The sequence below is a fragment of the Nocardioides pacificus genome, assembly GCF_054775955.1.
Window position 1 is genome coordinate 44,925 of record NZ_BAAHCI010000006.1, and the last position, 57,671, is coordinate 102,595.

Here is a 57,671-nt window from a genome sequence, read left to right on the forward strand (position 1 = left end):
AACACGCTGACGGAAGCTCGTCCGTGGTGGAAATCGTCATCACGCCGGAGGAGTGGGACGAACTCGTGTCGATCCCGTGGGGGGAGCTCGAGGCGGCCACTCAGCACGTACGCGAGCTCGTCTGGATCCAGCCGCCAGGCCAGCGATACCTCGTCTACGACACCTACGACTTGTCGCCCTGCGACACCCCGGTCATGACCATCCATGTCCGCAGGTAGGGCCGTACGGAGCGCGCTCCTCGACCATCCCCAGCGAGCCCAGTACGTCCACCAGTTCGGTCCACCACCGGTCCGGGTCGACGCTCATGGCCTCATGATGTACGACCTCCGTGCCGCAGTGTCATCCCATTCGGCAGGGTCGAGTACGCATACTCTGGCCGCGGAGGTCCTCGCCCCGTGAGGGTGGGACGAAAGGCGACTACCGGCGAATCGGGAGAGACCGTGTCTGTTCAGGGTGGCTGGAGCTCGCGAACCGCCGACAGTCTAGGCAGGCTGGTCAGCGACGCCGACCGTGACGTGGTGGTGAAGCAACTTGAGGCGAGTTACGTCGAGGGGCGCCTGACACTTGGCGAGTTGGACCAGCGCATCGGTCGGGCGCTGGAATCTCGAACCGAGGGTGACCTCTCGGTGGCTGTCCTCGGCCTTCCGGTGGCGCGGCTCGCGCCTGACGTCGACGACCGACACCCCTCCCTTTGGGAGGGTCTCACCCGGCACCGAGCGAGACTTGCGGCTGTTGCCGCCGTGGCGGGCGGCGTTTCCCTTTGGTGGTTCAGCTAGAGATCGGTGGCGGCGTCTGACGTCCCGGATCAACAAGCGCTCATCGGCAGATGAGTGGGTTCGCGGATGTCGTGGGTGAGCTGGCTAGGGGAGGTGTTCAGCGGTTCTCAGGGCTCTGTTGTTTCCGATAGGCAGTGGGGAGGGTGCAGCCAGGGATAGGTGATCGGGGGCCAGGGTGCACTTCGGACAAGTCACTTCCCGGACCTGCCCTCGACCACCTTAGGCCTGCCGCTTCCGAAGGTGTCGTGAGACAGCGGGCATGCTCAGATCTGATGCCTCAGGAACCGTCGTCCCAGCGCATCGTCCACGATGAACCCGAACTTGCCGGCACTTCGGCGTCGAAGGTGTCGTCGCTGTCGCCCACGTAGGAGCGCAAGTCCTCGGGGTCGTAGTCACCTCGCACCGTCAGATCCCAGCCACCTAGCTGCTCTGCGGTCGGCAGCACGTCGTCGAACAGGCCGGCGACCCGACCATCGCGATGAAACGCGCCCTCAACCTTGGCTTCTCTCACCAGCTCTTCAACCGTCGCTCGATCCAACCCTGTGGCGCGACAGAAGTCATCGATCATCACGAGTCCGCGACCACCCAAGAGCGGCTCACTCGAGGCTCTGTCATCCATGTCGCGAGTCTGCCACCACTGGCGTTCCGTCACAGGGGCGGCGCCTTGATACAGAGGGGAGCCAGATCCGGTTGTCGGGGTGGCTCTCAGGTGGTGAGTGCTCTGTCGAAAGCTGCTCGCGCGGCGTCGACGTTGAGTCGTCGGATCGTCGGGCGTGACTCGCCCGATCACAACCCGTGCGAAGCCCTCGTTCACATTGCTGCAGGCTCAGGATCCTTGCCCGGGCCGGTCTGGGAGAGTGTCCCTATGAGTGGTGGCTGTCAGACGATGCAGCGTCGTCGGGGGCTATGGAACTGCCCCGGTAGTCGTTTCGCTCAGTTGTCTCTTGGCAGGTCTCCAAGCCTGACGATGCGAGCACCACGCTGGCCAGGACCACCCACGATGAGGGGGATGGCCCGCTCTCCGCGTCGATGGGCTCTGGAAGTACCGCTGCGCCGCTCCCGGCGGGGATAGTTCAATGGACTGCAACGTTTGGGTCGCTTGTTCTGTGCCGCACTGGCAGCGAGAGAGTTGAGCTTGAGGGTGTGCGAGTCTCAGCTGAGGCCCCGGCTGACCGCGTGGAGTACTTCCTCAGGGAGGTCGCGGATGACGATTGTCGACGACGCTTGAAAACGAGGCCATAGCGACGGTCGAAAACGAGGCCACCCAGACAGATTGGATGGGTGATCTCAGTGGAAGATTGGGCTTTGATTCGGCGGCTGGTCGCGGACGGTGTCTCGCAGCGTCAGGTCGCGCGGGATCTGGGGATCGGTAGGTCAACAGTCGAGCGGGCGTTGGCCTCGGACCGGCCACCGAAGTACGAGCGCCCAGCAGCGCCGACGTCGTTCACGCCGTTCGAGCCGCTCGTGCGGCAGCTGCTGATCGCCACGCCGGACATGCCGGCCACGGTGATCGCTGAGCGCGTCGGGTGGACGGGATCGATCACGTGGTTCCGCGACAACGTCCGGCGACTGCGTCCTGAGCATCGGCTGGTCGATCCCGCCGATCGGCTGACGTGGTTGCCCGGTGATGCGGCGCAGTGCGACCTGTGGTTCCCGCCCAAGAAGATCCCCCTCGAGGACGCCACGACGACGCTGCTGCCGGTGTTGGTGATCACCTGTGCGCACTCGCGGTTCATGCTCGCCCGGATGATCCCGACCCGCCACACCACGGACCTACTGTTGGGGATGTGGGAGCTGCTCCAGCAGCTGGGGCGTGTCCCACGTCGGCTGATCTGGCACAACGAGTCCGGCATCGGCCGCGGCAAGCGCCACGCCGAAGGCGTCGGCGCGTTCGCGGGGACCCTGGCCACTACGCTGCAACGCCTCAAGCCCTACGACCCCGAGTCCAAGGGCATCGTCGAGCGGCGCAACGGCTTCCTCGAGACGTCCTTCATGCCCGGACGGACCTTCGAGTCACCGGCCGACTTCAACGCCCAACTCGGTGACTGGCTGACCAAGGCCAACGCCCGCAGCGTTCGCACCATCAAGGCCCGACCCGTGGACCGGCTCGATGCTGACCGTGCCGCGATGCTGGCCCTGCCACCGGTCGCGCCCATGGTGGGGTGGGTCAACAGGGTCCGGTTGGGACGCGACTACTACGTGCGCCTCGACAGCAACGACTACTCCGTCGATCCCTCGGTGATCGGCCGGTTCGTCGACGTCACCGCGGACCTGTCCCGCGTCGAAGTACGCCACGAGGGACGACTTGTCGCGGCCCACGCCCGGGTCTGGGCACGCGGCATGACCATCACCGACCCAGCCCATGTCGCAGCAGCCAAAGCGCTGCGCGAGCGCTACCAGCGACCCCAGCCCGCCACCGATCCCCACGAGGGCCTCGTGCGGGACCTGGCCGACTACGACCGCGCCTTCGGCCTCATCGACACCAGCGAGAACCCCGTCACCGCCACGATCACCGACGGCGAGGTGGCCTGATGACCAGCAACTCGTCGAAGACCAAGAGCGACGCGTCCCAGGCACTCAAGCACCTGACCTACCTGGCCGGGGCGCTCAAGGCGCCGAGGATCACCGAGTCCGCTGCCCGCCTGGCTGACCACGCCCGCGACGCCGGCTGGACCCACGAGGAGTACCTCGCCGCGGTCCTGGACCGAGAGGTCGCCGCACGCAACGCATCAGGGGCCCAAGCGCGGATCCGCGCGGCCGGGTTCGCGGCCCGCAAGAGCCTCGAGGAGTTCGACTGGGACGCCCAGCCAGCGGTGCGTCAGCAGATCGCCGCACTCGCATCCGGCGGGTTCCTCACCGAGGCACGCAACGTCGTGCTGCTCGGCCCGCCCGGCACCGGCAAATCCCACCTGGCCACCGGACTCGGCATCGCCGCGGCCAACCACGGCCACCGAGTCCTGTTCGCCACCGCGACCGAGTGGGTCACCCGGCTCACCGATGCCCACCGCGTCGGCAAGCTCCCCAACGAGCTCGCCCGCCTGCGGCGCTACGGGCTGATCATCGTCGACGAGGTCGGCTACCTGCCCTTCGAGCAAGACGCCGCGAACCTGTTCTTCCAGCTCGTCTCATCGCGCTACGAACACGCCTCCCTGATCCTCACATCCAACCTGCCCTTCAGCGGCTGGGGAGACGTCTTCGGCGACCAAGCAGTCGCAGCAGCCATGATCGACCGCGTCGTGCACCACGCCGACGTCCTCACCCTGAAGGGCGCCAGCTACCGGCTACGCAACCGCGGGATCGACACCCTGCCCAGCATCAGAACCCAAGACACGGCAGACTAGAAACCGACGAACCGGTGGCCTCGTTTTCGAGCGTCGGATCGGCCTCATTTTCGAGCGTTGCCGACAGACGATGGGGACAACTCGGCACTGATGGGAGCGCTGGGAAGCCCTCCGTCGTTCGACGAGCCATATGCGAGGGCAAAGCTCGGGGGCACCTTCACCAGCGCGATCGTCGGTCATGACGTGCGCCGGTCCTGCAAGGCCGACGGCCGAGGATTCACCGAACTGCTCATCGCGGTTACCGCGGGACCCGAGGGCGCACGGATGGACAAGCAGTTCATCGATTACTCCGCGGATGGGCGGAAGTACACACTCGAGCTGGGTTGGACTCTCGCGCTTTGTGGCGACGCGCCTGAGGTGCAGGAAGTTTGTGCCACGGACGGGTGACCAGCCCTCAATCTCATCGCCAGCGGTGACAGTCCGGGGTCGGGGCTAGCGGGTTGTGGGATGTCCACAACGACGCGTATCCGATCGTTTTCGGTTGGCTCGTTGGCCTGGTCGACGACCCGGTCCGATACGCCCGAGCGCGTCAACCTGTGGCGTGTGCCGATAAGTGGCGGGGTTCTATCGGTGGTGTGTGGCGGCCAGTCAGCTGACGCCGATGACAAGGGTGCTGGCGGCGGCTTCGATGACGTCGTTGGTGATGGTGTGGAGTTCGTTGATCTTCAGGACGCGCTCGATCTGGGGGAAGAGTCGTTCCAGGAGTCGGAAGTTACCTCGGGTGATCCGGGCGATGGCGGCGATGGCTTGGGCGTCGGTGAAGTCCTCTGGGTCGAGGGTCTTGGCGAGGGCGCGCCAATGCCGTTGCAGGACGAAGAGCAGTTCCTCTTTGCCCAGGGGCCGGTACTGGTGGGCGAAGCCGACGCGGCTGTAGAACTGGGGGTAGTGGCTGAACTGCTTCTCCAGACCGGGCATGCCGATCAGGATGAGGGCGATGTTGTCGCGGTCGTAGCGGTCTCGCAGCAGTTCCAGTGCGGTGGGGCGGAGGCGTTCGGACTCATCGACGATGACCAGCTCCACGTAGTTCCTGCTGTGGCGCCACCCGCGCGTCTCTGGCGTGACCTGCCCGGCCGGCGCGAGGTGCTGCTCGATGCAGATGTTGGTGCGGGTGATGACCTGGTCGAGTTCGTCCTTCAAGGCTCGTGGGGTGGTCAGCACGCTGGGGGTGTAGAGCACGGTGCGGCTCTTGGCCAGCGCAGCGTAGACCTGCGCGTCACTGTCGGAGCGCGGTCCCCAGTAGGTCAGCAGGTCGTGGACCTTGTCCCAGCGGGCGTAGCGGCGCGCCGAGAGCGTCTTGCCCACGCCGGCTGGTCCGAAGCACAGGCCGATGGTGTGCCCGCGTCGCACGGCGTCGGCGAACTCGGTGAAGCGGCGGTGTTCTTTGGTCACGATGAAGCGCTGACTCACCTCAGGTCCTCTCTGTAGACCTTCAAGTTCCGCCGTGTCGCCGATGGCGGCGCCTGGGTCGCTGGTGGCGTTTCGGTGGTGTGGGTGGCCACGACGGCGATCCGCTCGTTGATGCCCTCCCGCAACGCCCGGCGACGGGCGTTGCGGGCTGCCTGGACCTCCTTGAGACTGACCTTCTGGTCGTGGTGGTCTTGGTTGATGGCCTTGCAGACGAACTCCTCGTGGTCGAACACGCGGACCTCGGTGATGTCCCTGGGGTCGTAGCGGATCACCACCGACCGGCCGACATAGCCGGCCAAGGTGGGCGAGATGTAGCGCAGGCCCTGGAAGTGGATGCCATCGCGGCGCACGACCCTGGTCTGGGCGACGGTGAGCAGGAGCCCGTCGAGGTCTTCCAGGCTCTCGGGCATTCGCGGCAGCCAGCCCTCAGCGATCCACGCAGCGCGCGGGGAGGTGCCGAGTTCGCTGTGAGCTCGGTCGTTGTAGGTGATTACGAACTCTTCCAGCGCAGCGTCAAGTTCAGCCAGGGACAGCTTCGGCGTTGGCCATGGGTGACCCTCGGCGATGTACCCAGGTAGACCAGCCAGCAGCTCGGTGTTCACGGTCCCGAAGAACCTCTCCACCTTGCCGCGACCCTGCGGGCGCGCGACGGCAGAGTGGATGAGCCGGATATGCAAGTCCACGGCTGTGCCGGTGAGTTGGTTGCTGATGAAGTCGCTGCCGTGATCGACGTAGAGCACATCGGGCAGGCCGCACATCGGCCAGGCGAGGTCGGTCTTGTGCCAGATCGCCTGGCGCAGCGCCAGCGCGGTGTTCATCGCCGAGGGCGCACCGAGGAACACGGTGTAGCCGCAGATAGCGCGCGAGCAGTCATCGATGATCGTCGTCAGCCACGGCCGGGCGGGCTTGCCGTCGGTGCCCACCACGAGGACATCGAGCAGGGTGTGATCGGCCTGCCACATCGCGTTCGGCCGCTCGGCCTGTCGGCGCAGCGCGATCTCGTACTTGTCTCGGTAGGACGTCGGCCCTTCCAGGGCCAGGGTGACCATGCCCGGATCGAGGTCGGCGATGATCGCGCGCACGACGCCATAAGAGGGCACGGGCCATCCCTGCTCCTCGCAGATGGTGCTGACCTTGCGGTGGATGGTGATGATCGCCGGCCGAGGCTTCCTCAACGCCAGCCCTTCGACCAACGACACGAGCTCGGCGGGCAGGCGGCGGCTGCCGGCATCAGCACGCTGCCGCCTATCGAGGCTTGCGTATCCCTCGGTGCGGTAGCGGGCGTGCCACCGCTCCAGCGTGCGCAGCCCGATCCCGGTGTCACGGGCCAGGGCGGCGAGCGAGATCTGGTCCTCGACGTGAAGCCTGAGGATCTCCCAGCGCCCGGCCGCGTCCATGACCTACACGGCGCTTCTCGACTGTCGTGGTTCGACCACTGGGACACTTTGGCGGTTGAGCACGCGGTAGATGGTGGCGCGGCTGACGCCCAAGACCGCACCGATCTGCGCCACCGTCATCTCCTTCTGCTGATACATCCGACGCGCCGCCTTGACCTGGTCCGGCGACAGTGCGGGCGGTCGCCCGCCTTTGCGGCCACGGGCCCGGGCAGCGGCCAGTCCTGCGTTGGTGCGCTCACGGATCAGGTCACGCTCGAACTCGGCCAGCGCGGCGAAGACGTGGAACACCAGCCGCCCGCCCGAGGAGGTCGTGTCGATCGTCTCCTGCAAGGAGCGGAACCCCACGCCCTGCTCGGACAGGACCTGCAGCTGGTCGATGAGATGCCTGATCGAGCGACCCAACCGGTCCAGCCGCCACACCACCAGCGTGTCCCCCGGGCGCAGCTGGTCCATCAGCTTCTCCAGCTCGGGCCGGTGATCCAGGGAGCCAGAGATCGTGTCGACGAAGACCCGATAACACCCGGCCGCAGTCAGCGCATCGATCTGCAGCGCAGCGTCCTGATCAGTCGTCGACACACGCGCATAACCCAGCAGATGCCCCATGATGCTGACTGTAGCGATACTCATCCAGCACGGGAAGTATCGAGCCATAGAATCCGGCACTGAGTTTCGCTACAGACGGCATCGGCCGAGAACCGCGAAGCGTCAAGCATCCTGAAGAGGGCGACGATCCCTCGTCGCGGCTGTAGCGGAATCGTTCGTTTACGGGACGACAGGCCGTCCCATATGACGCACCGTCACCGGACAACCCTTCTCGGGCGGTCTTGCGAACATTCGGGCGTGGGTTTCCGCCGATGACCTGCACCGCCTCCGCAACGGGTTCCTCCTACGGGACGGACAACTGGACCGACCGCAACCGCTGCGAGGGCGGACCACTGAGCGTTAGGGGGTCCCGTCCGGCTCCGATGCCCTCTCCAGGCTTCGGACCGCTGCCAGGCGGTGGAGCTCAGACCGTCGGATGAGGAGTGCGGCAACGGGCGCCCGCGATCGCGCTGGCGGCGTGATGATTGGTCGTCATTCGCGCCCTTTGGTTCCTTCGCGCACCATCCGACGATGTTCGCCGCGGCCGGCGGCGTGCCCGCGTTGCGGGCGGAGTCGTTCAGTCGCGAGCGATGCGAAGGGCGACCCAGAGCGCGCACCTTCGGCAGATGTAGGCCGGTTCGCTCCCGAGTGCGTGGAGCGACCTTCGTGGCCGCTGGCGGCCGCAGCACGAGCATCGTTGCTGGGTGTCATCGGCCATGTCGCGATGGTGCCACGGGCCGGTGACCTTCGCGGGTCACAGGTAGCGGCAGACGTCCTCGGGGGAGCATGTGGCCGGGTCGCCGGTGGTGGCGTGCTCGCGCAGGATGGCGATCGTGGTGCGTAGCTGCGCGAGCTCGGCGAGCTGCCGGTCGATGACCGCGAGGCGGGTGTCGAGCAGGTCGGTGACGTGCTGGCAGGGGGCCTGGCCCCGGTCTCGGATGGCCAGCACCTGGCCGATCTGGGCCAGGGTCAGCCCGGCGGCTTGGCCCCGGCGGATGAAGTGCAGCCGGTCGAGCACCTCGGGGCCGTAGTCCCGGTACCCCGCCGGGCTGCGGTCGGGGTCGGGGAGGAGTCCGACGTCCTCGTAGTACCGCAGGGTCTTAGCTGTCGTGCCCGACGCCTGAGCCACCTCACCGATCCGCATGCCACTCATTCTGCCTTGACCTTCCAGTGCACTGGAAGGTCGATCCTGGTCCTGAGGCGCGGCAACAAGGGAGGACTTATGACGGCAACGGACAAGGGCAGGTCGTATGACCTGGCAGTGATCGGGTCCGGTGGGGCGGCGTTCGCGGCCGCGATCCGCGCCACCACCCTGGGCAAGCGGGTGGTGATGATCGAGCGCGGCACCATCGGCGGTACCTGCGTGAACACCGGGTGTGTGCCCTCCAAAGCCCTGCTCGCGGCCGCCGAGGCCCGCCACGTCACACTCGACGCCGCCCGGTTCCCCGGTCTGCCACTCCCCGACGCCCCACCGGTCGACATGCCCGCCATGGTCGCCGGCAAGGACAAGCTCGTCGGATCGCTGCGCAGCGAGAAGTACGCGGCCCTGGCCGCCGAGTACGGGTGGGCCCTCCACCCCGGCGAGGCCACCTTCGTCGGCACACCGACTGAGCCGGCACTCCGCGTGACCGGCCCGGACGGCACGGCGGAAACCGTCCGGGCCGCGCACCACCTCATCGCTACCGGCTCCACGCCCTGGGCGCCGCCGGTCCCCGGCCTGCAGGAGGCCGGTTATCTGACCTCGACGACCGCGATGGAGCTGGACCACGTCCCGGAGTCGCTGCTGGTCATCGGCGGCGGCTACGTCGCCATGGAGCAGGCCCAACTCTTCTCCCGCCTCGGTGCCCAGGTCACCATGCTCGTCCGCTCACGGCTGGCCTCCCACGAGGAACCCGAGGCCGCCACCGCCCTGGAAGAAATCCTCGCCGACGAAGGCATCGAGATCATCCGCGGCGCGGTGCCCACCGCGGTGCGCCGCGACCCGGCCACCGGCGAGGTCACGGTCACCGCCACCACCGCCGACGGCTCACACGAGCTCCGCGCGGCCGAGCTCCTCGTTGCCACCGGCCGCCGCCCGGTCACCGGCACGCTCGGCCTCGACACCATCGGCGTGCGCGCCGGCAAGCGCGGCGAGGTCATCATCGACAGCCACCTGCGCACCACGAACCCGCGGATCTGGGCCGCGGGTGACGTCACCGCCCACCCGCAGTTCGTGTACGTCGCCGCGGCCCACGGCGCCCTGGTCGCCGACAACGCCCTCACCGGAGCCGGCCGGGAGGTCGACTACCGCCACCTGCCCCGGGTCGTGTTCACCAGCCCCGCCCTGGCCTCCGTCGGAATGACCGACCAGCAGGCCCGCACTGCCGGGATCCGCTGCGACAGCCGCGTCCTGCCCCTGGCGCACGTCCCGCGCGCCATCGTCAACCGTGACACCCGCGGGCTCATCAAGATCGTCACCGACGCCGACACTGGCCGCATCATCGGCATCACCGCCCTCGCCCAGGACGCCGGTGACCTCGCCGCCGCCGGCGTCTACATCCTCGAGGCCGGCATGACCACCGACCAGGTCGCCAACCTCTGGAGCCCCTACCTGACCATGGCCGAAGGCCTCAAACTCACCGCCCAAACCTTCACCACCGACATCACCAAACTCTCCTGCTGCGCAGCATGAACCCGCACAGGGATCCCTATACCGGAGCGTCGAGCCTGGCGACCTCTCTCGTTCGCTTTGGCTCCGTCAGAGACCGAACGCTCCTCCGCTGACGAGGATGACGATGCCGAGGCCGATCAGGACGATGGGGAACAGGATGTGTTCCCAGCGCTCGAGGACTTCAGCGATCGGCGGCCGGGTGGCAACGAACTTGGCGACTACGACCAGGACCGCGACGAGCGCGAGGAAGACGAGGCAGTAGGCGACCACTGCGATGGGTTCCACGCTGAGGAAGACGGGGACATAGACGCCGATGTTGTCTCCGCCGTTGGCGAAGGTGACTCCTGCGACGGTCCACGCGCTGACCTTCGTGCCCGTGACCTTGGCGTCATCGTCGTCATCGTCTCCGCGCCAGGCTTGCCATGCAGCCCAGAGACCGAGGGCCAGGGGGATGAGCCCGAAGTACGGGATAGCTGCTGAGGGCAGGAATGCTCCGGCTCCGATAGTCACCAGCACAGCGGCACCGAGGATGCAGGCGAACCCCACGTACTGGCCGACCAAGATGCGGGTGGTCGTCCCGCGTTGGCCCGCGCCGCGGGCGAAGAACAAGGAGAGCACGATGATGTCGTCGATGTTGGTCGCGATGAACAGGCCGATTGCCTGCAGGACCGCAGCCAGGATCACGCGCCCGCCTCTGCTGCGTCGCATCCGTGCACCGAGCAGGCAGGATCGATGCACGGGGCGTTCTCGTCAACCGCGAGGGTGACGACAACCAGGGCGGTCAGCGCCTGCGTCAGGTGGGGATCGGCGATCTCGTAGCGCGTCTTGCGGCCCTCGGGTTCGGCAGCAACGATGCCGCAGTCGCGCAGGCACGCCAGATGATTGGACACGTTGGAGCGTGTGAGGTCCAGATCGCGGGCCAGCTCTGCCGGGTAGGCCGGCCGGTCGAGCAGCGTCAGGATGATCCGGGACCTGGTCGGGTCGGCCAGCGCGCGGCCCAACCGGTTCATCACGTCCAGGCGAGAAGCAATGGTCAGCATGCGCTGAACTATACAGCGAGGACTGAAGTGGTTTTACGCAGCCCGGAGTCGCTAAGCGTGCGAACGAGGCTGTGTCAGTTGGGGATCGACCCACGGGACGATTCGCCCGATCATCAGGGAACTCACGAAGCGGCGACAGAACCCCGCCACATAACGGCCAAGGCCACAACCGAAACTCACAACCGAAACCGATTTGCACCGGAACCACGGCGGTACCGTTTTCGGGACGATCAACGAGGTTGGGGGAGTGGTGGGCACTGTCGGGTACGCGCGGGTCTCGACCCGCGAGCAGGATCCTGCGGCACAGGAGCGCGAGCTGGCCGCTGCTGGTGCGGTTCGGGTGTTCGTCGACCATGGGGAGTCGAGCCGGCTGCGGGACCGTCCGCGGTGGCTCGCGTGCCTGGAGTACATGCGGGCGGGGGACACGCTGGTCGTTCGGTCGCTGGACCGGCTTGCCGGCACCACGACGATGGCGATCGAGACGATCAATGAGCTCCACGAGCGCGGCGTGAACATCAAGTCCCTCACCGAGCCCGACATCGACACCACCACCCCGATGGGCCGTGCCCTCTTCGGGATCGTGGCCGTGTTCGCGCAGTTGCGTGTCGACACCATCCGGGAGAACACCCGGCGAGGACTTGCGCATGCTCGAGCTGAGGGGCGTGTGGGTGGCCGGCCAAGCGTGATGAGCCCGGAGCGTGTCGAGGCCGCGGTGCGGATGCGGGATCAGGGCCAGAGCCTGGCGCACATTGCGAAGGTCCTGGGGGTCGGCGCGTCGTCGGTATCTCGTGCTCTGACCAAGGGAGACCAGACGGTCGAGGTCTCGGCGGGCGTGGTGTCGACTGGTGGCGCCGATGCCTGAGTCGAGCCGCGCCGATTTCGGGGGTCTCGAGTAACTTATCGGCAGCTGATGAGGGCTACTTGAGGGAATCGGGAAAAATCTTCAAGCAGTTCGATATCGCGGCCAACGTCACCCGTCAGGGTGCAGGGCTGAGGATCGGGGAGGCCGGCCCACCCCGTCTGTTGGCCGAGGCTCGGTCGCGGCTTTGAGGCCCTCAGGGCTAGCACGGCCGGCGTCCGCTCAGACCGAGATGCGGGTATCACTCCGGCAGGCAGCTCGTGCATCATCAGGCCATGAGCGTCGAGCCGGATCTGTGGTGGACCGAGCTGGTGGACGTACTGGGCTCGCTCGGGATGGTGGAGGAGCGCGTTCCATGCGGCCTGGTGGTCACGACTCAACAGGCTGACGGGAGCTCGACCGTGGTGGAGATCGTCATGACGCCGGAGGAGTGGGACGAACTCGTATCGATCTCGTGGGTCGAGCTCGAGGCGGCCACACAGCACGTCCGCGAGATCGTCGGGATCCAGCCGCCAGGCCAGCGATACCTCGTCTACGACACCTACGACTTGTCGCCCTGCGACACCCCGGTCGTGACCATCCAGGGCCGGAGGTAGGACGCGTACCGGCCCCAACGAGCCATCCGCTCATCGCAACGCGTGCATCCGCTGGTGCCTACCTGTAAGTAGGTGACTCGTGCCCAGCTGGGACGCTGAGCCGCCCGTCAGTTCTCGCAGGCGGTGCCGTCCTTGTCGCGGTCAAGGTTGGACTTGTTGGTCCGGTACACCGCTTTGGCGCGCTTGCCAAAGGCCGGTCGGCTGTTGCCGTTGCGTACCTGCTTCTGTGCGGCGGCTTTGCTTTTTGCGACGCCATTGGGGAAGACGCGGGTCAACTGGTCGCAACTCGAGAATCTTGGTGCGGCCTGGGCCGGTGCTGCGGTGGCCGCGACGGCCAGCGGTGCCGTGAGCAGGCAGAGGGCCGCGAGCGTTGCTCGGATACGCATGAGCGGATTCCTATCGTCGAGGAGTTCTGCTGCCGACTGTAGGGGCCTCATAGCCATCGCGCAGGCGAACGAGACTGCGCGACGGATCGGGCGCGCGGGTGGGGTGGAGATGGTCCGAGACACGGTCTTGGGCGGACCAAGGAGCCTCCGGCCTTTTCCTCTCGTGGACTGAAGCCGCTCGTGCGTCCCGAGGGTCCGGAAACTAGTTGGTCCGCTCAGAAGTCGATGAGTAGCCTCGAAGAGTTCCGAGCACTGGTCCCGCGATTCGACCGCGCTCCGTCTCCGTTGCACTGACGATGTTCGTCGACGAGGGATCGCCGCTGGCTGCGCTTTGCAGGTCTTCGGTCCGGTCTCCGTCGCCAGGTTTGGAGGCAGCTTCGGGCTCGCCGCTCTCTTCGCTCCCGGTCGCTTGATTCTGAGCGGTCTCGCTGCTCGTGTCCTCCGCCCCTCCGCAGGCGGTGAGAGTCAGCGCGAGCGTGAGGGCAATTGCTGGGGCTGAGATGTTGCGGGTCATGCCGGGACGTTGCCCAGGAGCGTCTTGAGGGTTTCGTTGACGATCTCGTCCATGTCGGGTCTGACTAGGTGCGCGCCCCGAGTTCCCGCGTCGGCGGAGCGGTGACGACGGTGCCCCAATCGGGGCTCTGCCCGCCACACCTGACCCCTTAAGAGGGCGTGGGAGGGCCAGACAAGGGGACCGTCGGGGACTTCCCCAATTTTCGGGGGGACGCCCTTTGACCTGGGCAAACACGTGTCCCTCCTCTCCGTCCCCCCACGAAATCTGTGGTGTGGGGGACGGATGCGGGGACGCTCGGCCGCGACCTTTTGCCGTACTCGGATGCGGACGAAAGGGGTGAACGAGATGAGCGTGGGCGATCAGCTCGGTCTCGAAGAGGACAGCGAAATGCTCGACCAGGCCCGCCAGAAGTGGCCGGCCTGGGTGGCCGCGGATCCGCGGCTCGGCGTGGTCGACAACTTCGATGACCTCCGCTCCTGGCTGCCGATGGTGGACCACGAGACCTCGGATCAGGTGCTCCTGGCGCTGGCCATGCTGGCAGCCCCTGACGGCGGCGACGACATGGCGGCCGCGGCAGCTCTCGCCAAGTGCCTGCTGCCTGGCGCCTGCCGGCTCGCGGGCTGGCTGAGCAGCCTCCCGCCGCGCGAGGTGTTCCGTGACAGCCAGCCGGTCGTGGCGGGCACTTGGTCGGCGGTCGAGCGGATTGATGAGCTGGTGGCCTCACAGTTGTGGATCGAGGTCCGTACGTTCAAGTGGCGTCGGCTCGGCAAGGTCGCTGCCAACATCTTGATGAACACCCGAGTCGGTGTCCTCCGAGAGGTCGGCGACTTCTTCTGTGTCTCCCGCGCGGACCGCACCTGGGCCAACACCACTCTCGTGGAGTCCTTCGATTCGGGGGGTCTGCCGGGTGCAGACGTCGGTGCCGGCTACTCGAGCGAGGTGCGGTCCGAGCGGGTCGGTGCGCTGTCGGATCGCGGCGAGATCCTCGTCGACGCCGGACCTGAGCAGGAGGAGCCGTCGGCCACCGAGGAGCTCCTGGAACTGCTGGCGTGGGCCTGTGAGCACCAGATCATCAGCCCGGCCGACCGGTACCTGCTGCTGTGCCTGGTCGAGGAGGCCGACCGGGTCAAGACGCGGCGACTGGCGCGCGGGTACGGCGGCCTGCTCAGCAACGAGGTGTCCAGCCGGGTCGCGCCCCGCGTAGGAGTCTCGGAAGCGACCGTCCGCCGCCACGGCTCGCGCAGTGTGCGTGCCCTCGCCGAGGCCGCCCCCAGGAAGTTCGGCCATGGTGGATGGGCTCGGACGTGATCGCTCCTGCCACCTCGCGAGACATAGGCGACGGGAGGTGGTGAGGTCCATGACGGATCCCCAGGACGGCGAGACGCGTACGCCGGCGCAGGTCGCCAAGCTGTTCGCGATCGCCGGCAGCGAGATCGAGGCGATCGAGCAGTTGACCGGCTGTCTCGCCCTGCTGCATGAAGTTCAGGCCGCGAAGGCACAGCTGGCGACCCTGAGCCCAGCCGAGGTCCGTACGGCACTCGAGTTCCGCCGCGACACCCTAGGGGAGGCTCAGTGAGTACCCGGACCCCGAGCCGCCCGGTCGACGTGGACGAGCTCAAGCGAGCCTGGCACGCGCTGAATGCTGGCGAGTTTCGTACCGGTCTTGGCCGCGACCCTAGGGACCGCAGGAACCTGCGCGGCCGCTTCGCCGCCGCCGAGGATGGCTGGGCACCGGCTCACGGCGAGCACACCATCGCCGTGATCGGGTCGGCAGGCTCGGTCGGCGCGAGCACTGTCGCCCTGGCCACCGGCCTCGCGGCAGCCGCCCCGGTCCGAGTCGTCGAGTGCTGCTCGGTCGCCAGCTCCGGCCTCGCCGCAGCGAGCACCGCCGAGCTCGGGCTTCACCCGAGCGGCTGGCGGCAGGGCAAGCGCGACCACGTCCTGATCGAGCGGGCCAGCAAGGTCCTCGCCGGTGTCGCCGAGGTCCCGCTGCCCACCGAGGCGCCCGCCGAACTCCAGCTGACGATCCTCGACATCGGCTGGGAGCTGGGCCAGCTCCTGACCACCGACTGCTGGCTCGCCGAAGCCGTCCGCGGCGCCGACCAGCTCGTCCTGGTCACCATGGCGACCGTCCCGGGGATGCGCCGCGCCGGGATCGCGATGGGCCTCCTGTCCAGCCACTGGCAGCCCGAGCAGATCACGCTGGCCGTCCGCGGGCCCCGCCGCAGGAAATGGCCCCGTGGCCTCGCGCACGACGGCGGACCCGCCGTTCGGCGGGCCCTGGTCGCGGGCCGGTGCGTGGAGATACCCGTTGACCGTGTGCTAGCGGTCAGGGGCCTGGACTCCCGATCGGTTCCGGCCCCCCTGATCTCGGCCGTGCGTCACCTGCTCGAGCCCGCACGCCTGTCCACCGACACGCCAGCGACAGCACCTGAATCACGCAGCTCAGGAGCTCGAAAGGAAGTCCATCCATGGACGTCATGACCGCCTTCCTCCCGATAGTCGCCAAGGTCTGTCCCAAAGCTCCCCCTGGTGCGGTGGGGCCCACCAACGAGGTCACCAGCTACGTCCTGTGGGGTGTGATCTTGCTGTTCGGCTTCGGGATCCTCGTCTCGATCGGCGCGATCATCGCCGGCCGGGTGTTCTCGCTGCCGCATGCCTCCAAGGTCGGCGTGATCTCAGTGGTGGTCGTGTTCGCCTGCGCGGTCGCCTACCTGGTGCTGCCCGGCATGCTCACCGGGATCCTCGGCAAGGGCTGCATCTGATGCGCCGCGCTGCCACGAAGAGACCCGAAGGCTTCAGCGGGTGGAGCCGGCGCCGGCTGCTCGGCATCGTGGCCGCCGCTGTTGCCGTGGCTGCGCTCCTGCTGGGCGGCCTCGCGTACGGGGTGCTCCTGGCGATCAACGGCGTCGGCGACGAGACCAGCGCGCACGTCGCGGCCACTGGCGAGAGCGCGGGTTCGACGGAGGCGAGGGGTGAGGCCCATCGAGACGAGATCGCGGCCAAGCCGATGCTGACTGTCCCCGACCGCGCGGCCTTCCCAGCGGAGACCACCAGCGCCGAGCCGCCGGAGATCTATGTGCCGCCCGGGACCGGAGTCACAGGCCCCGCGTTCGTGCTGACCGGGTTCCCGCACACCCCGGAGGGCGCGATCGGGCAGCTCGCCCAGATCGATCTCGCGGTGCTGCAGGCGATGAGCCTGGACACCGCCGAGGAGGTCTACAACGCCTGGGCCTTGCCCGGTGGGGTGCGTGCGGAGGAGTGGTGGATCACCACCAGCGTCCGTGCGTTTCTCTCCAGCACCGGGATGGGCGAGGTCAAGGACCCCAGCTCCTCAGTGTCTTTGAAGCCGGCAGCCGCGCTGGTGAAGGGCACCGACGGTCCCGACTGGGCGACGGTGTGCGTGCTGATGAGGGTCAGCGCCACCTACAAGTCCGAGGCGCAGATCGCCTTCGCGCACTGTGAGCGCATGCAGTGGGTCGGCGGCCGCTGGATGGTGGCCCCGGGTGTCCCGCCGGCACCCGCCCCCGCGACCTGGCCCGGGACCCAGCTGGCGCACGAGGCCGGTTGGCGCACCTGGTCCGCCGACCGCTCCACCGAACCTACTGACCCCGGCGACAGGGAGAGGGAGCACTGAGATGAGCACTCGGACCGACAACTCGATGGGGGAGTCGCGCCCCATCGTGCTGCGCGTGGGCGTCCTGGTGGCGATCGCGGCCCTGGTGTCCACCGCAGTCTGGCTCGGAGCGCGCGGCCGGGTCGACGACGCCGGCGGTGCCGACAACGCCTCTGGGGTCTTCTCAAGTCAGCCCGGGCAGCAGAGGCAGAGCGACTCGATCGACCGGGTCGCCCCGGAGACCATGCCCGCGAACGACGTCGTGATCCCGACAGGCAATAGCGAGGTTGGCGGGTACCCGACCCGGTTCCCGCAGACCGATCTGGGCGCGGTCGCGTTGCAGGTCGAGGTCGCCAAGGCGCAGGTCGGGTTCGACTATGACCAGGCCGTCGCCGTCGCCGGCCTGTACGCCGACCCTGCGGACGAGGCCGTCTTCGAGCAGCGCGCCCGTGACGCCGTCGCCCTGCGTCGCCAGCAGGCCGGCGTCCCGAAAGAGGGGGACGTCCCCCCGCCAGCGTCATATGCCGTGACGCCGATTGCCTACACCCTCGAGGAGGTCGACACCGGCTACTACGCGGTGAACCTGCTCAGCTACGTCACCCTCACCACCGCCAACGGCACGGTCAGCGACGTCCTCTACGCAGGCACCCAGCTCCTCCGGTGGCTTGAGGTCGACGGCGTGAGCGACTGGCGTCTGGCCCGGGGCAGCAGCGAGGACATCGCGCACCTCGTCGCGGAGGGGCAGCCCGAGGCGGCCGCGCCGGGGACCGCGGAGTTTGAGCAGGCCGGGTGGGTTCGGATCAGCGGAGCACCCCAGTGAGCACCGGCGCAGTCCTCCTTAGCCGGACGGCCAGGTTCGGCATCGCGATCCTGCTCCTGACCATGCTCCTTGGCCCGGCCGCGACGATCCAGCCGTCAAGCGCGGCTGCTGTTCGGGTCGCCGCGGTCGGGACCGCCGCCCCCCTGCCGGCCCGTATCACCACGATGGGATGCCCCGGCCCCGACGTGCTGTGCGACCTAGGCAGCGACGCCGTTGACTGCGCCAAGAGCCCGAGCACGTGCGGTCAGGACGCGGCCGACGCTGTCACGGACGGTGCCGGGCGCCTGCTCAACGGCGCCGGTGACGTGCTCGACGACGCTGGCGGCCTGTCCCCGGATGGCTGCGGCATCCTCGACGCGATCTGCCGCGGCGGACTCCCGGCGCGCAGCCTCCCCGGTGTCCCGGGGTTGCCCGGTGTCCCCGGTCTTCCGGATATGGGGGCCCTCTTCGGCGACGGCATCCCGGGGCTCGGTGACATCCCCAACCCGTTCGCGGCCCTCGGCGACGTCATCGCCAAGGCGGCGGCCGACGCCTGGACCGCGGCGATGCTCGCTGTCTGGAACTCGGGCCTGTTCGTGCTGCGCATCGTGCTCACGTTCAGCGAGTTGTTCTTGACCCCTGACCTGCGTGCCGATGGGCCCGGCAAGGACGTCTACGCCTTCACCGTCTGGCTCGCGCTCGCCTTGGTGGTCATCTTGGCGATGATCCAGCTCGGTGCTGCGGCGTTTCAGCGTGAGGGCAAAGGCCTGGCGCGGGCGTTCATCGGCGCTGGCCAGTTCGTCGTGGTGTGCGCCTGCTGGTTCGGCTACTGCGTCCTGGTCGTCGCGGCCTGCGAGGCCATCACCAAGGCGCTGATGAAGTCGTTGCTCAAGGTGCAGACCTGGCCCGAGTGGGATCCCTTGGGCGGGCTCGGTGTCGACGCCATCACCGATGCCGGGGTGGCCACCGCGTTGGCGTTCCTGGGGATCTTCTTGTGGCTGGCCGCGATCGGACACGTGCTGGTCTATCTGGCGCGGGCGGCGTCGCTGCTGGTGCTGACTGCCACCGGGCCGCTCGCGGCGGCCGGGCTGGTCTCGGAGTTCAGCCGCTCATGGTTCTGGAAGTCGCTGCGCTGGTTCCACGCGGCGGCGTTCACACCAGTGCTGATGGTGATGGTGCTGGGCATCGGTGTGCAGTTCGCCAACGGAGTCGCTGCTCACCTCGCGGACGACAGCGCGAGGGCGTTCGGCACCGCGCTGCCGGCGGTGATGACGATCCTGGTCAGCGTCGTTGCGCCGCTGTCGCTGTTCAAGCTCCTCGCCTTCGTCGACCCCGGCACACCCAGCGGCGCGTCGTTCCGTCAAGGGATGGCCATCCAGGGGGGCCTGCAGGGCCTGCTCAGCGGCGCAGGCCCGGGCGGCGGCTCCTCGGCCGCATCCACCACTGACGGCAACGGCCGCTCGTCGGGTGAGCAGGGCGCCGAGGCCGCGACCGGTGACCGGTTCAGCAAGGCTACGCAGGGCGCTCTGGGCAGCTTCGGCAATGCGGGCCAGGCGTTTGCTGCCGGGCTCGGGATGATGAGCGGCGCCGGGGCGAAGGTCACCTCGCTGATGACGGACGAGGCCAACCAGGCCGGCGTCGGGCACAGCACCTATGGTCCCGACTTCAGCGGCGCGGGCGGACGACAGCCCGGTGGGCAGTCGGGCGACCAGAGCAGCGGTGCAGGTCTGGGCGGGCAGCACGGCGGCGACGACGACTCGACGCCGCCGACTCCGCCGATGCTGCCTACCGGTGGTGACTCGGGTGGCAGCCATGGCGGACAAAAGGGCGGCGGTGTCGCAGCGGCTCCCAAGTCCCCGGCCGCAGGCAGCGGGGGAGCGGCCGGCGGCGGCGGCGCAGCGGGTGGGGCGGTCCCCCCGGTGGCGGTATAGCCGATGGGCCGCGCGACCTGCTCTCAGTCCCGATCGACCTCCAGTGATCCGGAAGGAAGCCGACGATGACCATCTACGCCGACTACCAGCGCGACCGCATCGGCTGGTTCTTCGGCCTCTCCGGGGCCCACCTGATGTTCCTGGCGCTGGCCAGCCTGCCGGCGTTCTGGGCGATGAGCCGCGGCGCGTGGCTCTCGGCGCTCCTGTTGGCGCTGGTCTGGCTGTTCCTGCTGGCCATTACGGTCATCCCTGTCCGTGGCCGCTCGGCCACCGGGTGGGCGTTCGCCTCCACCATGTACGCCCTCGGCGCGCTGCTGGGTTGGGCATCGTTCCGTGCCAGGGCATCCGAGGGTCGCCTTGAGGACCTCGACACTCCCGACCTGCCCGGGGCGCTGCAGGGAATCAGGATTCACGACGGCCCACCACACGGCTCGCAGCTTCAGCGGGTCGCAGTAGTCCATGACGACGCCACGAAGACCTGGGCGGTTACCGCCTCTATCGTCCACCCCGGCATCGGGATGAAGGACTCTGCGGAGCGTGCCCGCTACGGCGACGCGTTGGCCGGGTTGCTCGACGTTGCCGGCCGCACCGAGAAGGTCGACGAGATCCTGTTCCTGGTCCGCACCGTCCCCGAGGACGGCGCCGAGCGCGACCTGTGGGTCGACAAGCATCGCCGTGACAACGCCCCACACCTGTCGGAGGTCATCAACCGCGATCTCGCGGTCGGTCTCACTGACGCGTCGGTCCGCACCGAGCAGTTCGTGACGATCGTGGTCCCGGAGACCCGGATCGCCCGCTCGGCCAAGGAGTCCGGTGGCGGCTTCGAGGGCCGCTGCCGCGAGCTCTACCTGCTGATGGCCGAGATCGAGGCCCAGCTGCGGGGCCCGATGGGGATGACGTCGGTCCGCTGGCTCACCTCGCCGGAACTCGCCTTGTCCTCGCGGACCGGGTTCGCCCCGGGCGATCGGGCCGGCATCGTGGAGGCCCTCGCGATGCGGGAGCAGGACCCGAGCGTCAACGCTGATGTGCCGTGGGCGCTGGCTGGGCCGTCGGGCGCCGACGCGACGGTGCGGCACTACAGTCACGACGCGTGGAACTCGATCAGCGCCACCGTCAGGCTCCCGAGCCGTGGCGTGGCGATGGGGGCTCTGGCACCGATCCTCACCCCGAGCGAGTCCGGTGAGCGGCGCTCGTTCGTCGTCGCCTTCCCGGTCCTGTCTCAATCCAAGGCCGACCGGCAGTCGGGCAACGCGGAGTGGGCTGCGGACCTGGCTGAAGGGATGAACGAGAGGCTCGGGCGCAAGACCCGTGCCAAGCAGCGCGACGAGGCCCACAAGGCCCGCGGCCTGGACGCCAAGCTCGCCCGCGGCAGCGCACTGACGCGCCCCTACGCGGTGTGCACCGTGACCGTCCCCAAGACGCTGCGGATCACCGAGTTCGGACGCCGACTGGACGCCTCGATCCGACGCGCCGGGTTCGCGCCGCTACGGCTCGACCTGGCCCAGGACGTCGGCTTCGCCGCCTCGACCATCCCCGTCGGGATGAGCCTGACCCGCAGGGGAGACGCCTGATGTCCACCGCCACCCGCCGCGCCCGCGGCGATGCCAGGTCGGGCAGGGACATGACGGCCTTGCTGTCCGACTTCGGCCACGACCTGCCGACGAAGCCGACGCTCGCCCCGGAGACCAAGGAGCCCCGGATCTTCAAGTACGCCCCGCGACGCGGTGCAGCCCGTCGAGGCAGTGGCTGGGCACCAGCCACTGCCCCGGTCCAGGCCTGGCGGATGACCAGCGACCAGGCGCCGGTGTTCTGGCCGTTCGTGTCCGCGCCGGCTCTGCCCCCGACCGGCGCGCAAATGGGCGTCGACCAACTCTCCGGCGGCAGCTTCTACTGCGACCCGTTCGGCTGGGTTCTGCGCGACGACGTGCCGGCGACCAACCCCAACATCTTCCAGTTTGCCAAGCCCGGTACCGGCAAGTCCGGCACCACCAAGGCCTTCTGCACCCGGATGATGCCGTTCGGCTACCGCACCCTGGTCCTAGGCGACCCCAAGGACGAGTACGAATCGCTGTGCCGCGCGCTTGGTGTCGAGCCCTTCGTCATCGGGCCCGGGCTGCCTGCCCGGATCAACCCGCTGGCGATGGGGCCGCTCGGTCACGGGTGGGCGAACCTCTCGGCCGAGGAGACTCGACGACGCACGACGATCATCTTCAAGCGATGGCTGGTCTTAGTCCGCGGCCTGGTCGGCAGCATGAAGATCGACGACGAGCGCCGGGTGCCGTTCGGCCCCGACCAGAGCGATGTCGTGCGCAACGCGCTGGCAATCCTTACCGGCTACGCCGCCGGCAACAGCGTCCTGCAAGAGACCACCATCCCGCGGCTGTGGGACCTTCTGCGCAACCCCAGCGACGCGCTCGTACGGGCGTGCGAGTACGGGAGCACCCGCCAGTTCCTCGATGAGACCCGGCTGTTGCGCAACGCGCTCGGCGAGCTGGTCACCGGCACCCTCGCCGGCCTGTTCGACGACTTCACCAACATTGAGGTCCACTGGCGCGCCCCGATCCAGTCGTTCAGTCTCTCCCGGCTGGACGGCCTCGGCGACGAGGCGGTGGGCATCGCGCTGCTGTGCATGAACTCGTGGGGTCGCGGGCTGCGGGAGATCGCCGAGCCCGGCGACCTGCGCATCGTGGTGCGCGACGAGGTCTGGAAGCAGATGCGCCTCGGCGTCTCCGCGGTGATGAGCTTCGACGCCGACCTGCGCCTGTCCCGAGGCATGGCAGGCAAGGGCGGCGACATCCAGTTCGCCAACCTGCACAAGCCGTCCGACCTGCTCTCCGTCGGAGACGCCGACTCTCAGGCCGTGATGATCGCCAAGGACCTGCTCGAGCTGGCCGACATCAAGATCCTCGGCGGCCAGAAGCCACGTGTCGCCCGCGAGCTGGACTCGATGCTCGGCTTCGGCCCGATCGCCCAGGACCTCGTCTCGGGGTGGGCGATGCAGGACAAGGGCCGCGCGCTGTGGTGCATCGGAGACGCCACCTACAAGGTCCAGACCGTCCTCCATCCGCTGGAGAAGAGCCTCTACTACACCAACGAGGCCATCGAGGCCGCTCTTTAGAAGTTCGCGCGTACTTTGACGGTTCTGCGACGAACCTGAGCGTACGCAACGGCCTCGACCCGAGGAGCACCCTCAGGTTCGAAGAGTGCGTGGGGGAAGCGTCTCGCGTCCCGGATATGCAGCCGTCACCGGGAACCCCTCCGGGCGGGGCATCCGGGACGCATGAGGAGCGACGGGTGTGCCTGGCCTGCGGCTTCACCGTTGCGGGTTCCCCTTACGGAAACGGATCGGCTAGCGCAGGTACAAGAGCGGTGGCGTCATGTTGGGGTGTGTCCGAGGCGGCGTACGGCGTAGGTCTTGATAGCTACCGCCAGCCAGGCAGGGAGTTGGGGGTCAACATCGGCGACCAGCGCGCGTTGGTCGGGGTTGTCGACCAGGAGGTCCCCCAGGGCGTGGTACGCCGCCGGGTCGGCCGGCCAGAGCGCGACGACTTCCTGGTGGTGCTCGGCCACGAGGTCGAGGGCTTCGTCCCCATCCGGTGCGACGCCGCGCGTGCGCGCTATTGACATCTGGGTCAGCAGTCGCCGTCCGTTCGCGGCGGCGCGTTCGTGGTCTTCGCGTGCCCAGCCGTCCGTGGCTTCCTGGGCTGCGTCGAAGTAGGAGTCGACCGCGGCGCCGTACCGGTCAACGAGGGCCTTGTGTAGACGGGCTTTGCCTTCGGCCAAGCCCATGAAGAAGTCCTTGTCGCTAACTGGCTGCTCGCCGGCGAGGTCGGCCATGGTGCGGTCGACGGTGTCGATGATCCGGTCTAGCCGGTCGCGCTCGGCGAGTAGTTGTTCACGGTGGTGTTGCAACGCGGTGTGTTCGTCGGTCTCACCGTCGAAGATCTCCCCGACTTGGGCGAGCGGAACCCGAAGCTCGCGGAGCAGCAGTATTCGCTGTAGCCGCAGCAGCTGTGGACGTTCGTACCAGCGGTAGCCGTTGGCCGAGGTCTTTGCGGGTGGCAGCAGGCCGAGGTCGTCGTAGTGCCGAAGCGTGCGCGCCGAGACACCGGCGAGTCGGGCGACCTCACTGATCGAGTGCTCCATGAGCCAAGACTAGCGATTGGACCTTCTCGTAACGTCAACTTCTACGGTGGCCGGTATGACCGCACACAAGCCGTTCACCGTCACAAACACCCGACTCGTCGACGGCGGCACATTTCTGGATGCCACGCACCTGCGCGTCAGCGCGGGACGCATCGACGCAATCGGCGGGCCGGAGGTCCGCGTCGCCGGCGATGTCCTGGTCGATGGCCGTGGTGGCACGCTGCTTCCGGGCCTGATCGATGCACACGTGCATCTGTTGCCCGGTTGCACACGTCTGGCCGCCACGTTCGGGGTCACGACGCTGATCGACCAATTCAGCAAGCCCGAAGTCATCAACGCCGAGAGGGCCGCGGTCGCAGTCGCCCAATCCGGCGCTGAGCCCGCGCGGGCGGATCTGCGCACATCCAGCATCGGCGCGACGGCCCCCGGCGGTCATCCAACGATGGCCTACGCCCCGATTCCCTACGTGACAGGACCGAGTGAGGCACTGCCCTTCGTAGAGTCGCGGGTCGCCGAGGGCGCGACCCACCTCAAGGTCATCTATGACGACGGTTCGGGCGCGATGCTCAACATTCCGGCCCTCGACAAGGCCACGATCGAAGCCCTGGTGGTGGCGGCGCACCGGCACGGCCTGCCGGTGGTGGCGCACGTGTCCACAGCGGCCGGAGCCGTCACGGTCGCGCGTTGCGGGGTCGACGTACTCGCCCACGCCCCGTTCGACCGGATGGCACAAACCGAGGTCCGCGACGTCGCAAAAGCCGGGGTGGCCTTAATCGCAACGCTGTCGATCATGGACGGGTTCCCCGACGAGAGCGGGACGATGCCGCTCCTGGCCCAGCCGGCGCTGACCGCGCGGTTGACCCCGCGTTGGCGACGGGTCCTGGAGGGTCAGTCACGGCGTTGGATGCCGCCGGAGGCACCGGATGGTGCCGCGGCTCGCGAGAACGTTCTTGCCTTGCTCGAGTCGGGGGTGCGTGTGCTCGCCGGCACCGACGCACCCAATCCCGGCCTCGTGTTTGGCGCGAGCCTGCACCGCGAACTGCAGTATCTCGTGCGTGCTGGCCTGCGGCCCGCCGAGGCGCTCGCGGCCGCGACATCGGGCCCAGCCGAGGTCTTCAGAATGCCGGACCGTGGCCGGCTCGCTATCGGGTTGCGCGCCGACCTCGTCCTCGTCGACGGAGACCCCGCTACCGCCATCACCGCCACCCAGCACCTGCGGCAGACATGGGTAGCCGGGCGTGACGCGAGCCCGGACAACTACACCGGCAGCACTACGGAGCGAGCAACGATCACCGCGCTACGGGAGTCCACGACCAAGATCATCACCGCGATCGAGGACTCCTGGCCCGACTTCCCCACCCCGGAGGAAGTCCACCGCGACGACGGCGAGCTCCTCGGCCGCGTCGTCCCCACCTCCGGCGGCTGGCAGGCCACCACTACGTTCGGCGCCCCGCTTGGCGACGCCACCACCTACGATGGGGCGCTCGAGACCGTCCACACCCTCGGCCTCTCTACCCTCGCCGAGGCATGGTGGGCGCTGCCGTTCGACGAAACCCAGTGGCGCGAGGTCACGCTCATGGAGATTCGACCCGACCGCGTCCGGCTGCGGTGGACCGACCCGATGGCTGACCAGGCGCCACCCGGTCAGTGGTTCGACCTGGGCGACCTCGACCTGACTCTCACACCGCCCGACGGGTCTGACCAACAGAGTTGAGCAACGGCGTGGCGTGCCGGTCGGCCACCGGCACGCTGCCTCGCCCCGAACCGCCGACCTCGGACGTTGACAGCAAGCAGATGAGCAAGTTCGAGGACCACCATGTCGACCAGGCCCACAACGTGAGTTGACTAGCGGACGACGGCATCCGATACCTCCGCCGGGAGGTCGTCCCGTTCATCAAGGCACGACTGCGGCGGGCGAGGGACGAGCCCGACTTCGACGCCACGCCTGCGTTCCTCACCGCCGACCGCCAAGCCTGGATGCGGAATCACTCGAAGCGTTCGTTCCCTGGTCGTTGTAGGCCACCTGCAGTGCCTTCTGCCTGTCGCTGTCGCCCGCAATGCTCCTAATCCAGGCATCGGACGGCGTGGTCGGGGTCCGGTCCATGAACGTTCACACGCCTTCGACGGACTCGGGTGGTTTCAAGTGTGTGAAGGTCGCGCTCGGGAACGCGCAGGGACAACCTCACAAGGAGACCGCGAAGGCGGCGTGGGGCGCGACGTTCTGCGTAGAGGCCCCAACCTCGATCTCTGCGAGTGTCCGTGCTCTCGACTAGCGTCCTAGCCATGAGAGATCCTCTTGCGCCATCCGACGGAGTTCCGCCGCGGCAGGTCGAACCCTGGACCCGGGTCACCGGCCACGTCGTCGTCGCGAACCGACCGCAGGCCTTCTGCTCGTGCGGCGACGGTGCTCCGCGCGACTGGGCTGGAACCGGTCGTGAGTGGCGCGACGAGCACCTCAGGGATGCGTGGCCGGAGCTCGTGCCACAGCTCGAGAGTGAGTCCGCCGACGACTGGTTCAGCAGGGTCGCATTGGCGCACGGCGACGCCCTGCACGCCCTGAGCGACCTGCCGACGCTTCGCGACTCACAGCCCATCCCCGTCATAACGAACGAGGACATGGACGCGGACGACCGCCTACAGGTCCTGGAGCACCAACTGAACACCGTCCAGGTGAAGATCGCGAAGAGGAACGGTTGGGCCTGAGGTCGGCCGCCAACGCCTGTGATTGTCGAGCGCGGGCCGCCCGCCCTGCGATGGGCATCAGGTGCATTCGCGTCCCGCAAGCCGAACCAGTCTCGGCGATGTCCGAGCGATTCTGGGGACCAGCTGCCATCGTCCCGCAGGGGATCCCGTTGTGGGAATCGGAGTCTGCGACGGCCGCGGTGTCGTAGGGCGCCGCACGAGGTTCCCGCTGCGGTCATTCCATGCGTGGGTATGCGACGCCGGCAGCGCCGCGTTGGTCGACGTACCTCGAGGCGAGGATGGCTGGGCTACGAGTGGTCGATTGACCCGGGCGACGCGGTGGCGTGGATTGCAACTTGGCTCACGTCCATTTGACATGCGCGGTAGGATTCGCGTGATTTGCTACGCATTGGAAGTGAGTTCAACACTGTGCCATCATCATTCCGGCCTGCATCTCCGCCCCAGTGTTCCGCCTCGACCGATCGACGTCGGGAGGACCTTACGAGACCGTCAGGAGCAGTGTCGATGTCCTTTTCGATCCGGCCAGTCAGGCAGCGCCAGTTGCCTGCGAGGATGGCAGTACTCATCGGCACCCGGACAGAGCTTGCCGCGCCGCTGATCGCGGACCGCCATTGCCTATCAGCGGCCGGGCGCGCTCAGAGTCTTGCTCTCAGCCTGTGAGCGCAGTCGACGTCGCTCTTGTGGCGATCGGGCTGGTCATCTTGGTCGGTGGCGGTGAGCTTCTGGTGAGGGGGGCATCGGATCTCGCGGCTCGTGTCGGCCTCTCCTCGCTGGTCATCGGGTTGACGGTGGTGGCCTTCTCCACGTCGTCGCCAGAGATGGCCGTCACTGTCGGCGCGGTCTTGGAAGGGCAACCCGACCTGGCGGTCGGCAACGTTGTGGGCAGCAACATCGTGAACGTCCTACTGATCCTGGGTGCCTCCGCGCTGCTCCTACCGTTGACGGTGCGCGCACAGTTGATTCGTCTGGACGTGCCGGTGATGGTCGGGGTGTCAATGTGCTTGTTGCTGCTGTCGCTGGACGGCCGCCTGAGCCTTGCTGACGGGTTCTTTCTGGTCACGGTGATAGTCGTCTACACCGCGGTGTCGGTCGTTGTGGGGCGACGCAGTGCGCCGTATGTCCGCGAGTCAACAGTGGGCGAGAAGGAACGACCGGTGTGGCTGCTCCTCCTGGCGGTGCTCGGCGGGGTGGCGCTGTTGGTCGTCGGAGCGCAGCTGCTGGTCGAGGGTGCGGTCGGCATCGCTGAGGGGTTTGGGGTGAGTGGCCTGGTGGTCGGGCTCACGGTGGTTGCGGTAGGTACCTCGCTCCCTGAGCTGGCGACGTCCCTCATTGCTGTTCGACGCGGTGAGCGCGACCTGGCGGTCGGCAACATCGTCGGCAGCAACATCTTCAACATCGCTGCTGTGCTGGGCGTCGCCGCCTTGGTGGCCGATGACGGGGTACCGGTCGCAGACGCGGCCGTGGCCCTCGACATCCCGCTCATGATCGCCGCAGCGGTCGCGCTGCTGCCCGTGGCTTTCACCGGGATGGCCATCGCCCGTTGGGAGGGCGCGCTGTTCGTCGGGTTGTACGCCGCGTTCACCGCTTACGTGGTGCTGGCAGCCACCGAGCACGACGCGCTCGGTGGCTTCACGGCCGTGATGATCTGGTTCACCTTGCCGCTGGTCGCGATCACCTTGGTCGTCCTCGGAGCCTACGAGATCGGTCGGCGTCGCGCGGCCCGCGAGCCGCTGTCGCCGTCCTGAGGGACCTCATGTCTGACGACCGCCACAACATCAGGAGGCCGACGTGCTGCTCGCCCTTGGCGCGCTGACGGTCTTGGCCGTCCTGGCTCCGCTCCTGGCTCGCTTGGGTGGGGGCCGGGAGCTCGGCTACGTGTTCGCCGCGGGTTTCGCGGGGGTCGCGATCCTGATCGCGTTCCACGTGCCGCGCATCCTTGACGGGGGCACGGTCGAGACCTCCGTGGACTGGTTGCCGTCGTTGGGGGTCTCGTTCGCCCTGCGGCTCAACGGACTCTCGTCGCTGTTCGCGTTGATGGTGCTCGGCGTAGGCGCCTTGATCATGGCCTACTGCCCTCGCTACTTGAGCTCGCACGATCCCCATGGGGCCATCTACGGACTGCTCACGCTGTTCGCGGCCGCCATGCTGGGGCTGGTGCTTGCCGCCGATGTGGTGCTCCTCTTCGTGTTCTGGGAGGCCACCACCTACTGTTCCTTCCTGCTGCTCGGGCTGGCCGGGGGCCGGGCCACCCGGCCGGCCCGGCGGGCTCTGCTGATCACCGCAGCCGGCGGTCTGGCCCTGCTGGTAGCCGTGGTGCTCCTCACCGTGGTCACCGGGAGCACGGCAATCAGCGACATCCTGGCCGACCGCGAGGTGATCCTCGCGTCACCGCTGGCATTGCCGATCGGCGCCCTGATCGCGTTCGCCGCGTTTACCAAGTCGGCCCAGGTGCCGCTGCACTTCTGGCTACCCGGTGCGATGGTGGCGATGACCCCGGTCAGCGCCTTCCTGCATGCGGCGACGATGGTCAAGGCCGGTGTGTACCTGCTGATGCTGGTATCGCCCATCTTCTCGGGCGTGCCCGCATGGTCGGCGCTCCTGGTCTCGATCGGATTGACCTCGGCGTTGTGGGGCGCCTTCATGGCCCTGCGCCAGCACGATCTGAAGGCCATCCTCGCCCACTCGACCGTCAGCCAGCTCGGGCTGCTGGTTGCCGCCATCGGCGTCGGCACCCCGATCGCTCTTGCCGCCGCCATGCTCCACACCATCGCCCACGCGCTGTTCAAGGCCACGTTGTTCATGCTCGTCGGAATCATCGACAAGGAGGCAGGTAGTCGCGACATCCGGGAGCTGTCCGGGCTGTGGCGGGTGATGCCGGTGACCGCGACGATGACAGCGCTGGCCGGACTCTCGATGGCCGGCATCGTGCCGATGCTCGGCTTCGTGAGCAAGGAATACCTCTTCCAAGGAATCTTCCAGGCCGACTTCGCCCCAGCGGCGGGGCTGGTCGCCGGCTCGATCGCAGTCGCCGCATCGGCGCTGACCACGGCCTACGGGCTGCGCATCGTCTACGGCGCTTTCGGCGGCAGCACTCACCAACCCGGCCTCTACGAGCCGTCGCCGGCGTTCCTGGCCCCTGCGGCGATCGCGGCGTTGGCCGGGTTTGTCCTGGGCGCCGGCATCGACTTGTTGAACCCGCTCGTGGCACGAGCCGGCGCCGATGTCGTGCCTGGCGAGCCATTGGGGGCGTTCCAGTTCTGGCACGGACTCAGTCCTGAGATCGTCATGTCGAGCATCGCAATCAGCTCTGGGCTGATGCTCTTCCTGCGTCGACACCAGGTGGACCGACTGCTCGACCGGGTCGTGGTTCCCGACGCCGGGGCAGCGTTCGACCGGGCCCACGCCGGACTGATTGCGTTCGGATACCGGGTCGGGCAGCCGGACCGCGCGGGCGGGACGATGAGCCACCTTGTCCGGCCCCTTGGTGGCGTCGTTTTTCTCGCGGCAGTCGGATTCGTGACGCTGCGCAACCTCCCGCCGGTGCGACCCGCCGACACGGTGGGTGACTGGGTGGTGGTCGGCTTGTTCGCTCTCGGCGTCGCGGCCGCCGTGGTCGCCCGTGACACCCTCGCGGCCGTTGCTGCGCTCGGGTTCGTCGGCTTGCTGATGGCGGCCCTGTTCGTGACCGCCGGCGCGCCGGACGTCGCGCTGACCCTCGTGCTGGTCGAGGTGTTGACCGCCGTCGTCGTGGTCTGGGTGCTGCGTCGGCTGCCGGCGCGGTTGCCCACCGGGGACGGGCCGCGAGTGCCGTGGTCGGTGCTGCTCGCGCTCGCCTGCGGGCTCGCCGCCGCATCGGCGACGTACGCCCTGACCGGGCGGCGAGGTCCGTCAACCGCCTCGTCGTTCTTTCTCGACAACGCCGAGGCGGCGACCGGAGGCACCAACGTGGTCAACACCATCCTGGTGGACTTCCGGGCGATGGACACCCTTGGCGAGGCAGTCGTTCTCGGCGCGGTCGCGCTCGGGCTGCTCGCTCTGCTCGGCTCCACCGCCGCAGATGATCACACCCCGGAGCCCCCCGCCGACGCCGACCATCTCAGCGCCGCCGCATCGGTGTTCCTCCAAGTGAGCGCACGGCTCGTCGTGCCGGGCGCGGCGCTGGTGGCTGCCTACCTGCTCTACGTCGGCCACGACGCCCCCGGCGGAGGATTCATCGCCGCCCTCGTCGCAGGCGCCGCGGCCGCGACCCACCAGATCGCACACGGACGGCTACCGAGGTGGTCGCGACCTGAGCTGCTAGTCGGGAGTGGGATCCTGGTCTCCCTCGGCACCGGACTGCTGGCGAGCGCCAAGGGCGAGGCTGTGCTGGCGCCGTTCAAGCTGCCCGGACTGGACGCGGTCGGTGTCGGCTCGGCACTGCTGTTCGACATCGGTGTCATGCTCATGGTCCTCGGTATGCTGACGGCCGCCCTCGACCGCTTCGCGGCGCGCACCCACCGGCCCGAGTCGTCAAGGGTGCACCCGTGACCGCGGCGATCATCGTCGGCCTGCTGGTGGCCGGCGGGGTGTGGTTCCTCGCACAACCCGGGCTCCTGCGCGTGATCCTCGGATTCGTGCTCCTGGGCCATGGCGTCAACGTGCTGTTGCTGGCGTCGGGTGGTCTCGATCGCCGCCGGGCGCCCTTCGTCGGCGAGGGTGCCGGGGACCCCGCCGCCTTGGCGGACCCGCTGCCCCAGGCCTTCGTCCTGACCGCCGTGGTGATCACGTTCGGGGTCAGCGTCTATCTGCTGGCGATCCTGCGCGCGGAGTCCGTCGAAGACCCGGACGTGAGCGCAGCAGATGACATGGACGAGACGGACGAACCGAGGGCGGGCCGATGAGCCCGATGCTGCTGGCGCTGCCGGTCTTCGCTCCCTTGGCAGGCGTCGGAATGGTCCTGCTCCTGTCCCGACGCGGCGCGGGCTCGGCGGGTGCCCCGCCAAGGATCGCTCGAGCGGTCGGGTGGGGCGTCACGGTCGTTGTGCTGGTGGCGTCCATGGTGTTGCTGACCTCCGCCCTCGACGGGGACATAGCGACCCTGCGGCTCGGGGGCTGGCCGTCCGGCATCGCGATCGTGCTCGTCGCCGATGTCCTCGGCGCCCTCATGATGGCGGTCACGTCGCTGCTGGTGCTGCTGAGCCTCGTTTTCGCGGCTGCGACAGGCGAGGACGACGGCCACTTCGTCGCGTTGGCCCTGGTGCTCTCCACCGGTGTGTACGGCGCGATGCTCACCGGCGACCTGTTCTCGTTGTTCGTGTTCGTCGAGGTGATGCTGGTTCCGAGCTACGTGCTCCTGATCCGATCCGGAGGGCGGCGTCGGCTGGCGGCCGGACAACGCTACGTCAGCGTCAACCTGCTCGCCTCCACCCTGTTCCTGGCTGGCGTCGGCCTGCTCTACGGCGTCACAGGCACCGTCGACCTCGGCGAGCTGGCAGGTGCTGCCCGCAACCCGGCGGCTGCGCTCGCGACCGCAGTGGTGCTGTTGGCCCTGGGGATCAAGGCCGCGATCGTGCCCCTGCACAGCTGGCTCCCGAGCAGCTACGCCGTGGCCGGCCCCGCCGTGGTCGTCCTCTTCTCCGGTCTTCTCACCAAGGTTGGTGTCTATGCGCTGTTCCGGATCTATGCCGTCGTGTTCGACGGCGACCGACGCTGGTTGTGGATCTTCCTCGTCCTCGGGCTGCTCACCATGGTGGTCGGCGTCCTCGCTGCACTGGGGGAGCGCTCCGTTCGATCTGTGTTGACCTTTCACATGGTCAGCCAGATCGGCTACATGCTGCTCGGCCTGGGGTTGTTCACCACCGCCGGGTTGGCGGCCGGCATCTTCTTCCTCGTCCAGTACGTCCTGGTCAAGGCAGCGCTACTGATGTGCGCCGGCGCCATCGAGGTCCGCCACGGCACCGACGAGCTGCGTCTCTTGGGCGGAATCGGCCGCACGGAACCCGTGCTCGCGGGGGCATTCGGGATCTCCGCACTGGCACTGGTCGGTGTCCCGCCGCTCTCCGGCTTCGTCGCCAAGCTGAAACTCGTGCAGGCAGCCGTCGCCGAGCACCAGTACGCCGCAGTGGCAGCGGTGGCGGTCGTCAGCCTGCTCACCTTGGTCTCGATGCTGAAGTTGTGGAACGCCATCTTCACCCAGCCCGAGCCCCAGCCCGAGTCCCAGCCCGTGACGAGACCGGGTGCTGGCCCGTCGACCGAAGCAACGATCATGGTGGTCCCGTCGCGCTCTGGTCCGATCCTGCCCCCGGCCGGTGCGATCGCGTCGCGGCCGCTGCTGCTGGCCCCCGCGGTCGTCCTGGCCGGGGTGGCGGTGTCGCTCGGCCTCGCTGCGGAGCCGCTGCTCGTTGTCTGCGAGCGGGCGGCCGATGGTCTGGTCGACGTCGGAACGTATGTCGAGGCGGTGACCTCGCCATGACCGGGGCCCGTGCTCCTCGTCCTGTCCGCATGGCTCTGTTCGTGGTGGTCTACGGGTGGCGCTACCTGAAGGCCAACGTGCAGGTCGCAGCGACCATCCTGACGGGCCGGCCCCGGCTCGCGCCGGCCCTGGTCGAGGTGCGGCTGCGGTGCCGGACCGACGCAGAGGTGGCCGCCTACATGGGCTTGATCACCCTGACTCCCGGCACTATGGCCGTCTCCCTCAGTCCTGACCGCGCGCGGCTGATCGTGCACGGCATGCACGCCTCCGACACGACGGCATTTCGCGCAGACCTGGCGCGGCTCGAGGCGGAGCTGCTTGACGCCGTCCGCCGGCTGGAGCGGGGCGGCACGGCCCCCAACGGAATGGAAGAAGGGTGAGTGACGTGGAGCCGTCTCTGGGCTCGGTGCTGGACCTTGCGCTGTTGGTGCTCGCAGGCACGCTCGTCGCGGCCATGGTGCGGATGGTGCGCGGCCCCACCGACGCCGACCGGGCACTGGCGGCCGACGTTGGCTTCGCGGTTCTCATCGCCGCCGTGGCGCTCCTGGCGGCGCGACTCGACGAGCCGACCCTCTACAGCCTCGTCATGGTGGCAACCCTGGCCGGATTTCTCACCACCGTCGCGCTTGCGCGGCTGGTCGATCGGCGTTCGCCGTGAGTGCCCAGGAGCTGGCCGCTGGAGTGCTGGTGCTCGTGGGCGTCGCGCTGTTCGCGAGCGCCGCGGTAGGACTGCTGTGGCTGCCCGACGTATACGCCCGAATCAACGCGGCCGCGAAGGCCGCCGGACTTGGCGTGGTCAGTGTGTTGCTCGGTGTCCTGATCCTCGACCCGAGTCCGGCCTCGGTGATCACTCTCAGCCTCGCGATCGTGCTACAGCTGCTCACCGTGCCTATTGCCGGCATCGCCATCGCCGAGGCGGCCTGGCTCTCGAGAGCCCCTCGGACACCAAGCACCCAGGACGAGCTCGAATCTCCACCCTGAAGGTCGTGCAGCCCGTGAGGGGCGAGTTGGTGGTCGACGAGCGAGTGGGCCAGCGCGGGAACTGACGTAGCCACGCTCGCGGACCCCGACTGATCAGCTCGGCGACCGGGTTCCATAACCGGGACGGGAGAGACCACTCCTGATCACCATCCGGGCAACGAGGCCCGGACCGACGACAACGGTGGTGATCAGCATGGACGACCTACTCATCCTCCTCGGACTGGCTCTCTGGCTCGGCCTCTGGGCGGCTCGTGAGCTCGGCTGGTGCGGTGTCAGGCGCGGGCAGGCGAGCGCAGCGGCACGGCGCAACCGGCGACACTCGTCCCACGGGTCCGTGCCCGAGGGTGGTTCCGACGGCCCGTACGTCGACGCGGCGGGGAGGCGTCCATGATGCTCCTCAGGCTGTCTGGTGCTGCGATGCCCGCGAGCGGCGACCCGTTCCACCCCCACGTGCGACTCCCTGTCTCGGGTGCCTGGTCGCGCACGGATGCTCGACGAGGTCGTACGTCATCTCCAGGCAGGGTGCTGCGTGCACGTGACCCTGACGATCCCGCACCGCGGACTGCTCTCGTTCGTGCGACGGCGCAGCACTGCCACGGCGGACAGCAACCTTCGCGACCGTCTCGAAGACCTCGCGGGGGTTGCGGGACCCGACGCGAGTCGCGTGACGGTGAGGTTCGAACACGAGCCGAGCGCGTTGAGGGGGGCCTGGAGGGCTTGGGCATGGCGGCGCGGCATCGGAGGACCTGGACACCCGCGCTCGAACGAATGTGCGCTCGACACACTCCTGGCTCCGGCCGAGCCCCACCCCGCTGAAACGACGGCCCATCGGGCGAATCGACGCTGCGAGGGCAGGCCCCACGTGCGCGCCGACGCAGGAATGCCACTGTCGTGGGACGTCGTCGATGAGCTCCACCGCTGGGTGTCCGTCGGCGATGAAGCCCACCTGGTGCTGACGGTGCCCCACTCCCCGGTCTCGCGCGACCCAGACCTCCACCTCCTGTGGGAACGACGCATGACACTCGACGTCGCCGACCGCGAAGGGGAGATTGCCCAGCTGTGGCCGGGAACCCCGCTCGTGCGGATCGACATCGTCAGGACCCACCCCACCGCGGGCCGCGTTCGAAGGGCACGCCGGTTCGCCCGGCGGACGCCATGACGGTCAGCGAGCGGCGTACCGCCGCAGTGCAAGGGGTGACGTCCCGTGAGGTGGTGTAGTTCCGGCCGCTGATCGTCGTGTTGACCACGACGTAGGCGGCCACCGTGCAACGGTCAGTGAGTACTTGCGACAGACACTCACGAGAGGACACGAAGCACGATGGCCTTGGACAATGCTGCACTACTCGAGGTGCTCGAAGCCATGCAGGCCGCTGGAGTCGAGGACCGGGTCCGGACCGCAGCGCAGACGATCTACCAAGCGTTGATCGACGCCGAGCTCACCGCTGTGATCGGCGCCGGCCCCTGGGAACGCAGCGACCAGCGCACGGCACAGCGCAACGGGTCGCGGCCGCGGACGCTGACCACCACCGCCGGTGACCTGGAGCTACGGATCCCGAAGCTGCGGACCGGGACCTTCTTCCCCTCGCTGCTCGAGCGGCGCCGTCGGGTCGACCAGGCCCTGTTCGCGGTGATCATGGAGGCCTACCTGCACGGAGTGTCGACCAGGAAGGTCGACGACCTGGTCCAGGCGCTGGGTGGTGCGAGCGGGATCAGCAAGTCCGAGGTGTCGCGGATCTGCGCGGACCTCGATGAGGAGGTGGGCGCGTTCCGGGACCGGTCCCTGGCCGGGATCGACTACCCCTACGTGTTCCTCGACGCCACCTACTGCAAGGCCCGGGTGAACCGCCGCGTGGTGTCCCAGGCGGTGGTCATCGCTACCGGTGTCACCGCCGACGGGCGGCGTGAGGTGCTCGGGTTCGACGTCGGCGACTCCGAGGACGGGGCGTTCTGGACCGCGTTCCTGCGTGGCCTGAAGGCCCGCGGGCTGGGCGGGGTGCAGCTGGTGATCAGCGACGCCCACACCGGCCTGAAGGGTGCGATCGCCTCGGTCCTGCTCGGCGCCGCGTGGCAACGGTGCCGGGTGCACTTCATGCGCAACGTGCTCGCGGTGGTCCCGAAGGGCAACTCCGAGATGGTCGCAGCGGCGATCCGCACGATCTTCGCCCAACCCGACGCCGAGCACGTGCACGAGCAGTTCGAGGTCATCGCCACGATGCTCGGTAAGCAGCTTCCCAAGGTCGAGCAGATGTTGCGCGAGGCCCGCGACGACCTGCTGGCCTTCACCGGCTTCCCGGTCAGCCACTGGAAGAAGATCTGGTCGACCAACCCGCTCGAGCGGCTCAACAAGGAAGTGAAACGACGCACCGACGTCGTCGGGGTCTTCCCCAACCCCGCCGCCCTGCTGCGGCTGGCCGGCGCTGTGCTCGTCGAGGCCCACGACGAGTGGCAGGTCACCGCCGAACGCCGCTACCTGTCCGAACACTCCATGGCCCAGCTGGCCGAGAACACGACCGAGGAGGTGGCCAAGCCCGAACTCATGACGGCATGATCAGAACACTGACCCGCACGGTGTCGAGAACTCCACCACTCAACGGGACGTCACCGTGCAAGGTCCGGAAGGAGAAGGATCATGATCCATAGTGACCGGCGCGGCGCCTCAGTCCACGCTCCCGATATGGAGGATTCGCCCCTCACCACGGTTGCCGACCACGTCGGCGGGGGCGGCCGAGCCATTCCCCGGGACCTCACACCGGAGGCTGCCGCGCATCTGACCGCGGCCGGTGGTTACCCCTGCATCTCCGTGCTGATGCCGACGACCCCGGCTGCACGGATGGCGATCGCGGACCGCGAACGCCTCGAAGGCCTGCTCCTCGACGCCGAGCGACGCCTCGACGACCAACCGTTGGGCGACCGCGAGCGGTTGATGTACGAACTGCGACGACAGGCCCGCATGGCCCAGGACTCGAGCACGCAGAACGCTCTCGCGCTCTTCGTCAGCCACAGCGTGTCGCGAGCCTGGACGCTTCCGGTGGCGGTCCACCAGAAGGTCGTGGTCGAGTCCACCTTCGCCACCCGTGACCTGCTCCGGGCGCTGCACCGGACCCCACCGCACCTGGTCCTACGCGTCGACGAATTCGGAGCTCGCGTGTACTGGGTTGCCGCACGCGTCACGCTGCTCGACACGATTGAGCGTCTCCCCGTAGGCAGTGCGCGGCTGGTGGCCTCGCCGAATCTCGAAAGGCCCTACCCGGGGTCGGGGCTCGGGCTCGGCGCGGAGAGCGAGGCCGACGACCGCAGCGACCTGCTCGCCCGGATCGACCCCTGGATGGCAGGCCTGCGAGCAGAGCGCCCGGCTCCGCTCGTCCTGGCCGGCGACGCGGTGCTCGTGAACGAGCTGAGGAGAAGTGCGCGGTGGCTGCATCGGCTCGCGGGGGCCGTCGTCGGCCCCACGGCCAACAAACCTGACCAGCTGTTCACAGCGACAGCGTTGTGTCTGGAGGACTACCTGCACCGACGGGGTCAGCAGACTCTGGAGACTCTGCGCGAGGCTGCCGTCAACGATCCCGAACAGGTAGTGGCCGGGCTGGACCAGTGCTGGACGGCCGTGGCAAGCCGGACCCCGGGCACCCTTGTCGTCGAGCAGGGCTACGTCCACCCTCGACCGCCCGGAGAAGGTGGGGGGCCTGTGTCCCACGACCTGATTGACGACCTCCTCGAGCACGCAATTCAAGCCGGCAACCTCATCGCCTTCGTCGACGACGCACAGCTGCATGAGTTCGGGGGAATCGCCCTCCTGAGGTCCAGGTGAATGGAGGCCGCAAGGGTGTTCGCCCGTCACGAACGCAGCGCACGAGGTGCGACACACGTGCGCCTACATCCGACATGCCACACGAACAGGAGGCCACGTGAGCGTCAGCCGATCGGGAGCTGATGGCAGTCACCCCACCGACCCCCGACGGCAGTCCACGGCACGCGAGGACTTCTCACCACTGGAACCATCTCGAGACATCGGATGGCTGTTGACCCTGCTGAGCGCAGTGGGAGCGCTGTGGTCCTCGTGGGGGCTGTTCCCCAACGATCCGGTGGGTAACGCCGCTGGGTATTGGGTCTCCGCCGCAACGACCATCGCCATCATCGGCACCATGTGGTTGCGCGCGACCGACGCCTCGTCGGCAGTAGCAGTCACGGCGCTAGCAGGTGGAACACTGCTACTCCTTGGCGCGCTTCGCGACTACCCCACCTCCGTCACCGTCACCATGGTGGGCGGTGGCGCCGGCATCGTCGTGGGCGCGATCATGCAGGTTCGTCACGCCCCCGGAACGCGTTAAGCTCACGCAAGGCCCACGCATTGCTGATCGCCGGGGACAGCCCACCCGCCGCAGACGGAACGCCAGGGCCCACGAGACATCCGCACCCACTGATCAGCCGCCAGGCATGACCAACCTCCAGCCCTGCGGCGCGTCCTGGAATCGACGCAGTATCTGGCCATTTTCGCTTGAGCAGGCGGAAGGCCGTCCAGTTCATGGCAGCCGTGACCTTCGCACTGGCCCACGGGAGGACCCCTTGGTCTACCTCTTCGAGAGCATCGACACGGTCCTCGCCGGTGTTGTGCTGCTCCAAGTGGGCTTGGGATTGTGGGAGCTCTGTGTCGGCGACCTGGTTTTGCCGGAGAGTCTGGCAACCCACACCTTCGACGAACTAGAAGCCAAGGTCGCCGGAACTTTGGTGCTTGTGCTGGTGGTGCGCTTCCTGGAGGAACTCGTCCAGGACCCAGAGCCGCAACAGTTGCTCGGACGGCATCGCGGTCACTCTCGTCCGCGGGCTCCTAGTTCCTCTTCAGGCGCTGGCGCCACTGACCGGCGCCCACCGCCGTTCCAGCTGGAACTGTCCCGATGAGCGATCCGCTTGCGGGACTCCTCCTTCACCGTCCGAGCGACCGGGTCTCAGGAATTTCCTTGGATTTCGGGGGGACGCTGTTTGACCTGTGCAAACGTAACGCGGGCTGCCGCGTCCCCCCGCCCTTCGACGGCCCAGGGGGACGCATAGGGGGACGCTGAGCCGCCACGCTGCGGCCGTGACCAAAGTCAGTGGCGTCAAGGTGTCCGATTCGTGCGCCTCGCGGTTGCTTATCCGTGGCGTGAGGATGTTGCGACGACTCTCGGCCCACGACGCGCGGTACGCAACGACATGGTCATGTCTGGCTTCCGGGGTGATCCGTATACCTCAGGTCGGGGTGCTCGATCGTCTTGAGGTAGCGGGTGGCGCCTTCGACGCTAAGTCCGAAGAGGTCGTAGATGCGGCGTACGTCGCCGCCGGTGGCGTGGATCTCGTGCAGGATGCGGTCCTCGCGCAGGGCGCGCGGGCGGATGCGGCTGTCCCTCCAGGGAAAGGACGGACCGCCGGGGACGAGACGTGGCGCGGTGCGTCGGTTGATGAGCAGGTGCGGGTTCGCGGTGGCCGGCCAAGTGCGGTTGCGGTGGTCGAGCCAGGCGCTCAGCCGTGTCCTCACGGGTGCGGCGAGTGGGATGTCGCGGCCATCGAGGTGGAGGCGGCCGTCAACGATGTCGGTCATCTGCAGCTCACGGACCTGCTTGCCGGTCAGGCCGTGGAAGGCCACCAGAGCGACGGCGAGCGCGACGGCCGGGTTCGGCGAGTCGAGCTCGGCGCGGATCAAGGCGGGGTCCAGCGGCAGCGGGAGGGTCGTCGGCACGCGGGTGAGGTCGATGCCGCGCATGGGGTTGGTGAAGACGAGTCGGCGGCCTTTGAGGATCTTGAAGAGCGACTTCAGGCCGTTCTCGGCGAAGTGGCGTTGGCTGGTGCCGGGAGGCAGGGCCGCGAGGGCGGTCAGGATGTCGTCGGTGCTGATCTCGGCGAACGACTGGCGCCCGGTTTCGACCCATCCCTGTACGACGGGCGCGAGACCTTGGATGTGGATCTCGACGGTCTCGGGTTCGCGGGGCAGCTGGCGTGGTGCTTGTCGGGATCCGCCGAGCATGATCTGGAGCCACAGCTGAAGGTGATTGCGCATCGTGTCCGGGAGGGCTCCGGACGCGATGAACTTGGCGTTGAAGTACCGCTCGACCCGGGTCGGGACGTCCTCGATCAGGAGCCCGGCTTCCGCGAGGACGTCGAGGGTGGATGTGATGGTGCCGTCGTAGCGGCGCAGCGCCACGACGTCACTGGCGCGGACCTTCGCGGTGGGAGTAGGACGCAGGATCTGCAGCAGCCGCAGGGACTGGATCACGGCATTGCGCTGCCTGACGCTCCAGCCATAGCGGCGGGCGTGGTCGGCGACGATGGCCGCGCAGTACCGGGTCAGTTCGCTGTCCTCGACCAGGAGGCGTTGGCGCAGCACCTCGGGGTCGGGGTGCATGTCGAACAGGGTCAGCTGTTCGAGCGCGTGGTCGTCGAAGCTGGTGCCGGGCTGGTAGGGCAGCTGGTTCTTGTTCTTCGTCGACCAGCGATGGTCCCAGCGGACGTAGTCGGGCAGCGGTGTCGCCCGCCGCTTGAAGACCATGTTCGCGAAGAACAGCTGCTGGCTGTCCTTGTTCGTCGCGGCGACGTCGGGTGCTCGGCCGGGTTCCTGTTCGAAGCGGGCATTCTCGAGGCACAGGCGACAGGCTTGACGGTCGCTGACGTGGCTGGTGCGGCCGCAGTAGGCGCAGGTGCCTTTCGGGTAGTGGCTCTGCCACCAGCGACACGACCAGCAGGTCCAGTTGTGGCGGGGGTAGACGCCCCAGGCCAGGCAGCCCTTGCAGGATCCGATGTGCTCGGGGCTGCGGGGATGGCACCGGCTGCACAGGCCCTGGCTGAAGTAGTCGGTTCGTGTGCGGCAGCGGTTGCACGGTGGAGCCGTGAATGGCCCGCCTGGCAGGCACTGGTAGCAGAAGTCGACCCTGGGGCTGGTCCACGCGACGCGGTTGCTCTGGCAGGCGTTGCACTTGGGCGGCAGCCGCAACGCGGCGTTGGGTCCGGGCGCGGGCATCTCGATCGTCTCGTGCTCGTCGTGTCCGTGAGCGGTGGGGGTGCGGGCTACAGCGGTGGGGTCGAGCGGGGCTTGCCGAGCCGCGGTGTGACCGCCGGTGGCGTGCCGCCGTTGCCGTTCGGATCGCCATGGCCGTTTCCGCCGTTGCCGTTGGCTGCGTCGGTGTTGCGGGGACGCCGCGCGGCGACCTTGTCCGGCTCGGTTTTCATCAGGTCGTTCGGGGTGCATTCGAGCACGGCGCAGAGCACGTCGAGCTCTTCGAGGCGCATCGTCGGCGGGGTCCCGGCCCACCACGACGACATCTTCCCGGCGGAGATCTCGAGCCCGGCATCTGCCAGCATCCGCCGCAGCTCTGCGGACTTCCAGATCCCTCGTTCGGCGGCCCGAAGCCGCAGGCTCCACTGCATCTGGATCCTCTCCTTCAGTGCACTAGTCGGGTCAGTTCGATCAGTCGATATGGAGGCCCAGGCGGGCTTCGATGCGGTCGCTCGCGCTGTTCCACGCGCGTTCGATGTGGTCACTGCGGACGTGGAGGTAGCCCGAGGTCGTTGCCAGCCACTGGTGCCCAAGCAGCTCTTGGAGCGCCTTGATGTCCATCCCGGCCGCGTACAGCGACGAGGCGCAGTAGTGCCGCAGCACGTGTGGCGTCATCCGCCCCGACCAGGCAGGGAGCCACAGGTCGACCTGAATCCCCAATGCGCGGCGCAGCGCGTTCGCGCCGACACGTCCGCACCGGTCCAAGTCGCGGTCGAACCGCTCGGACGGGAGCAGCGGCGCGTCCGGGGCGGCCCAATCCTCGCCGTACTGCGGGCGGACCTCGGCCAGCCACCAGTCGATCAACTGGTTCGCGCCGTTGATCGCCGGCACCAGCCGTGGCTTTGGCCCGCGGCCGCCGGAGCCCTTGCCGTGGCGGACGTGGAGCTTGCCGAACTCACCCAGATCGGGGCGCCAGTCGCGGATGTCGAGCATGACGGTCTCGTTGATCCGCAGCCCGAGTCGGCGCCACAGCGAGGCGGCGAAGTAGTCGCGGGCCGCCGGCCGGTACTTGCGCGCCTGCGTGACCGACCCGCGCCACGCGGTGAACAGCGAGTCGATCTCCTCATCCGAGGGCGGCACCCGGACCTTGCCCAGCGACGCCCCCGACTGGCGGTTGAACTCATCGATCGGCTGCTCGACCAAGACACCGGTCGCGCGGCGGATCGTGCCCTCGTAGCGGGCGATCACGAAGTCGTAGAAGCCCGCCAGCGCGCCGGCCTTGCCCGCGCGGGTCGACACGCTGAGTCCCCGCCGGCGCTGCTGGGCCAAGAAGGCGTCCGCGTCCGCGCAGGTGGCCTCCCACAGGGGAGTCGACAGCGAGCGAGCGAACTCGATGACGATCGCCCGAGTCCCCCCGATGTGGCGGTCCGTCAGACCTGCTGCGGACATCGCCAGTGCGTACTGGTCAACGAGCTCCTGCTCGAAGTCCTGGACCGCCTGCGTACCTATCAGTGCCGGCCCAGCAGCGCTGCCACCCGGCAATGCCACCAAGCCCATCAGTCACCATCTTCAAGCGAGACGATCATGTGTCGACAGTACATCGAAAGCATCAGCCAGAGTGACGAGTCTTCAATTCAAGTGCTGACGAGTGTCGAACCGGCACGACCTGCACGAACTCAGATCAGGGCCTCCGGGCGTCCGATCGAACCTGAGTTCCTAGAGACAGCCGGCTGAGGCGCTCGGGACTGACCTGTCGTGAAGAAGTTGCTGCTCGCGGGACTGCCGGTCCTGATCATCTTCGTGACCCTGCCGTTCGTCGTGACCCTGATGGTGGTCATGACGACGACCACGGCCGCCGAGTGCCGCAACCAGACCAACGAGACCGCACCCACCGACCTCGGTGACCTCGGTGCCATCGACGGCCCCGTGGGCGGTCCGGTCACGGGCAAGATCACCATGGCGCAGGCCAACATCCCGCGCCGCTCCGGCCTCGACGGCTTCCGGGCCTCCATGCCCCGTGTGCTCTCGACTGATCCCGACTTCGTCACGCTCAACGAGGCCAGCGGCTGGAGCCTGGCACAGATCAAGGCGGCCGCCCCCGGCTACGCGGCATTCCGGGTCGCCGACGACACCGGCGACAACAACTCGATGGGCAACGTCGTGCTCTGGAGGCGCGACACCTGGTCCAAGGCCAACGGCGGCCGAGTCACCCTCGCCGTCGACGACACCACCTACTACCAGGGCCGCCCGGTCACCTGGGACCGGTTCGCGACCTGGGTCATCCTCAAGCGCGCCGACGGCGCCGTGGTCTCGGTCATCTCCACCCACCACATGACCAACCCGCACAAGTACCCCCGCCAGCACGGGAACCCGCCGCTGACCCGGCCCCAGCAGTACGGCGCCGGCATGGACATCCTGCTGCAACTGCGCAACTCCCTGGCCACCCACGGCCCCGTGCTCATCGGCGGCGACATGAACACCCATGCTTCCTACACCGACCTTCCGTGGACGGCGGCCGCCAAGATGAAGGCCGCCGGCTACGGCTGGCACCACCACGCGGTCGACTTCATCTTCTTCCCCCAGCACCAGGGCGTGCGCCTCGAGCAGCGCTGGGACGGAACCATGGTCTCCGACCACCACTGGATCGCCGCCCGCATCGCCATGAACGGTGCCGGCCCCGAGAGCGCACCCAGGACTGCGGCCACCCGCGAAGGTGTGGTGAACCCCGCCCGGGCCAGCGGGACCTCGACCCCGCCCCCGTCGGGCGACGTACTCGCCCAACTGATGCGACTGCGGTTCGCCTCTAGCTACCCGAGCCTGACCACCGAGCAGGCCCGCAACGCGATCACCATCGCCCAGGTCGCCCGCGACCTCCAGGTTCCCCGCTACGGGCTGCAGATCGCGATCGCCACCGCGATCCAGGAGTCCAACCTGGTCAACCTCGCCGGTGGCGACCGCGACTCCAGCGGCCTGTTCCAGCAGCGTCCCTCGACCGGCTGGGGGAGTCGTGCCGAGGTCACCAACCCTGTCCTCGCCGCTCGTGCCTTCTTCGGCGAAGCCCAGCACACCGGCAACCCCGGACTGCTCGACATCCCCGGCTGGCAGGACGTGGCGGCGCCCCAGGCTGCCCAGGTCGTGCAGCGCTCCGGCTTCCCCGACGCCTACGCCCAGTGGGCGGACGTCGCCGGCGACATCACCGATCTGCTCGGCAGCGACCTGCCCGTCCTCCCAGACGACGGCCCCATGACGAACGTCCCAAGCTGCCGGGGCGAGACCGTCACCCCGATCACCGTCGGCACCCTCAACATCCTGGGCGCCGGCCACACAGACGCTCGGCCGGGTGGAGGCAACGAGCGGCCCGGCTACGACACCTGGGACAAGCGACTGCCCGGGGCCATGCGCACGATCGAGAACTCCGGCGTCACGATCGCCGGCCTCCAGGAGGTGCACGGCCCACAGGCCACCGCGCTGGAGAACCAGTACGCGGCCAAGTGGGGCATGTACCCGACTAGCGGCAAGGTACAGAACCGGGTCATCTGGGACCGCAGTGAGTGGAGGCAGACCGACGGGCGCCTTGTCAACATCCCCTCCTTCGACGGCCATGACGTCGGCATGCCCCTTGTCCAGCTGACCGGCGCAGCTGACGGCCCGAGCCCCGGCCAGGTGATTTGGGTCTGGAGCATCCACAACCCCGCCAACACTCGAGCGAACGCCGCCGGGTACCGCAAGAAGGCGCTGCGACGCCAGCTGACCACCATGACCGCGATTTCCGGCACCGGCACCCCGGCGGTAATTCTGGGCGACTTCAACGACGGCAAGGACAGCAACAACTCCTCACACTGCGCGCTGACCCCTGAGCTGAGCAACGCCTTCGGCGGATCGGCCGAGCCCTGCAAGAAGCCCAAGAAGGGCGCGCCGGTCGATCACATCTACGGCACCAACCTCACCTGGGCCAGCGCCGAGGTCGACAACAGCACCCAGACCAGTAAGGTCGCCGACCACCCACTCGTGGTCGCCACCACCGCCGGCAGTGGCGCGGGCTGCTCAATGGCCCAGGCGACCAGCTACGAACTTGGCCCGGTCAAGCCGCAACTGACGCAACTGGTGAACATCCTCGCCCCGATGTTCCACATCAAGACCGTCGGCGGCTACCGCGCGAGCGCCACCGATCCCCACGGTCACCCGGCCGGTCTGGCGGCCGACTTCATGGTCCCGCTGACACCAGTCGGCAAGGCCCAGGGGGATGCGCTCGTGGCGTACGCCCAAGCCCACGCCCGCGAGCTCGGGATCGACTACATCATTTGGTATCAGCGCATCTGGTCGGTTGCGCGAGCCGACGAGGGCTGGCGACGGTTGGAGGACCGAGGTTCGGCCACCGCGAACCACCTCGATCACCCCCACATCAACGTGCTCCCCAACGCCGAGGTCGCCCCGGGCTTCCTCGAAGGCGCGTCCTGTGACGAGGTGGTCTACCCGGTTCCTGCGCACTACATCGGAACGGACCGGAAGAACTGGCGCGAGACCGGCCCCTACTGGACCAACTGGCACACCGGCACCGACTTCTCCGTTCCGTGTGGCACGACCGTCTATGCCGCCCATGGCGGCACCATCGAGATCGACACCAGTCAGGGCTGGGCCGGTCCGCAACTGGTCAAGGTGACCACTGGCGCCGCCTCCCTGACCACCTGGTACGCGCACATGCAGCGCGTCACCGTCAACCGCGGCCAGACCGTCGCTGCCGGTGAGCCGATCGGCCAGGCCGGCAAGGAAGGCAATGGAAGTGGCTGCCACCTCCACCTCGAGGTGCACCTCAAGAACGGCTCCATCTACGGAGCCGACAATGTCGACCCCTCGACCTGGCTGGCCGAGAACGCCTCGAAGCCGAGGCGGTCGGGATGATCGCCGCCGGCGCCTTCCGACACATAGGTGTCCAGCAGAGCAGCTAGCCGGAGGCGGCATCCCCATGCAGAGAGAGCGACGACGCGACCCGTACCCCTGGACCTGGGAGATCCCCGCAGCCGCGGCCCTGACGGCTCTGCTCGTCATCGTCCTGGGCATCCAGTGCGGCCGCTCGGTCGCGAACCTGCTCGCCGGCGCTGGCTGGACCTGGCCCGACGCCAACGCCGGCGCGTTCCCCTCGCCGATCGGCCCCGCCTTCTGGACGAGCCTTCCCGGCGTGCTCGGCGGGCACTCCGACTCCGGCCTTCCCGCACCGACCCCGGACGGGCTGGCTGGGCGCGGCGTTGTGTGGATCAGCGTCGCGACGACCGCGGGGACACTGCTGATCGTCGCTATCGGTCTCGGCGTCTGGGCCCACCAGCGTTGGGGACCGGGCCGCATGCGCGGCATGGCCACCGCCGCCGAGGCCGAGAAGATCCTAGGCATCACTCGGCTGCGCAAGGTCGCAAGCATTGTTCGACCCGACCTCCACGACAAGCACAACACCACCACGGCGACACCAGTACAACGCACCGCTGGCGACCGCACCGAACACAGCGGGCCGATGCTCGGCCACGGGCTCAGCCCCTGGCTCCTGGCCGGCCACCGCACGAAGGGGGAGCGATGAAGCTGAGGTTCAACCCATGGGACGTGGGGTGGCGCATCGGGGACGCGCACGAGCCGCGGGGCGGCGAGTTGTGGGTGCCGTGGGACCGCACCGCCGGGGTGATCGGCCCGCAGGGTTCTGGCAAGACCCTGGACCTGCTCACCCCGGCCCTGCTCAATGCCCCGGGGGCCGCACTGGTCACCTTGACCAAGGTCGAGGATCTGCTGCTGAGCCTCACCCAGCGCGCTCGCGACGACCGACCGTGCGTGGTACTCGACCCGTTCGGCTTGGCGGAGGGCGTCGTGGACGAGCTGATCTGGGACCCGATAGCCGGGTGCGTGGACCCGAAGGTTGCCGAGCGGCGGGCCAAGGCTTTCACGGCCGGCACCGTCAAAGGCGCGATCACCGGCGGCACCGGGGACGATGCTGCTCGGTTCTATGCCGCGGAGTCGGCGAAGGTGCTGCAGGGGTACTTCCACGCCGCGGCCTTGACCGGGAAGAGCCTCGAGGACGTCTTGCGGTGGATCGCGAACCCGGCCACGGCCACCCAGCCGACCGAGGTCCTGCGACGCCACCCGCACGCTGAGCCGTTCTGGCACGGCCTGCTGCACGCAGCTCTCAACGGCGACGACCGCACCGCCGGCAACACGATCACCACGGTGCAGCAGGCCGTGTCATTGTTCTTCCAGGCCGACATCCGCCGTCGCTGCGTTCCCAGCCCCGGGCGTCCCGCGACCGACCTGGCTGACATCGTCCGACGACGCGGCACCATCTACCTCTTGGGCCGTGAAGACCCCTACGCCTCGGCCAGCCCCCTGATGACCGCGGTGGCTGAGCACGTCTTGGACACTGGTCTGTTGCTGGCGAACAGTTCGCCGTGGGGTGGGCGGCTGTGCCCGCCGCTGGTCTCGGTTCTCGATGAGCTGCCCTCGACCGCACCCCTGCCGACCCTGCGCACCCGGATGGCCAACGAGCGCGCCCTGGGCCTGTCGTTCATCTGGGCCGCCCAGACCCGTCCCCAGCTGACCAGCATCTTCGGCGAACACGAGGCCCGGGCGCTGCTCGGCCTCACCAACACGCTGGTGATGTTCGGCGGATCCAAGGACGTCGCGTTCAACCAGGAGGTCTCCGACCTCCTCGGAACGGTCCGAATCGGCCGCATCACCCACTCCACCGGCGGCTTCAAAGGCGGCAGCCGGAACTTCTCCGGCGACGACATCCCCATCATGCGGCCCGAGGAAGTCCGCCAGCTGCCCGAGCGGCGGGCCCTGGTGATCGCCGAGAACGGCAAGCCGATCATCGCCAAACTGAGGCGCTGCGTGGAGAGCAAGGCTGGCGAGCGGCTCCTGTCCGACCAGCGGGCGCTGCGGGTGCGGCTTACCAACAACGAGCGCATGGTCATCGCCCCCGAGGCCCGGGCGACCGCCGCCCTTGCCGAGGCAAGACGCCTCGGCTTCGTCGACGACGACGTCGACCGCGCAAGGAGCGAGCTGTGACGGCCGAACGGACGAGACGTGCCGTGCACGGCCCGATGGTGGTCCCGTTCCCCACGCCCGGAGAGCAGGTCCGGCTCGCCTACCGTGAGCTCCATATCGCCATCAACGGCACTGAGGAGCAGAAGAAGAACCTTGGGATGCCCGCTCTGCTGCCCCGGCCATGGGAACCGGCCACCTGCCTGGGTGCCGAGCTTCGGAATCAGTTGTGGGAGTGGCTCGAGGACGTCGTCATCTGGCTAAACCGCGAGTACGCGTGGGACGTCTACGGGCTTATCCCCGGGTGCTGGCCATTGCATCCACATCTGGTCCACGAGGTCGCGGTGCTTGCTGATCAGCGCCGCCGCGCTGGACTGGCGATGACAAGTGACGCGCTCGAGGAATGGCACCGCTACTGCCTGGCAGCGTTCACCGACAGGATGCGCAGTCGGCTTCGGGCCCACTGCGACGACGAGCACAAGAGCTGGCCAGGCAAGCCGCGACACAACGAGCACCTAGGCGAGGCTGCCACTCAACGGCGCGAGAACGCCTTCGCTGACGACGTCCACGCGCTGCCCGTCAACCGGCGGGGCTACGGGCAGCCCGGCCCGTCTGGTCGACCACGGCTGGTAGAGGTCGACCTAGACACCGGCGAGATCAAGGACGACCCGCCTAGGGCCCAGCCCCGCACCCGAACCGAGAGGGGTCCCCGAGTCTGATGGGGCAATCGCGGCGAAGTGACGCGGGATTCGGAGCGGCTCGCGCCAGCAAGCGCGATGACCTCGCGCAATCAGTCTGAGCAGGCTAGACCCCGCTAGGCGTCGGACGCGTCCGCATCTGCCGCGACCTCCTCCGCGTCGGGTATCGGATCGTCCCTGGTGAAGTTTGCAAGGACCTCAATTGCAGCATCTGAGCGGTCCAACGCGCGTTGCATCGCTTGGCCCATTCGTTGGCTTAGTTCGACTCGGGACTGTCCTGAGACTTTGGCTCGAGCAACTTCGGCACCCGCATCGAAGTTGGCAACGGAGCGAAAGAAGCGACTGACGATGTTCCACTGATCAGCGTCAAGGTGCCTAGCAATCTTCTCCCGGTATTGGATCCAGGACTCCTGGGGCAGAGAATAGGCGCGCGACCAGTAGCGGCCGTTCTTCACAGCCATTTGCATCCGTGCCCGCGCATGCTCAACGTCGCCCCGGACAATGCGTGCTGCAATCTTCGCCTCCTCGCGCGAGGAAGCCTCGGCAGCCCGTTTCGCCTCGACTCGATCCTGACGCCGAAGCTCCGCTTCGTCTCGACGTCGCGTTGCTTCGTCAGCGCGCCGTTGACTTTCAGTCGCCGCGTCCCGTCTCTGCTGGATCAGGGACACCCCAGCTGTGAGGACGGCACCGAACATGGCGGCTACAAAGGCGAGGCCTCCTGCTGCCCAATCAACGTCCATACGGACATTGACCCACCTCGTCGTGTGACGCGCAACAGGTGTGCTCAGGTCGCGAGCGGGCTGAACCCGCTCCCACCCACGGTGCTCGAACAGGCAAAACGCACACCTGGCGGTGGATGACTTGGCGTCCCCCATGAGAGGCCGCGCGACTCAGACGAGGGGCCGAAAGCGTGCACGTGGAGCGCGGGCCGGCGGGCTGCCCCTCGAACGCGGCGGTATGACGCGCGAGCTTCTGTCTCCTTCGCTCCGGCGTTGGAAGGATCATGTGGGCTGCGGAAGGTTCTGCTGAATCCACCGCCGCCCACTAGCAACGTTGACGTGATCATGGCTAGCGGACCACGGCGCGGTGCTCTCCCACCGGTCGGAGACCTTCACCGCCTTGCGGCATTGAGATGCGACTTCGAAGAGCTGGCGGAAACCATTTACTGCGGGAGGATGTGTGCATGTCCGATGAAGTTGCTCCTCTCGATATCCACAGGCTGATGCGCGACCTGGAGGAGTCCGGTCGCCAACGGCGACTCGTCGAGGCAGAAAGACCCTCCGCCGATTACATAGGCGAAGTACTGGCGAAGTCGGTCGTGCTATCGCGCGCGCTGCTGGATGCCAGTCGCAATGTGGTGTTCCTGAGCAAGGGCGAAGACCCAGACGGGGACTACGGCCTTCGATACGTAGCCGGTTCATTGGCGGAACAGGACGCGACCTGGATGGCGGGCCATCTTTCGTTTGATGTCCCGACGGATGAGCTCGGTGAACCGATCTACTACCTGGCGCATCCCCTGGTTGATCCCGTCAGGTGCACCCTCGACTTTGTGCAGCGGTTTGTACGGGCAGCGATGGATCACCTCGAAGCCTTGGGGCATCTCGTGAAGGACGACGTTGGTTTCCGGGCGACCGCTGTTCTTAGCCGTGCAGCACTTGAGGCGTGTGCTGCAGCCCGCTACCTGATCGATTCCGAAGTGTCCTCTGCCGAGCGAGTTCGGCGGCTCTGGAATCTCCAGTGCGAGCAACTAACGGAAGACGGCCTCCGCGACGTTGATGAAGGCGACGAAGCGAAGGTTCACCGGGAAGCAGTCTTGTCGGCGGCGGAATCGGTCGGTTTCAATGTTCAGAGGGTAAAGCGGAATGAGCGGTACCGAACACCGAAGGTGCTGGCAGAAGACGGCAAGCCTCACTCGAGCACGCTCGAGATGATTGAGGCTGCGTTGACTGCCGACCTCGGGAGGTCGATGTGGCAGGGCTTGTCCGATGTCGCGCACTCGAGGTCATCTGGATTGATGCTTCTCGACGAGTTGTCGCCTCGTGAGAAGCAGATCGTCGCTATGCGAACTGAATCCATCGCCTTCCATGCCATGCCTGCGCTGATCGCCTTCACAGGGCTCGGTGATCATCTCGAGAGTTACCTCGGCTGGGAGGATCTCTCCTGGAGAGAGAGCCTCGAGCCCGTCCTTCAGCTCTGGAGTGCCAGTTCGGGAGGAGCCGACGACGTGATCCGGCGGAATCTGGGATTACCTGCGCTCTGAACGTCCGGATCGCGGCGGATAGACGCACGTCTCAGCGAACGCGAGCTGGTCGGCGCGTCGAGATGCAGCGAGGGCAACGGATCGGCTTGTCCGGCACGCGCAGCGCAACCCGGCCTATTCCCGGGGCGCGGGGAGCCGCTGTTCCAGCAGGGTCCTGATGGCGACCAACTCGTTTGCGATGTTCGTGAGCATGGCGAGGGTCTGGTGAGCGACGGCTGCCTCGGGAGTGGCGGGCCCCGCCTGCGGGGGCTGGCTCCGCATCATTTGGTTCTGCTTCTTGAGCAGCTTCGTCTGTTTCTGAGACTCCCGCGCTGCGATCGCGTTCATTGCCTTGTCAATCTGGCCCATTCCTCAATCATCGCCTATGGCCGCGGCGTCGGCCCGACCTCGCAGCAAGATTCGGCCCGACCTCGCAGCAGTCCCGCTCGCCGCGGAGATGTCCCCGGCTGCGTGGTCCACAGCGACCGCGGCTCTCAGTTCCGCAGCAGGAAATTCGTGCACGCGCTCAACCGTCACGACATGGTCGGATCCATGGGCCGCGTCGGCGCAGCCGGCGACAACGCCGCCATGGAGTCGTTCTTCGCGCTACTGCAGAAGAACGTGCTGGACCGCCGCACCTGGGCCACCCGCGAAGAGCTGCGTATCGCGTGCGATGGATCGAGAGGACCTATCACCGCCGCCGCAGACAGGCCGCTCTCGGGCGATTGACCCCCATCGAGTTCGAGACCATCATGACCGCGCCAGCCACACAGGCTGCGTGACCCAACCTGTCACCTGATCGTGCAGCAGTCCCGATCGCTACGAGTGAAGCGCTCGGTGCCGGGCGAAGCTCCCTGCGGTGGCCGGTGAAAACGCCGTGATACGCCTCCCGGCCAAGGCAGCCACAGCCTCTGCAACGTCACGAACCTCTGCCTCGCGCACCGCGATCACCGCACCAGTGTCATCGACGGCGATGTAGCCAAGCTCGAACAGCGTGTCGCAGCCGAGCGCACACGCGAGCATGGCCGCTGATGAGAAGTCGAGACGCTCGGCGTCGTTGAGGTGGCGTCGGGGCACGATGTGAGCTGCAACGAGCAGCGAGTCGGGGAGCACCCTCCCGCAGAGCGCGCACGTGGCCTCGTTCGCTCCGGCGAACAGATGCTTGCGCAGGTGCGACTGTTCGCGCCGGATCCGGACCGTTGCAGTCACGTCAGTCTCGTCAAGATCAAGCAGCACCGGGAGGGGGCCCACCGTCATCGAAGCCACGGGAGGCTCCGACACCAACACGGCATCGAGCAGCGCATGTGCAGCCTCCGCTCCCAGCGGCGCGATGTAGAGCTGGCGAGGGATACCGTCGCGGGTCAACGGCCCCGGAGCGCCGTTGGGGATCAGCTCAGCGATTCGCTGGAACGGGAGCTCGAGGTCCTGTTGCGTGATGGCGATTTTGACCTGCCAACCCTCGTCGGAGTCACCGTCCCGCTTGCGCTCGTAACCGTTAGGACGCGGTGCTGGCTGCCACGCTTCCTCGACCGTGCTTACAGCCCTCATCACGCCAGTGGCGTAGTGGAAGACCACGTCACCGGGACGCAGGTCCTTAATGAGGAGGCGGTCTGGCCTCTCGCGGTGCTCGTTGGGAGCCGTCCACAGGGTTCTCTGGAAGATCGACGCATCGAAGGTCGCTCCCTGCGAGACCCACCAGTACGACCGACCCGCGGAAGTAACTCCAATCCGAGGGCCGACCGGCTCGTTGCCCGCCTGCTCGGCTTTGTAGACGCAGTCTTTGCACGGCGGAAGGCTGGCCATCTGGTCGTCAGAAGCAAGGGCGGGCGGCTCCCCGATCCATGTTCCGTCGTCGTTGCGGAACCAGTGGTCGCAGTCAGCGAAGTGGCGCATCGCAATCGGTGAACCGTTCGGCAGGCCAGTCTTCACGTCGACCGGCACCTTCACCCACTCGACGGTCGGCCATTCAACGACTGCGGCGAGTCCAAACTGCCGTTCGATCCCAGGCGTCACCAGCGTGCCCGCCATGGCGGCGGTAAGCACGGCCTCCAGTCTGGTCAGATAGATACGGAGTTCGTCACTCATCGCCTCCCGTTTGAGCCAGCCCCGAACCTTGTGCGCGCCCTTCTGGGCCGTGGACGGACTCGACGGCACGAATCCCTCTCGAAGAACCCGAAGTTGCATCTTGAGGGTGCCGAGCTGGCCGGTGTTGATGCGAAGCCGCGACTTCAGGTCCGCGTTCGAGAGCCCTTCATTCCGCAGCCTCCACAGTTGACCCGTGTCGTGATCCTCCCTGCTGAGGATCTCGTCGATCTCGGCCAGACGCTGGCTCGACAACGGATCAGTCACCGTCAGCCCCATCCAAAATGTCGAGCCCCGGCAGGCCGTCCAGGATCTTGCTCGTCTCCACACTGACGGTCACAACTCGAGCGAGCAGCTCGGGCGCGCCGTTCGCCGAGGACTTCGTGGATGGTCACGGTCACGAGGTGCAAGTTTGCCGTAGACCGCATTGGCGGCGGTGTGGGGCAGGTCCAGTGTCCCCAGACCGTGCAGCAGCGCCGTCTAGCGAGTCCCCGCTAGTTGTGTGCTTAGAGCCGATTTCGTGGGCACTCGGCCGCTAGGCTCCAGAGCGTCGAGTCAAGACTTACGGGAGGTGCCTTGCCGAAAGCCACCCCGATTGAACATCGCCTTCCCACGGCGGCGACCGTCAAACAGATGTACGCGACCGCGTTTCGATGTGGACACCCGAGGTGTCGAAAGCCGCTGTACCGGATGAACGACGCGACGGGCGACCTGACGCTGAACAGCACTGTTGCGCACATCCACGCGCGCCGGGAGAACGGGCCTCGTTGGAATGCGTCGATGTCGGAAGAGGACAACCGGTCCGAAAGCAACCTGATCTTGCTGTGCCTCGAACACTCTTCCGAGGTCGACGACGTGCCGGACGAATACCCTGCTGAACAGATTCAGGCGTGGAAGGTCACGATCCGCGATGAGTACGACAGGTTTCATCAGAGCTGGACGATTACTGAGGACCAAGTCGCCGAAGTGTTCGCGGCGTCGTTCTCGATGCGCGAATTTGCACGCACCACAGTCGAGTCCACCAGCGTCGCGGCGTGCGTCCGGCTTGCTGCGACTCTGATGGAGACAGTCATCACCGCTCGCCGTCCTGCGCACTTGGTCTCGGCCGGTTGGGAAGCGCTCCGTCGACGTACCAATGACGGCTTCTTCGCGTACGACGACCGCGGCGAAAGAGTATTCGCGCAACCCCCGGAGATCGAACGGCGCAGATTCACCGACGACATGGTTGCCGCTCTCACCGCGGTGCGCGATCAGCTCGAGCCCACGGTGCAGAGCCTGGCGGCTGAACTGCGCACCCTGAAGGCGACCAACGCCGAGTTGGCCGACTGGGCTGACTGGGTTGAGCGCGAGGCACGAGACCTTCTGACCGAGGCGACGAGAGCCAGCCTCGATGAAGTCGCTGACGTCGACATGAGTGGGCTGTCCGCCGCGATCGACGCGCTGTCGGCGAAGTGGCGCGGAGACTCCGCTGCAATTCCTCCCGAACCAGAGCCTGTGCCTTCCGAGGAGGTCGATGAGGCCGCTAAGGTTCGAGCGATGCTCCGCGGTGTCGCGCAAGCCACCGCCCCGTGGCGCCGGGTGAACACCAGGGAATACGACGAGAGCCTTTACGACGCACTCGTGGCCGGTCTTCCTTACGCGGCAACGTTCCCGCCGATCGTCAGCAACATGCCGCTGACGTTGGATGCGTTGGCCGATGGAGCCGCCTCGGTCCTCCGAAACGCCGACGACGAGGTTTGGGAACGGCGCATCGGTGAAGCTCACGAGCAGGAACCCTGCGCCGTAGCTGTACTGCTGCTGCAGCACCTGAGCGTGCTGGCTACGGATAGCGGTCGAGAGACAGCAGCTGAACGCGCCGTCGAACTCATGAACTTGCGCCTGCACGATCAGGTGTGGACCGGCGAGCAGCCGTGGGTAGACAACGTTATGCACGTCAGGGAACTGCTCGACGCAACCGTCCCGCTCGTGGGCATTAACGAGATTCGCGACCAGGTGAGCACGGTCCTGCAGTCGTTGGCTCCGATCGTCGTCTTGGAAGCGATCGCCAACTGGCGCGAGGAGTCGTCGCTATTCGGCTCCTTCGACTTCAACTCTCCGGGCGTGGCCGTGCCCGTCGTTAGTCAGTTGCCGGACTGGTTGCCGGTCGCCGAGTTCGAGGAGTCGGTGCGTGGCTGTTGGTCGGACTTGAACGTGGCCGATCTGGACTCGGGGGACACCGGACGCCGCTTGGCCGCTGAATTTCTCCACCTGATCGATCGGTTTGGGGTGGAGACCCCGTAGCGGTGGATGCCAGCGCACGGCAGTCCGTCGAATGCCGTCCGCCTCGGCGACAAGCGCGGCGAGGAACCCCACGCTATGGGGTTGGGGACGATTCGAAGTCTGCGATGAAGTTCGGCTCTTGAGTCCGCAGGAGTTTGCCACGCGCGTTGCAGCATCCTCGACGAGACGACCTACGGCTTCGAGCAGAACCTCCGCTTCGTCCGGGGTGGGGAGGTCGCCCTCGCCGTAGCGTGCTGTCCCACGCAGACGATGCAACGCCACTAGGGTGGTGTGGCGTCCGAGGTGGTGTTTCCCAGGCCAACGTGGACCTTCGTCCAGTGCTGTCTGGCCACGAGGTGAGCCAGCGCCGTAGCTGGAAGGCGCACAGCCGGTGGATGTGTCCGGAGCAGCGGGCAAGGTAGGAGACCGCCGTCAGTTGGGCTGGCGACATCTCGGTCGGTTGGAACGGTAGGAGTGCAGTCGTGCCTGACATGGGGCCACCTCGCGGCGGCCTGGTTCTGTCCGGCCCCGCCCGCCGTCAACGCGACCGGGAGTCTGGGCCTATCGACGCTAGTCCTCTCTCCCCGGCTGTCGTCGTCCGCGGAGCGGCGGAAGGACGCGGGTCCGACCTACGCTCGCGTCGCAACGTTGCTTGGTTGTGCCCTCGTGGGCAGCGAAATCGAGCGGAACGGACGTACTACGTTCGTGGCGGACCTCAAGAGGTCATTATTGGGCTATGCGAGTGTCCCCTGTTCCGGCGGCGTGGTCGGCTTGGTGGCAATGAGCGACGCGATCGACGAGAGCGAACGTTCGCCAACAGCTCCCCGGGTAGTCGGCGCTGGCGGCGGCGTTGCGGACAAGCTCGGCAACAAGTACGAGCTGGCATGGGCAGTGCACCATGCGCTTCGCTGCATCCAGGATGAACGACGCTCGATCACGCTCGAGGACCTCGACCCAGAGCTGGCCGACGGGTCTGAGTTCACCTATGTCGACGAACACGGCACGGTCACGGTGACTCAGGTCAAACGCCAGAACAGCATCACCGACCACTGGACGATTGCGGCTCTTCGTAGTCGTGGCATCTTCGCTGCGGCTCGACGACATGTCGAAGCCGGTCGCGAGTACCACTTCAGCTCCATGACGCCGTGTGGAGCACTGCGAGTACTGAGCGAGTGGACCCGGCAGTCGGCCGACGTACAGCAGTTCCTGACGCGCCAGCTCACCAAACAGATGACCCCGATCTTTGACGAGCTTTCCGCCCCCGACATCTTCGGAAGTGCGGAGAGGGCGTGGCAGGTGTTCCGCGCAATGTGGTTCGAGGTAGGTGATGAAGACCAGCTCATCAAGACCAACGCGTCGCTGGCCGATGTCTCGCTCGAAGGTGCGGTCGGATTGCTGCTATCGGTCGCCATCGGTGCCGTACTGATCGACAACATCCGCCGGCCGCTGACCCGACGCGAATTGCTGGAAGGCCTTGCCAAGCATGGCATTGCTGTACGCAACGAAGCCGCCAAGCGGACTGCGCACGATGAGGTGGTTGCACAGACAAGAAGCTGGCGCGGCACCGTGGAGCGCGAGTTGCTCAGTCCCGCGATCGAGCGTACCGAGGCTGCTGACCTTATTGAACTGATGAACACAACCCGTGTGGCGCTGGTCGTCGGTACTGGCGGTGGCGGTAAGTCATCGGTGGTCCTCCAAGCCGTCAGTGGTCTTGAGTCACAGGGCGCCGAGGTGCTGGCCTTCCGCCTCGATCGGCTGGGCGGATTCAGTTCGACTGTCGAGCTCGGCACCCAGCTCGGCCTGTCTACCTCGCCCGTGTCGTCACTTCGCCTCGCGGCAGATGGTCGCAACGCATTCCTAGTCATCGACCAGCTTGATGCTGTTTCCCTCGCGTCCGGTCGATTGTCCGAGCGCTATGACGTTGTTGCGGACCTCATCCAGGAGGCAGTGTCGACTGCTGGGGTGCGAGTCATCCTGGTCTGTCGTCTCTTCGACGTGGAGAACGACGACCGCATCCGCAAGCTCGACGCCCGCAACGATGTCGAGCGGCTGACCGTCGGCGCTTTGCCGAGTGAGGCCGTCACAGCTGCTGTGGCGGCGATGGGGCTCGACGCGGATGCCCTGACGCCCACTCAACAAGAGCTATTGCGGTCACCCCTGAACCTGGTGTTGCTTGACACCATCGCCAGCCACCCAGGAGCGCTCAATTTCACCTCTCGAGGGTCGCTCTTTGAGGCCTT

52 protein-coding genes and 1 pseudogene (1 of these 53 only partly in view) are annotated in these 57,671 nt (G+C 67.6%); 38 read left to right on the top strand and 15 right to left on the bottom strand.

Features of this window, described 5'->3' with window-relative positions; translation table 11 throughout:
• Positions 1–218: hypothetical protein (locus ACYU7L_RS11925; protein WP_460796784.1), on the top strand; the 218-nt coding region annotated here is incomplete at its 5' end.
• 222 nt (positions 219–440) lie between these two features.
• On the top strand, positions 441–776 hold the full coding sequence (locus tag ACYU7L_RS11930; protein WP_460796786.1) for a DUF1707 SHOCT-like domain-containing protein: 336 nt from the start codon (positions 441–443) through the stop codon (positions 774–776).
• A 277-nt stretch (positions 777–1,053) separates the two neighbouring features.
• On the opposite strand, the gene ACYU7L_RS11935 is transcribed toward ACYU7L_RS11930, so the two are convergent.
• Complete coding sequence (locus ACYU7L_RS11935) at positions 1,054–1,395, bottom strand: hypothetical protein (protein ID WP_460796789.1); 342 nt, start codon at positions 1,393–1,395, stop codon at positions 1,054–1,056.
• Positions 1,396–2,057: 662 nt separating this feature from the next.
• Here ACYU7L_RS11935 and istA point away from each other — a divergent pair.
• Together istA and istB are read left to right on the top strand one after the other, a co-directional pair.
• Complete coding sequence (gene istA / locus ACYU7L_RS11940) at positions 2,058–3,308, top strand: IS21 family transposase (RefSeq protein WP_460796793.1); 1,251 nt, start codon at positions 2,058–2,060, stop codon at positions 3,306–3,308.
• Positions 3,308–4,117 (top strand): IS21-like element helper ATPase IstB, encoded by an 810-nt coding sequence (istB, locus tag ACYU7L_RS11945; protein WP_460796796.1) that lies wholly within the window; start codon positions 3,308–3,310, stop codon positions 4,115–4,117. Before istA ends, istB begins: the two co-directional genes overlap by 1 nt.
• A gap of 588 nt (positions 4,118–4,705) precedes the next feature.
• Here istB and ACYU7L_RS11950 read toward each other — a convergent pair.
• From ACYU7L_RS11950 to ACYU7L_RS11965, 4 genes are all read right to left on the bottom strand, one after another.
• Positions 4,706–5,524 (bottom strand): AAA family ATPase, encoded by an 819-nt coding sequence (locus ACYU7L_RS11950; RefSeq protein WP_030153515.1) that lies wholly within the window; start codon positions 5,522–5,524, stop codon positions 4,706–4,708.
• On the bottom strand, positions 5,521–6,921 hold the full coding sequence (locus ACYU7L_RS11955) for a Mu transposase C-terminal domain-containing protein (RefSeq protein ID WP_030153513.1): 1,401 nt from the start codon (positions 6,919–6,921) through the stop codon (positions 5,521–5,523). The genes ACYU7L_RS11950 and ACYU7L_RS11955 overlap by 4 nt, the downstream gene beginning before the upstream one ends.
• A gap of 3 nt (positions 6,922–6,924) precedes the next feature.
• Complete coding sequence (locus ACYU7L_RS11960; protein WP_036572654.1) at positions 6,925–7,524, bottom strand: recombinase family protein; 600 nt, start codon at positions 7,522–7,524, stop codon at positions 6,925–6,927.
• A 733-nt stretch (positions 7,525–8,257) separates the two neighbouring features.
• Positions 8,258–8,647 carry a heavy metal-responsive transcriptional regulator gene (locus ACYU7L_RS11965; protein WP_028708020.1) on the bottom strand — a complete coding sequence of 130 codons (390 nt, stop codon included), beginning with the start codon at positions 8,645–8,647 and terminating at the stop codon, positions 8,258–8,260.
• Between the two features lie 78 nt (positions 8,648–8,725).
• Here ACYU7L_RS11965 and merA point away from each other — a divergent pair, with 78 nt between their 5' ends.
• A complete protein-coding gene (gene merA, locus ACYU7L_RS11970; protein WP_030153508.1) occupies positions 8,726–10,174 on the top strand; it encodes a mercury(II) reductase in 1,449 nt (482 codons plus the stop codon).
• A 66-nt stretch (positions 10,175–10,240) separates the two neighbouring features.
• Here merA and ACYU7L_RS11975 read toward each other — a convergent pair whose 3' ends face one another.
• Both ACYU7L_RS11975 and cmtR read right to left on the bottom strand, forming a co-directional pair.
• Positions 10,241–10,837, bottom strand: a complete 597-nt coding sequence (locus tag ACYU7L_RS11975; RefSeq protein WP_030153505.1) for a cadmium resistance transporter — start codon at positions 10,835–10,837, stop codon at positions 10,241–10,243.
• Positions 10,834–11,193, bottom strand: a complete 360-nt coding sequence (gene cmtR, locus ACYU7L_RS11980; protein ID WP_460796798.1) for a Cd(II)/Pb(II)-sensing metalloregulatory transcriptional regulator CmtR — start codon at positions 11,191–11,193, stop codon at positions 10,834–10,836. Before cmtR ends, ACYU7L_RS11975 begins: the two co-directional genes overlap by 4 nt.
• A gap of 247 nt (positions 11,194–11,440) precedes the next feature.
• On the opposite strand from cmtR, the gene ACYU7L_RS11985 reads away from it, so the two are divergent.
• Entirely contained in the window at positions 11,441–12,055 is a 615-nt protein-coding gene (locus ACYU7L_RS11985; protein WP_460796800.1) for a recombinase family protein, read from the top strand.
• A 272-nt stretch (positions 12,056–12,327) separates the two neighbouring features.
• Positions 12,328–12,648: a hypothetical protein gene (locus ACYU7L_RS11990; RefSeq protein WP_460796802.1), complete on the top strand. Its 321-nt coding sequence runs from the start codon at positions 12,328–12,330 to the stop codon at positions 12,646–12,648.
• A gap of 107 nt (positions 12,649–12,755) precedes the next feature.
• Here ACYU7L_RS11990 and ACYU7L_RS11995 read toward each other — a convergent pair whose 3' ends face one another.
• A complete protein-coding gene (locus tag ACYU7L_RS11995; protein WP_460796804.1) occupies positions 12,756–13,034 on the bottom strand; it encodes an excalibur calcium-binding domain-containing protein in 279 nt (92 codons plus the stop codon).
• 859 nt (positions 13,035–13,893) lie between these two features.
• On the opposite strand from ACYU7L_RS11995, the gene ACYU7L_RS12000 reads away from it, so the two are divergent.
• The 9 genes from ACYU7L_RS12000 to ACYU7L_RS12040 all read left to right on the top strand — a co-directional run bounded on the left by ACYU7L_RS12000 (position 13,894) and on the right by ACYU7L_RS12040 (position 23,012).
• Complete coding sequence (locus ACYU7L_RS12000) at positions 13,894–14,856, top strand: hypothetical protein (protein WP_460796806.1); 963 nt, start codon at positions 13,894–13,896, stop codon at positions 14,854–14,856.
• Between the two features lie 49 nt (positions 14,857–14,905).
• A complete protein-coding gene (locus tag ACYU7L_RS12005; protein ID WP_460796808.1) occupies positions 14,906–15,124 on the top strand; it encodes a hypothetical protein in 219 nt (72 codons plus the stop codon).
• Complete coding sequence (locus tag ACYU7L_RS12010) at positions 15,121–16,032, top strand: hypothetical protein (RefSeq protein ID WP_460796811.1); 912 nt, start codon at positions 15,121–15,123, stop codon at positions 16,030–16,032. The genes ACYU7L_RS12005 and ACYU7L_RS12010 overlap by 4 nt, the downstream gene beginning before the upstream one ends.
• Positions 16,020–16,313: a hypothetical protein gene (locus ACYU7L_RS12015; RefSeq protein ID WP_460796814.1), complete on the top strand. Its 294-nt coding sequence runs from the start codon at positions 16,020–16,022 to the stop codon at positions 16,311–16,313. The genes ACYU7L_RS12010 and ACYU7L_RS12015 overlap by 13 nt, the downstream gene beginning before the upstream one ends.
• Positions 16,313–17,185, top strand: a complete 873-nt coding sequence (locus ACYU7L_RS12020; RefSeq protein ID WP_460796816.1) for a hypothetical protein — start codon at positions 16,313–16,315, stop codon at positions 17,183–17,185. Before ACYU7L_RS12015 ends, ACYU7L_RS12020 begins: the two co-directional genes overlap by 1 nt.
• A 1-nt stretch (position 17,186) precedes the next feature.
• Positions 17,187–17,984, top strand: coding sequence for a hypothetical protein (locus ACYU7L_RS12025; RefSeq protein ID WP_460796819.1), 798 nt, complete (start codon positions 17,187–17,189; stop codon positions 17,982–17,984).
• On the top strand, positions 17,981–19,894 hold the full coding sequence (locus ACYU7L_RS12030) for a type IV secretion system protein (protein ID WP_460796821.1): 1,914 nt from the start codon (positions 17,981–17,983) through the stop codon (positions 19,892–19,894). Before ACYU7L_RS12025 ends, ACYU7L_RS12030 begins: the two co-directional genes overlap by 4 nt.
• Positions 19,895–19,959: 65 nt before the next feature.
• On the top strand, positions 19,960–21,465 hold the full coding sequence (locus tag ACYU7L_RS12035) for an SCO6880 family protein (RefSeq protein WP_460796823.1): 1,506 nt from the start codon (positions 19,960–19,962) through the stop codon (positions 21,463–21,465).
• A complete protein-coding gene (locus ACYU7L_RS12040; RefSeq protein WP_460796826.1) occupies positions 21,465–23,012 on the top strand; it encodes an ATP-binding protein in 1,548 nt (515 codons plus the stop codon). Before ACYU7L_RS12035 ends, ACYU7L_RS12040 begins: the two co-directional genes overlap by 1 nt.
• A gap of 257 nt (positions 23,013–23,269) precedes the next feature.
• On the opposite strand, the gene ACYU7L_RS12045 is transcribed toward ACYU7L_RS12040, so the two are convergent.
• Positions 23,270–24,040 carry a MerR family transcriptional regulator gene (locus tag ACYU7L_RS12045; RefSeq protein ID WP_460796828.1) on the bottom strand — a complete coding sequence of 257 codons (771 nt, stop codon included), beginning with the start codon at positions 24,038–24,040 and terminating at the stop codon, positions 23,270–23,272.
• A gap of 55 nt (positions 24,041–24,095) precedes the next feature.
• Here ACYU7L_RS12045 and ACYU7L_RS12050 point away from each other — a divergent pair, with 55 nt between their 5' ends.
• The 14 genes from ACYU7L_RS12050 (at position 24,096) to ACYU7L_RS12115 (ending at position 39,071) form a co-directional block, all read left to right on the top strand.
• Positions 24,096–25,754, top strand: coding sequence for an amidohydrolase family protein (locus ACYU7L_RS12050; RefSeq protein WP_460796830.1), 1,659 nt, complete (start codon positions 24,096–24,098; stop codon positions 25,752–25,754).
• A 569-nt stretch (positions 25,755–26,323) separates the two neighbouring features.
• A complete protein-coding gene (locus ACYU7L_RS12055) occupies positions 26,324–26,743 on the top strand; it encodes a hypothetical protein (RefSeq protein WP_460796833.1) in 420 nt (139 codons plus the stop codon).
• A 656-nt stretch (positions 26,744–27,399) separates the two neighbouring features.
• Positions 27,400–28,488, top strand: coding sequence for a calcium/sodium antiporter (locus ACYU7L_RS12060; RefSeq protein WP_460796836.1), 1,089 nt, complete (start codon positions 27,400–27,402; stop codon positions 28,486–28,488).
• A gap of 43 nt (positions 28,489–28,531) precedes the next feature.
• Positions 28,532–31,270, top strand: a complete 2,739-nt coding sequence (gene mbhE, locus ACYU7L_RS12065; protein ID WP_056885380.1) for a hydrogen gas-evolving membrane-bound hydrogenase subunit E — start codon at positions 28,532–28,534, stop codon at positions 31,268–31,270.
• A complete protein-coding gene (locus tag ACYU7L_RS12070; RefSeq protein WP_056885379.1) occupies positions 31,267–31,623 on the top strand; it encodes a sodium:proton antiporter in 357 nt (118 codons plus the stop codon). Before mbhE ends, ACYU7L_RS12070 begins: the two co-directional genes overlap by 4 nt.
• Positions 31,620–33,194 (top strand): monovalent cation/H+ antiporter subunit D family protein, encoded by a 1,575-nt coding sequence (locus tag ACYU7L_RS12075; protein WP_068324859.1) that lies wholly within the window; start codon positions 31,620–31,622, stop codon positions 33,192–33,194. The genes ACYU7L_RS12070 and ACYU7L_RS12075 overlap by 4 nt, the downstream gene beginning before the upstream one ends.
• Positions 33,191–33,574 (top strand): Na+/H+ antiporter subunit E, encoded by a 384-nt coding sequence (locus ACYU7L_RS12080; protein WP_082807516.1) that lies wholly within the window; start codon positions 33,191–33,193, stop codon positions 33,572–33,574. The genes ACYU7L_RS12075 and ACYU7L_RS12080 overlap by 4 nt, the downstream gene beginning before the upstream one ends.
• A gap of 5 nt (positions 33,575–33,579) precedes the next feature.
• Positions 33,580–33,852: a monovalent cation/H+ antiporter complex subunit F gene (locus ACYU7L_RS12085; RefSeq protein ID WP_218005560.1), complete on the top strand. Its 273-nt coding sequence runs from the start codon at positions 33,580–33,582 to the stop codon at positions 33,850–33,852.
• The gene (gene mnhG / locus ACYU7L_RS12090; RefSeq protein ID WP_068324857.1) at positions 33,849–34,175 is read left to right on the top strand and encodes a monovalent cation/H(+) antiporter subunit G; all 327 of its coding nucleotides are present in this window, start codon (positions 33,849–33,851) and stop codon (positions 34,173–34,175) included. Before ACYU7L_RS12085 ends, mnhG begins: the two co-directional genes overlap by 4 nt.
• An 862-nt stretch (positions 34,176–35,037) precedes the next feature.
• Positions 35,038–35,334, top strand: coding sequence for a hypothetical protein (locus ACYU7L_RS12095; protein WP_159901075.1), 297 nt, complete (start codon positions 35,038–35,040; stop codon positions 35,332–35,334).
• Positions 35,335–35,493: 159 nt separating this feature from the next.
• The gene (locus tag ACYU7L_RS12100; protein ID WP_460796840.1) at positions 35,494–36,723 is read left to right on the top strand and encodes an IS256 family transposase; all 1,230 of its coding nucleotides are present in this window, start codon (positions 35,494–35,496) and stop codon (positions 36,721–36,723) included.
• 81 nt (positions 36,724–36,804) lie between these two features.
• On the top strand, positions 36,805–37,983 hold the full coding sequence (locus ACYU7L_RS12105; RefSeq protein ID WP_460796844.1) for a hypothetical protein: 1,179 nt from the start codon (positions 36,805–36,807) through the stop codon (positions 37,981–37,983).
• 211 nt (positions 37,984–38,194) lie between these two features.
• A complete protein-coding gene (locus tag ACYU7L_RS12110) occupies positions 38,195–38,503 on the top strand; it encodes a hypothetical protein (RefSeq protein WP_191279119.1) in 309 nt (102 codons plus the stop codon).
• A gap of 106 nt (positions 38,504–38,609) precedes the next feature.
• Positions 38,610–39,071 (top strand): YqhA family protein, encoded by a 462-nt coding sequence (locus ACYU7L_RS12115; RefSeq protein ID WP_460796847.1) that lies wholly within the window; start codon positions 38,610–38,612, stop codon positions 39,069–39,071.
• A gap of 295 nt (positions 39,072–39,366) precedes the next feature.
• Here ACYU7L_RS12115 and ACYU7L_RS12120 read toward each other — a convergent pair whose 3' ends face one another.
• Genes ACYU7L_RS12120 through ACYU7L_RS12130 form a run of 3 tightly spaced genes read right to left on the bottom strand, consistent with a single transcriptional unit; the run spans position 39,367 to position 42,435 of the window.
• Positions 39,367–41,160, bottom strand: a complete 1,794-nt coding sequence (locus ACYU7L_RS12120; RefSeq protein ID WP_460796849.1) for a hypothetical protein — start codon at positions 41,158–41,160, stop codon at positions 39,367–39,369.
• 47 nt (positions 41,161–41,207) lie between these two features.
• Positions 41,208–41,567, bottom strand: coding sequence for a helix-turn-helix domain-containing protein (locus ACYU7L_RS12125; RefSeq protein WP_193671128.1), 360 nt, complete (start codon positions 41,565–41,567; stop codon positions 41,208–41,210).
• 40 nt (positions 41,568–41,607) lie between these two features.
• Positions 41,608–42,435 (bottom strand): tyrosine-type recombinase/integrase, encoded by an 828-nt coding sequence (locus tag ACYU7L_RS12130; RefSeq protein WP_460796853.1) that lies wholly within the window; start codon positions 42,433–42,435, stop codon positions 41,608–41,610.
• A 456-nt stretch (positions 42,436–42,891) separates the two neighbouring features.
• Here ACYU7L_RS12130 and ACYU7L_RS12135 point away from each other — a divergent pair, with 456 nt between their 5' ends.
• From ACYU7L_RS12135 to ACYU7L_RS12150, 4 genes are all read left to right on the top strand, one after another.
• A complete protein-coding gene (locus ACYU7L_RS12135) occupies positions 42,892–46,035 on the top strand; it encodes a peptidoglycan DD-metalloendopeptidase family protein (protein ID WP_460796855.1) in 3,144 nt (1,047 codons plus the stop codon).
• A 64-nt stretch (positions 46,036–46,099) separates the two neighbouring features.
• A complete protein-coding gene (locus ACYU7L_RS12140; protein WP_460796857.1) occupies positions 46,100–46,702 on the top strand; it encodes a hypothetical protein in 603 nt (200 codons plus the stop codon).
• Positions 46,699–48,177, top strand: coding sequence for a type IV secretory system conjugative DNA transfer family protein (locus ACYU7L_RS12145; protein WP_460796859.1), 1,479 nt, complete (start codon positions 46,699–46,701; stop codon positions 48,175–48,177). The genes ACYU7L_RS12140 and ACYU7L_RS12145 overlap by 4 nt, the downstream gene beginning before the upstream one ends.
• On the top strand, positions 48,174–48,872 hold the full coding sequence (locus ACYU7L_RS12150) for a hypothetical protein (RefSeq protein WP_460796861.1): 699 nt from the start codon (positions 48,174–48,176) through the stop codon (positions 48,870–48,872). Before ACYU7L_RS12145 ends, ACYU7L_RS12150 begins: the two co-directional genes overlap by 4 nt.
• 95 nt (positions 48,873–48,967) lie before the next feature.
• Here the strand turns inward: ACYU7L_RS12150 and ACYU7L_RS12155 are convergent, their stop codons facing one another.
• Complete coding sequence (locus ACYU7L_RS12155) at positions 48,968–49,546, bottom strand: hypothetical protein (RefSeq protein ID WP_460796863.1); 579 nt, start codon at positions 49,544–49,546, stop codon at positions 48,968–48,970.
• Between the two features lie 488 nt (positions 49,547–50,034).
• Between ACYU7L_RS12155 and ACYU7L_RS12160 the strand changes: the two genes are divergently transcribed.
• Positions 50,035–51,111, top strand: coding sequence for a hypothetical protein (locus ACYU7L_RS12160; protein ID WP_460796865.1), 1,077 nt, complete (start codon positions 50,035–50,037; stop codon positions 51,109–51,111).
• A gap of 114 nt (positions 51,112–51,225) precedes the next feature.
• Here the strand turns inward: ACYU7L_RS12160 and ACYU7L_RS12165 are convergent, their stop codons facing one another.
• Positions 51,226–51,459, bottom strand: a complete 234-nt coding sequence (locus ACYU7L_RS12165; RefSeq protein ID WP_460796867.1) for a hypothetical protein — start codon at positions 51,457–51,459, stop codon at positions 51,226–51,228.
• 102 nt (positions 51,460–51,561) lie between these two features.
• On the opposite strand from ACYU7L_RS12165, the pseudogene ACYU7L_RS12170 reads away from it, so the two are divergent.
• Positions 51,562–51,872, top strand: a pseudogene (locus ACYU7L_RS12170) (transposase); the annotation flags it as partial.
• 37 nt (positions 51,873–51,909) lie between these two features.
• On the opposite strand, the gene ACYU7L_RS12175 reads toward ACYU7L_RS12170, so the two are convergent.
• A complete protein-coding gene (locus tag ACYU7L_RS12175; protein ID WP_460796869.1) occupies positions 51,910–53,439 on the bottom strand; it encodes a hypothetical protein in 1,530 nt (509 codons plus the stop codon).
• Positions 53,440–53,862: 423 nt separating this feature from the next.
• Here ACYU7L_RS12175 and ACYU7L_RS12180 point away from each other — a divergent pair, with 423 nt between their 5' ends.
• Both ACYU7L_RS12180 and ACYU7L_RS12185 read left to right on the top strand, forming a co-directional pair.
• Complete coding sequence (locus tag ACYU7L_RS12180) at positions 53,863–55,452, top strand: hypothetical protein (protein ID WP_460796871.1); 1,590 nt, start codon at positions 53,863–53,865, stop codon at positions 55,450–55,452.
• Between the two features lie 759 nt (positions 55,453–56,211).
• The coding region annotated (locus tag ACYU7L_RS12185; protein ID WP_460796873.1) for an NACHT domain-containing protein crosses the window boundary (this coding region is incomplete at its 3' end): on the top strand, positions 56,212–57,671 show 1,460 of its 2,798 nt. 1,338 nt of the annotated region lie beyond the right edge of the window.

Coding starts and splice junctions, on each gene's coding strand:
- ACYU7L_RS12080 (WP_082807516.1), top strand. CDS start 33,191: ATGACCGGGGCCCGTGCTCCTCGTCCTGTCCGCATGGCTCTGTTCGTG.
- ACYU7L_RS12160 (WP_460796865.1), top strand. CDS start 50,035: ATGTCCGATGAAGTTGCTCCTCTCGATATCCACAGGCTGATGCGCGAC.
- ACYU7L_RS12115 (WP_460796847.1), top strand. CDS start 38,610: ATGACCAACCTCCAGCCCTGCGGCGCGTCCTGGAATCGACGCAGTATC.
- ACYU7L_RS12005 (WP_460796808.1), top strand. CDS start 14,906: ATGACGGATCCCCAGGACGGCGAGACGCGTACGCCGGCGCAGGTCGCC.
- ACYU7L_RS12155 (WP_460796863.1), bottom strand. CDS start 49,546: ATGTTCGGTGCCGTCCTCACAGCTGGGGTGTCCCTGATCCAGCAGAGA.
- ACYU7L_RS12050 (WP_460796830.1), top strand. CDS start 24,096: ATGACCGCACACAAGCCGTTCACCGTCACAAACACCCGACTCGTCGAC.
- ACYU7L_RS12165 (WP_460796867.1), bottom strand. CDS start 51,459: ATGGGCCAGATTGACAAGGCAATGAACGCGATCGCAGCGCGGGAGTCT.
- cmtR (WP_460796798.1), bottom strand. CDS start 11,193: ATGCTGACCATTGCTTCTCGCCTGGACGTGATGAACCGGTTGGGCCGC.
- ACYU7L_RS12140 (WP_460796857.1), top strand. CDS start 46,100: ATGCAGAGAGAGCGACGACGCGACCCGTACCCCTGGACCTGGGAGATC.
- ACYU7L_RS11995 (WP_460796804.1), bottom strand. CDS start 13,034: ATGCGTATCCGAGCAACGCTCGCGGCCCTCTGCCTGCTCACGGCACCG.
- merA (WP_030153508.1), top strand. CDS start 8,726: ATGACGGCAACGGACAAGGGCAGGTCGTATGACCTGGCAGTGATCGGG.
- ACYU7L_RS12020 (WP_460796816.1), top strand. CDS start 16,313: ATGCGCCGCGCTGCCACGAAGAGACCCGAAGGCTTCAGCGGGTGGAGC.
- istB (WP_460796796.1), top strand. CDS start 3,308: ATGACCAGCAACTCGTCGAAGACCAAGAGCGACGCGTCCCAGGCACTC.
- ACYU7L_RS12035 (WP_460796823.1), top strand. CDS start 19,960: ATGACCATCTACGCCGACTACCAGCGCGACCGCATCGGCTGGTTCTTC.
- ACYU7L_RS11935 (WP_460796789.1), bottom strand. CDS start 1,395: ATGGATGACAGAGCCTCGAGTGAGCCGCTCTTGGGTGGTCGCGGACTC.
- ACYU7L_RS12015 (WP_460796814.1), top strand. CDS start 16,020: ATGGACGTCATGACCGCCTTCCTCCCGATAGTCGCCAAGGTCTGTCCC.
- ACYU7L_RS12100 (WP_460796840.1), top strand. CDS start 35,494: ATGGCCTTGGACAATGCTGCACTACTCGAGGTGCTCGAAGCCATGCAG.
- ACYU7L_RS12180 (WP_460796871.1), top strand. CDS start 53,863: ATGAACGACGCGACGGGCGACCTGACGCTGAACAGCACTGTTGCGCAC.
- ACYU7L_RS12055 (WP_460796833.1), top strand. CDS start 26,324: ATGAGAGATCCTCTTGCGCCATCCGACGGAGTTCCGCCGCGGCAGGTC.
- ACYU7L_RS12125 (WP_193671128.1), bottom strand. CDS start 41,567: ATGCAGTGGAGCCTGCGGCTTCGGGCCGCCGAACGAGGGATCTGGAAG.
- ACYU7L_RS12025 (WP_460796819.1), top strand. CDS start 17,187: ATGAGCACTCGGACCGACAACTCGATGGGGGAGTCGCGCCCCATCGTG.
- ACYU7L_RS12145 (WP_460796859.1), top strand. CDS start 46,699: ATGAAGCTGAGGTTCAACCCATGGGACGTGGGGTGGCGCATCGGGGAC.
- ACYU7L_RS11955 (WP_030153513.1), bottom strand. CDS start 6,921: ATGGACGCGGCCGGGCGCTGGGAGATCCTCAGGCTTCACGTCGAGGAC.
- ACYU7L_RS12000 (WP_460796806.1), top strand. CDS start 13,894: ATGAGCGTGGGCGATCAGCTCGGTCTCGAAGAGGACAGCGAAATGCTC.
- ACYU7L_RS11990 (WP_460796802.1), top strand. CDS start 12,328: ATGAGCGTCGAGCCGGATCTGTGGTGGACCGAGCTGGTGGACGTACTG.
- ACYU7L_RS12045 (WP_460796828.1), bottom strand. CDS start 24,040: ATGGAGCACTCGATCAGTGAGGTCGCCCGACTCGCCGGTGTCTCGGCG.
- ACYU7L_RS11965 (WP_028708020.1), bottom strand. CDS start 8,647: ATGCGGATCGGTGAGGTGGCTCAGGCGTCGGGCACGACAGCTAAGACC.
- ACYU7L_RS12075 (WP_068324859.1), top strand. CDS start 31,620: ATGAGCCCGATGCTGCTGGCGCTGCCGGTCTTCGCTCCCTTGGCAGGC.
- ACYU7L_RS12040 (WP_460796826.1), top strand. CDS start 21,465: ATGTCCACCGCCACCCGCCGCGCCCGCGGCGATGCCAGGTCGGGCAGG.
- ACYU7L_RS11960 (WP_036572654.1), bottom strand. CDS start 7,524: ATGGGGCATCTGCTGGGTTATGCGCGTGTGTCGACGACTGATCAGGAC.
- ACYU7L_RS12120 (WP_460796849.1), bottom strand. CDS start 41,160: ATGCCCGCGCCCGGACCCAACGCCGCGTTGCGGCTGCCGCCCAAGTGC.
- ACYU7L_RS12105 (WP_460796844.1), top strand. CDS start 36,805: ATGATCCATAGTGACCGGCGCGGCGCCTCAGTCCACGCTCCCGATATG.